This window comes from Marinomonas spartinae (genome assembly GCF_900089775.1).
GTDB lineage: Bacteria > Pseudomonadota > Gammaproteobacteria > Pseudomonadales > Marinomonadaceae > Marinomonas > Marinomonas spartinae.
The window spans coordinates 1-56,670 of sequence record NZ_FLOB01000006.1; the positions used below are offsets into that span (position 1 = coordinate 1).

Genomic DNA, 56,670 nt, shown 5'->3' on the forward strand with positions numbered 1-56,670 from the left:
TCTCCACACCCACCACTTATAAGACAGTGGTTAAACAGCTTATGACAACGGAGTGGTAGTTCAGTTGGTTAGAATACCTGCCTGTCACGCAGGGGGTCGCGGGTTCGAGTCCCGTCCATTCCGCCATCTTTCGACAAGATGTAAAACTACGAGTCGGGTGTGTAGCTCAGTTGGGATATTGATCTTAACAAGGCGCATATCAGTGGGAGTTCACGAACTCCACATCGAACAGATGTAAAATGTTATTGGGTGTGTAGCTCAGTTGGGAGAGCGTCGCCCTTACAAGGCGAATGTCGGGAGTTCGAACCTCTCCACACCCACCACTTATAAGACAGTGGTTAAACAGCTTATGACAACGGAGTGGTAGTTCAGTTGGTTAGAATACCTGCCTGTCACGCAGGGGGTCGCGGGTTCGAGTCCCGTCCATTCCGCCATTTTTTTCTTAATAAAGAAAGACTCAATATATGACAAATAGCTTCTTAGTAGGCTGTTTGATTACTTCCTGCCTCTAGTCATAGCAAGTCCTTCTATTTTTTAGCTTCCCTTCAGTATTGATTATCTATCCTCAATTATTTTTTATCAAATATTCTCTCTTGATAGTATTTTTGCATTTTAGTGCGGTTTTTTGTGGCATGTAGCCTTCCTCCTGAGGCAATTTTTTTATTTCAGGCCGTGAGTGGGGACTATGAAATGTTTTTTGTAAATATTCAAATAAAGTTGTGATGTCTACTGGTAATATCATAATGAGGAGTACTATACTCAAGGCTTATGGGATGATTTGTCAGATATCCCTAAAGATTCACCAATAAAAATAAAAAAATGGAGCTTAATATGACAACCTTTTCAACTCGTTCTTGCATTTTATTTAAAGCAAGTGTTGTCGCTTTGGCGGTAGCGTCGGCTTCTAGCGCTTACTCAGCGGGATTTGCTTTAAATGATCATAGTACGACAGCATCAGGCAGCGCTATAGCTGGTGCTGCAGCTTCTGGTGAAGATATTTCTTTTAGTTACTGGAACCCAGCCCTTTTTCTGAATGCCAAGAAAAATACTTTTTATGTCTCTGGCGCGTATGTTATGCCAAAAATGGACGTGACGAATATTTCAGCAAAGAATGCAATAGCTTTTGGGGGATCTCCCATAAGCGGATCAACAACCAATTCAGATTCCGTAGACAATGCCTTTATTCCCGCTTTCTATTACGCGATGCCTTTGTCTGATGACACAGTCGGTGGGATTTCTTTGAATGCGCCTTTTGGGTTGTCTGGGGACTATGGTAATTCTTGGCCAGGTCGTTTCCATGCGACTGAAACATCTTTAAAAGACGTTGCCTTAGCTTTTTCCGTCGCTCATAGAGTAAATGATTGGTTTTCTGCTGGTGCCAGTGTGCAAGTTCATCGCGCTCATGTTGTGTTGGCCTCTGCTGTGGGAGCCGCTACACCTAATCCTGGAACAGAAGGACTGGGTAAGATTAAGGCTGCGGCCACCGGGTATGGGTTTAGTTTGGGTGTATTGATGGAGCCCATTAAGGGAACGCGTATTGGTATTGGATATCGAAGCAAGGTGAAATTTGATTTCAAAGGCGATGTGAAATACGACAATGTTGCGGGGGTAAACCAAGCCCTTGCCCAGAAAGGTTATCAGTTGGTTAATACCAGTGCTGAAGATAACCTTAAATTTCCTGATGTGTTAACCATCAGTTTGGATCAAGCTTTAACGAATAAATTGCGTCTTGGCTTAAGTGCGATACATACAGGTTGGAGTTCAATAAGTGACGGTTTAAATATTAAATTTGGCAGCAAGCAGCCGAACTCAGTCCTTACTTTTGGGTTTGATGATGAATGGATGTATTCAGCAGGCTTAACCTACGATTATTCAGAAGCTTGGACATTGCGTACTGGTATTGCTATGGATAATAGCCCTGTGACAGATAAATACCGCTCAGCGAGAACACCTGATGGTGATCGTAAATGGTATTCTTTGGGAGCGACTTACCATATTGATGATTCAAGTTCCGCTTCTTTTGCGTATACCTATGTTTCAATAGAAGATGTCAGCGTGAATCGTGATGGTAGTTTGCCGGAAGATGCGTCCAGAGGTACATATAAAGCCGATTACGCTTCTTCAGCGAATGTGGTGTCATTGGCCTACACGAAATCCTTCTAGGTTTTAGGTAATCGTATTGCCGTTAGATACGAGTGCTGGCATGTTGAGAAGTGAAATAATGGTTAAAGCCTGGGCAATAATTGCTCAGGCTTTTTTTGTTTCTCTTGGAGAATCAAGATGATGTTATATCCACACATTTCCATATGGAGAATTTTGGTTTGTCTGGGCTAGCGTACCAGTCTCAAGTGTTTTGCTTTGGCGTGGTTATCTTTAGTCCACTCTGTCATAGGAGCGGGTTTACCAAAATAGTAGCCTTGCATGATATGACAGCCCAAGTCGATCAGTGTATCGGCTTGTTCTTTACTTTCTATACCTTCAGCGATGACTTTCATATTAAGTGATTGAGCAAGCTGAATGGTTGACTTAACAATATCTAGGTGGCGTTGGTCGTCAGGTAAAGGAGAGATAAAACGTCGGTCTATTTTCAAAATTTTTGCGGGAATATCGATTAATTGTCCTAATGAAGCCAAGCCCGTGCCAAAATCATCAATGGCAATAATAAAACCATACTGCGATAGTGCCTTGAGACGTTTATGGACAATCGGGTGGGTCATGACGGAACTGGTTTCTGTAATTTCCAATTCAAGCATTTTACCTAACCAAGGATGGTCTGCAGATAATGACATTAGATGAGCAAAAAATACATCGTTCATCAACTCTTGGCCTGCTAAATTGAAAGCAACAGGTGTATAAATTTTTTCTTTGTGCCACTCGGATAAAATTGGGATGAGAGAACGAAGTAAGTTTTCTGCAAGTGTGGGTAAAAGCCCCAGCTTTTCTGCTAAATAGATAAATGCCATAGGAGAAACAAAGGAACCATCTGCTTTCTGCCAGCGAGCAAGGGCTTCAAAGGAGCAGATATAGCCATCCCGCCCAACTTGAGGTTGTAACCATAAAACAATGTTGTTGCATTTTATGGCGTTGCTTAATTCAAGCCCAAGCTGATGTTCTTCTACCAATTTGTCTTCAAGCTGGTTGTTGTAATAAGAAATACGTTCCGCGCTCGATGAGTATTCCAAAGCCATTTCGCAGCGATCAAGCAATTCTTCTGCACTGTTTCCATCTGTTTGATAATAAGAAACACCGACTTGATAGTCCATATTTAATAGATTGCCATCCATTTTTATTTGATCGGGTAGAGTGGATTGAATCAGGGCAGATAGATTTCGTTTAATTAAGTAGGTTTGCCCAAGGGGGACAAAACAGGCAAACTTCACCCCTCGTAGGCGGCAGATAAAGGTTTGATCGGATAGCTTATTTTTAAGGATTTTGGCGAAACTTAAGATGAGTCGATTGGCGTTGTCTTTTCCGTATTGTTTATTGAGCAATTTAAACTGGCTAATGCGAATAATGATCATAGCGCCAGAATAATGAGCCCTTTCGAATGCTAGCTTGTTATTTACCTGCTGACAAAAGTGTTTCACGTTTGGTAACAAAGTGAGTACATCAAAATTTGTTAATCGGGAATTGGTTTGTTGGGAGTTTTCCAGTTGCTGTTTTAAAGCTTTGATCTGCGAAATATCCTGTAAATGCAAGATATAATGTCCATGATTCGTCAGGCTGACTCTATGCATTTCAATCAATGTATTAGGATTCGTTTTCAGTGAACATTCTCTAGTGTTCGAATGCCAAAAGTAACGCTCAGAACGTTCTTCGGTGGGGGTCAGCCAGTGTTGTACCTGACTGTTTTCTATTTTGTTTTGCAGGCTTTCTGAGTTGGAAAGTAGCTGTCTAGCCAGCCCATTCACCTTTAGAATTTTTCCTGCCTTATTGCAGAGCATGGTTGGTGTGCCTGTATGCTCGAAAATTTCTTCATATAAGGTGTTGTTTCGATTGAGTCTGCGATACAAAGATTCTAAATGCGTGGTATTGCTTTCGAGTGTATAAATCATCCGCGATACAGCAAACGGTAGACCAAAGTTTAAGGTTGCAAACGTGAGCAACTGAAAATAAAACGAAGTAAACTCAGGCAGCATGTCATCATTAATCTGTTCCAAAGAATGTGACATGTGTACAACAAGGTAAAAGGAGCCAATATTGGCAATGCTGATGGACAAGGTCGTGCGAAAATTAAAGAATAAACGGGCTATTAGGGGTAAAGAATACAGCGATAGTAGTCCATATTTTATGGCGTTAGTGTTAGTTGTTGTGGTAATAAGCAAAATGCCAGTGGTCATCATGACGATTAAAAAAAGCACTGAAACAGTAAAAGTATAGCGCCGACAATATACTAGCAACCCAATTAAGATGGCTACGTAGCCGCTATTGATGGTAAGGAAAAACGCTTTTCCCTCAAATGCGGGAATAAGCAGACTGTTTATTTCAACGAACATGAACACTAATAGTGTCACAACGATCAGAATTTTAAGGGCACTTTGCTGAAACGTGATCTTGCTGTGCTGATGTTGTCTTTCGGGTTCAATCAGAAAAAAAGCTTTCAAAAAGTCAATTAACATCGATTAACTTCATATACAGATGGAAGGAGTCTCTAAATACTACCAGAGGCTACCGAAAAAAGAGCCTAATGACTATCATGTTTTTTTATTTATAACAGTATTTTTCAGAAATGATGGCTATTATGAGTGATATTTTCCCTATGAGAATCGTTTCAGAAGAAGTGCCTTTAGGGTTGCTACTTAAAAGGAACAGCTATTGCTCTGTCAATAGCTGTTCTTACCTATTGGCTAGCGTCAGTATCATAAGAGTCTGTGGTTGGGGGCGGGGGAAATAAATATAACAAGAGAGGGCTTGGGAAAGCCCTCTCTTGTGTGGTGATCATCGCCGTGAGAAAAGAGACTTTATTGGTCGCATTGGGTGTGAAAGTTGTTCGTCATTAGGTTTTTCATATCATAAGAACAGGCATTTTCACGTATAAGGTCTTTTCCTTCCCAAGAGACGTTCATAGACGAAGGGACTTGATGTCGATAACTTGGAATAAAACGATATGCGGCAATGACATCAACACTTGAGTGAGGCCCAACTTGTACACTTTGGCCAATGAGTCGTTGGCGTGTATCTGCATTATATAAAGTGTAATCCGTTGTGTATTCTCGAGTGCCATTGCGGTGATTAAAATTGAGCCAGATTTTGCGGTAGGTTTGTGGTTGAGAGGTCGGATTATTTAAACGCAGTCGTGTATAAATAATCTGTGATGTAGCAAAACTAGGTCGGATCTCTTGGGCGACTTTTACATAGCTCATATCCTGGGTTTGCCAAGGCATGTTTGCACCAAAGGAAGCTTCGACAATCTCAATATTTTGGTGTTGAAACTGTTCATGAAGATAAGAGATTAGGTCCTTTGTCGGTGCATAGAGCGCAAGTAGAGCTAAAGTGCCAATGATAAGCTGATTAAAGTAGCGTCTTGGTTTTGTAATGCCAATCATATCCACAACCTCAAGAAGTCAATTTACTGTTTGTTTGTACAGTACTGTATATAAAAACAGTAAAGATGTATACTATTAAGTGATATTTCGTTCAAATTTTATGCGAACCATTGAAATCCCCTTGATAAATCAAGAGAAATAAAATTACTTAAAATAATGTTTGATTTTAAGTAACTTGTTGAATATAAAAAGTTTATTGATGATTCCCACAGCCTTCTTCACGGATTCTGTGGACAATATAAATGGACTGGTTCGTTTACCATTCTATGGTTAGGAAAAGAGCAATTTTCTCTCGAAATACAGATTTAATGGCAATATTAAGGCCAATCTTTATAATGCAGGCCAACAAAAATGAGAGAGGCTAAGTGTGGATAAACGTGATGTAGTGATCATTGGGGCGGGAGCATCTGGGTTGATGTGTGCCGCGACGGCGGCGTACCGAGGTAAGCGAGTATTAGTGCTGGATCATGCCAATAAAGCAGGGAAAAAAATCCTTATGTCAGGCGGTGGTCGTTGTAACTTTAGTAATATGGATGCCGCTCCCAAACACTTCTTGTCCGACAATCCACATTTTTGTATTTCGGCGTTACGTCGGTTTTCTTCTCAAGACTTTGTTGACTTGGTTGACCGTCATGGTCTGGACTATGTAGAAAAAGCCCCAGGGCAATTATTCTGTGAACATTCTGCTAAAGACTTGCTCGAAATCTTACTGACAGAGATTGAATGGTCTGGTGCAGAAATTCAGCTCAATACCAAAATCCATCATATTGATTTTCATGACGGACATACGATACTCAAAACCAGTCAAGGTGATATCACGTGTGACTCTTTGGTTATCGCGACGGGTGGCCTGTCCATTCCCACTATGGGGGCAACCGGATTTGGCTACGAGATTGCCAAACAAGTTGGTCATGATATTCTGCCCACTAGAGCCAGTTTAGTGCCAATAACCGTACAGCCAGAGCGCAAAGCACAATTTGCTGAATTGTCTGGTATTGCCTGTGATGTCTCGGCCACTGCCAATGGTGTCAGCTTTCAAGAACCTATGTTATTCACTCATCGCGGTGTGAGTGGCCCATCGATTCTACAAATTACCAACTTCTGGCAACCCGGCGAGGCGTTAAGCATTAATATTGCTCCAAGCTTGTCGTTTGATGACTTGCTCGCTGTCCGCCAAAATACACCAAAGAAAAGCTACGAAGGCGTTTTATCGAACTTATTACCAAAACGTTTAGTGGAGTTGATTAAAGCTGAATTTCCTTGGTTGAATGAACGCAGCGCGCAAACTTCCAATGATCAAATCGACAGTTTATTCGAGTATCTGGCAAACTTTGATATTGCACCCAATGGTACAGAAGGCTACCGCACTGCCGAAGTGACTCTGGGTGGTGTGAACACTAATGAGGTTTCATCCAAAACCTTTGAGTCACAAAAACAAAAAGGGCTTTATTTTATAGGGGAAGTGCTCGACGTTACAGGCTGGCTGGGTGGTTACAATTTCCAGTGGGCTTGGGCGAGTGGTTATTGCGCGGGACAGTATGTTTGACTCGTCTTATGACAATCCCCAGTGAGATATCGGCCATAGGCATTTTTGCCAAGTATAACTAGATAATAAGAAAAATTTTATCTAATTGATATATAAACATATTACTTTATTTTTGGTGTGTCCTGTCTGTCTTTAAATCTCTTTAGTTCGAAACGATCTTTATTTCATTTTTAATATTCTTTTGGTTTATATATAATCCACAGCCAATTCTTAATTATCTGGAGAGCGTCCATGCGTCGATTAGTGACTCTGATTGCTTTGGTGTTATGTGGCTGGAGTAGTTTGGTGTCCGCTGCTAACAAGCCCCTTGAAATTGGCTATATGCCCATTATTCCGGTTTCCCAAGCGTTTGTTGTTTTGGAGAGTGGTGCCCTAAAGAAGGCTGGTGTTAGTGACCCTAAGTTATATCAATTTCAAAACGGTCCTGCGATTGTACAGGCATTGTTGGCTGGACAGTTGGACGTCGCGTATCTTGGTATTGGGCCTGCGATGGTTGCACGCGCCAAAGGGGCGGATATCAAAGTAGTTGCTTCCGACATTGTTGAGCAGATCAGCATGGTGGCTTTAGGCAAGTTAGCCCCTTATTTTAAAAACGGTGATGCCAAAACGGCGTTTGCTCGTTTCAAGGCAGCGACTGGGCGTAAAGCGGTCATTTCCACTTTTCCTAGAGGGTCTGTACCAGAAACTGTGTTGCAGTACTGGTTGCAAAAACAGTTGGGTATGAGTCGTAATGAGATCAAAGCCAACATCGATATTATTTACCAAGGCGCTGCTCAGGTTCAACAGTCGCTGATGACAGATGCGGTAGATGGCGCGGCGATTTTAGAGCCCGTGGTTAGCATCGTACTTGATCGTAGGCATGATGCGAAAGTTGTGGCGTCTGGCTCTGCTATGTTCCCTCATCAGCCTGGAGCCGTATTGGTTGTGCGTGAATCTTTGATTAAGCAGCACCCTGAAGTGGTGAAGGCTTTGGTGAAAGCACATATTGCGGCAACTAACGAATTACGTAACCACCCAGAAAAGGCTGAAAAAGCCGTTGGCAAATATGTTGGTGGTGGGCGTTTACCGGCAAACATTGTGTTAACTGCTTTAAAGAACTCTGCGGATCATTTCCAAGCCGACCCAAATACCATCATTGATGGCACTCGTACCATGCGTGATTTTCAAGCCAGTCAAGGCACGCTTAAGGCGAATTTGAATCTTAAAACCTTGTTTGATGTTAGCTTCTATAATGAGTTAACTAAGGAGTAATGGTCCCCTCATGGTATTAAAGACTGACTCTTTAACACGCTCTCGATGGGGGCGTGCCTTGCTGGGATTTATCGGAGTCGCGGCATTTGTCATGTTATGGAAATACGCTCAATCAGCAGGCTGGGCGGCACCAGGGACGATACCAGATCCGTTTAGTTTACCACAGGCGTTGGCCGATGAGTGGACCTCTGGGCGCTTGCTGCCGGCGGTACTGTCTAGCTTGATACATTATAGTTGGGGCTTGGCGATTGGTACGTTTCTGGGCTTCTTAGTGGGGACATTGACAGCATCCTCATTGCTACTAGACGCGTTGCATGCTTGGCTGGCGCGGATTCTTCGACCGATTCCACCATTGGCTTGGGTCGTCTTTGCTATAGCTTGGTTCAAAGTTAGCCATGCTGGGGCGGCGTTTGTTATTGCTATTGGCGTTTTCTGGGTGAACTACTTTGCGACGTATTCAGCGGTACGAAATGTGGATTCTCGCTTTTATGAATTGGCCAGTGCATTTGGTCAAAATGGTCACTTACGTCAGGCACTTCAAGTAACCTTGCCCGGGGCGGCAACCGGTATTTTCTCTGGTATTCGAACCGGTATAGGACAAGCTTGGATGACGTTAATCGCTGCTGAGTTGTTGGGGGTTCCCGGCATGGGGCAGGAAATGAATTCGGCTGCGGGTGTTGGGGCTTATAATGTTGTTGTGGTTTATATGCTGGTTATTTCTCTGGTTTACACCCTGAGCGATACACTGTTTGGTTTGATTGAAAAGCGAGTGTTGAAATGGCGCCCATCCTAAATATCGATCATCTGAGTTATCACTATGGTAACAATTCAACCCCAGTGTTTGCTGATTTGGATCTTCGGGTCGAAAAAGATGAATTCATTGCGGTAGTGGGGGGGTCTGGCGTTGGTAAGTCGACTTTGCTTCGTTGTGTGGCGGGTCTTGCTAAGGCGAGCCATGGTACTATCTCTCTCAATGTCGAGGAGAATGATACCCGACGCTCTCGCGGTATTGTGTTTCAAGATGGTCGCTTGATGCCTTGGCGTCGATTACGTAGTAATGTTGCCTATGGTCTAAAAGGGCTTAATCTGACGGCAGAAGAGAAGCAAGCCCGAGTGAATGACGTGCTAAAACTCGCTCGACTGGAAGAGTTGGCGGATCGCTGGCCACACCAATTATCTGGTGGGCAAGTTCAGCGAGGCGGGATTGCCAGAGCATTAGCAGTCAAACCTCATTTGTTATTAATGGATGAGCCGTTCAGTGCGGTGGATGCTATCACCCGCCAACATTTGCAAGATCAGTTGTTGGCAATTTGGGAAAAAACACGTAAAGCGGTGATGTTTATCACCCATGATATTGAAGAAGCTGTATATTTAGCGGATCGAGTGGTCGTGTTATCTGGCTCGCCTGCAAATATTGTATTAGATCAACGTATTGAACTGGCTCGTCCTCGTCGCCGAGGTTCTGATGCACTACAAAAATTGGCTCAAGATATCGCGAATACACTTTAATTTTAGGAATACACTTTCATTTTAGAAGGATACCGTGATGGCAGTCACTCAGTTATTGATCCACGCACCAACTGTGGATGCTTTGAAGCGAGCTCAGAACAACGCTCGTAATTTGCTTAAATTAGAACCGGATGCTCAAGTTGAAATCGTCGTAAATGGCCCTGCTACGGCGTTAGCAGTCACCTTGAATGATGAGGAGATTCTGAGTCGGTTGGTGCTGTGTCGTAATAGTCTACATGCTCAAGGACTGACCGCTCAGCCTCTGGTTCAGGAAGTCGATGCTGCCGTGCAGTACCTAGCGCATCAACAGTTAAAAGGTTGGTCTTACATCCGCGCCTAAACGTTTTGCTACTCCTTATAAATGCTTAGTAATATTCTGCGAAGAAGGATCGATAGAACGATGTATTTTTTCAGACACATCTTCTAAACGTTAAAGAGGTATAAGTCTATGGAGCTACGTTTGTTATCTGAATCCGATCTGCATAGCTTGTTGTCGTTTGAGATAGGTAACAGACAATGGTTTGAAGCCTATATAGATCCAAGAGCCGAAACCTTTTATAGCGTCGATGGCGTGAGAGAGCATATTACTGAATGTCTCTCATTATATCGAAGTCAAGAGATGCTTCCTATGCTGATAGTGGATGGTGGCGGTGAGATAGTAGGGCGGATTAACCTTAGGGACATTGATATGCAGAATCGATCTGCTTATTTGGGCTATCGAATAGGAGAAGCTTTTACTAATCGAGGGCTTGCAAAACGAGCCGTAAAAGAGTTGATCGCACAAATTGCCCACTTGAATCTCAAAGCCTTAATTGCTTATGTATCTGCTGATAATATCGCCTCGCAAAAGGTTCTACAGCACAATGGTTTTTTACCAATAAAAAACCATGAAGATTATGTATTGATCAAAGGGATTTTTGTAGATTGTATTGAATATCACCATAGTCTGTGACAAAACAATGTAGTGACAGTAATAAGCTGGTGGCTCTTAAGGTGAAGTGGTTTTTTTATTGATTTTCAAAATGTCCGGCGGTGGATGGTTTGTTATTCGCCACTGTGGTTAAAATGTAGTTGTCGAATCAAGGGCATGAAGATGAATGCCCTTGATTCGACAAAAATATCATTTATGAATAAAGCTTTTAAGTAGAGCTAAAAATTGCGCAGGAGATTCTACCGATGGAACATGGCCGATCTTCTCTATTATTTCTAGCTTGTTAACCTGAAGTAACGAAGCAAGTGTTTCCATCAGTTCCGGTGTAGTGGCGACGTCTTTTTCTCCACATATCAATTGTACCGGAAGTGAACTTGGCTCTAGTTCATCAGTGAGATCCATATTAGCAAGCCAAGCACACAGCGCACCGTAGCTGAAGTCATCTACCTTAGCGAGTTGCTCTTGCCAGTAGCTTGCTAATGTTGGGTTGGTCTGTACGCTGTTTTCACTAAACCAGCGTACCACTAAGGTAGCCGCCATACTCTCCAGCCCCTGAGCCATGACATCTTTTTGGCGATTTAACCACGCCTCTTTAGTGCCAATTTTTGCCCCCGTGTTGGTTAAGGTAGCGCTTAATAAACGCTCAGGATATTGGGTCACCAGTTGTTGACCAATCATGCCGGCGATGGAGGTTCCCACGTAGTGAAATTGCTTAATACCAAGTTCATCACATTTTTCAATCAGTGGATTAATTAAGGCATTTTCAGTTAATGGGGAAGTGCTTGGATCAAGTGCGTCGCTTAGTCCATGACCTGGAAGATCCCAGCGAACGACTCGAAATTGTTTCAATAACTCTGGGACAATACCGTCCCAAACTCGGCTGTTCATACCCAAAGGGTGACCAAGCACAATAGTGGGCTTGTTACTATCGCCTTCAAGTGTAAAAAATAGCTTTTTCATTAAATGTTGCTCCGTTCGATCAGCATAGCAATGCCTTGTCCGACGCCAATACACATGGTACACATTGCATAGCGTCCACCAGTACGTTTTAACTGCATAGCGGCAGATTGTAATAGACGAGCCCCTGACATACCTAATGGGTGCCCGAGAGCAATCGCGCCGCCATTTGGATTAATGCGTTCGTCTTCTGGTGAAAGTCCCAACTCTTGCATGCAAGCTAGCCCTTGTACAGCAAAGGCCTCATTTAATTCGATTACATCCATATCGTCGAGAGAAAGGCCAGTACGTTTTAGTAATTTTTGTACGGCGGGAACTGGTCCCATGCCCATTACACTGGGTTCAACGCCAGCCGTTGCCATGCCGATGATTTTCGCTAATGGCTCTAGTTTATGGCTTTCAACCGCCGCTTTACTCGCGATCAACATAGCAGCGGCACCGTCGTTTATACCGGATGCATTGCCTGCCGTCACTGAGCCATTTTCCCGAAACGGTGCTCTCAGTTTTGCTAAATCTTCAAGTGTGGTATTAGGACGTAAATGTTCGTCTTGATCGACGATGATTGGATTACCACGTTTGGGCTGGATCGTAATAGGGGTGATCTCTTCGGCAAAGCGACCTTCTTCTTGTGCGGCTTTGGCTTTTTGTTGAGAACGCAAAGCGAATGCATCTTGCTGTTGACGCGTTATTTTGTGACGTTCAGCAATATTTTCCGCCGTTTCTGGCATGGATTCCGTGCCATACATGGACTTTAAGACGGGGTTGATAAAGCGCCAGCCCATGGTGGTGTCTTCTAATTTTTGCTGTCTATCGAAGGCGGCATTGGGCTTCCCCATAACAAATGGCGCGCGAGACATGGATTCAACACCACCGGCTAACATCAATTCTGCTTCACCCGCTTGTATGGCTCGGAATGCGGTACCAATAGCGTCCATTCCTGATCCACATAAGCGGTTCATAGTCGTCGCAGATACGCTATAGGGTATACCAGACAATAGGGTTGCCATGCGTGCCACGTTACGATTGTCTTCACCTGATTGATTGGCGCAGCCAAAAATTGTGTCATCAATAGCGGCTGGATCAAGGTCTGGGGCATCTTTGAGTACTGCTTGAATGACTTGAGCTAGCATGTCGTCTGGGCGAACTGCCGCAAGAGATCCGGCGTAACGGCCAATGGCTGAACGTTTAGGGTGACAGATGTAAACAGAACTCATTTTATCTCCTGTGCACTGTGTGCTTTTTCAGTTCGGGCTTTTAATTCGCGTAATACTTGCAGCTCTTTTTCATTTGGTGTTGGTGTGGTCTCAAGAGAGTCCGCAAATTTAATTTCCCACCCCGTTGCATCAATAACGTCTTGTTTTGTTGTACCAGGATGTAAGCTAGTGACAATCAGCTCTTTGGTTGCTGGGTCAGGTTTTAAAATACATAAATCTGTAATCACCACACTTGGTCCACGACCAATAGTCGGTAAGTTATCGCGGCCTTTGCCATCACGACCAAAACCTATTGTGGTGATGAAGTCTACGTCTTTTACAAAAGTACGTTTTGAGTGTTTAACGGTAATAAAGACTTCTTTGGCATTGGTGGAGATTTCAGGGGCACCACCACCACCTGGTAAACGGACTTTTGGGTTGGCATAACTGTGTGCGCCATTTTTCCCGCTTTCAGGATGATTGGCTGCAATGACCGTCGTGTTTAAGTTAGCAAAACGGTCGATTTGCGCTGTGCCTAAAAAGCCAACATCGATGTGTCCACCTTGTAGCCAATAACGGAACATTTCTGGTACAGAAACGGTGGTGAGGGCGGATTCGCACAGTTCACCATCGCCAATGGACAAAGGCAACACATCCGGTTTGGTTTGCAAGGTGCCTGATTCGTAGATCAAGGTAACATCAGGCGCGTGAGTCAAGCGTGCAACGTTAGCCGCTTCACTTGGTAAACCAATCCCCACAAAGCAAGTCATGTCATTACTTAGTGCGCGTGCCGCTGTGATGGTCATCATTTCAGAGGAAGTGTATTGGGCTGTATCGTTATGTGTTGTCATGTTAAACATCTCCTTGGCCAAACACATGGGATTCCAACCATTGGTTGAAACTGTCTCTATCGCGACTGATGTTGTCCCATTGTTTGTAATAATTGTTGTCTCTATCGTAATAGCCGAGCGTATAAGAGGGTTTCGCGCCTTCTGGTGCGACCGCAATCGCATCCACTGTCCATGCAGGTAAAACGCAGGCATTTGGTGTGACGTCTAAGTCATCGACAATCTCTTCCACTGTGACAATGCTTCGTTTGGCAGACAGGACTACTTCTTTCTGCACACCAATAATCCCTTCAATGAGCACATTGCCTGCTCGGTCTGCTTTTTGAGCATGAATAATACCCACATCGGGTTTGATGGAAGGAATGGCAGCTAGCTGCTCGCCAGAGAAAGGGCAAGTTATGGTAGCAATCTCTTTGTTGACGAGAGGTAGCTCACTGCCAACATAACCGCGGAAAACGGCCAGTGGTAGGCCAGCAGCTCCGGCTTCATAGGCATTCGCCATGGCTGCATGACTGTGCTCAACCGTTTCTAGCTTGCAAGGGTACTCATGTTCTATCGCATCACGAACGCGGTGAAGTGAGCCAACACCAGGGTTTCCACCCCAAGAGAAGGTCAATTTCCGAACGCAACCAGCGCCGACTAGTTGGTCATAAATTAGATCGGGTGTCATACGAATTAGGGACAAATTGCGTCTTTTCTGACGGATGATTTCATGCCCTGCCGCGAAAGGGATGAGATGAGTAAAACCTTCAAGCGATATGGTGTCACCATCTTTTACATAGGTCGCGACAGCGTCTTTCAGTGTCATAAACTTAGTCATAATGTATCCTGTTCGTTATACGAATTTAAGTTTGTAATACGAACAAGATAAATCAAGCCAAGATTACTGGTCAAGTTAAAATTTTATATTTGTCTTTTTTCACTTGATTTATATAAAAAGTGCGATGAAAAGTCTCTTTCCTCTAGCGAGCCTGTAACGAATAATAAATAATGGCGGGATTATTAATGGCTGTGAGTAAGCAGGGTATGAGTGAGGAAAAACTGTCACCGGATCATCGTGACTATGTTGGCGCATTGGCATCAGGGCTGGATGTCATTATGGCATTTGATCCGCAGCATAAAGATATGACACTGTCCGAAGTAGCTGAGCAAACAGGTATGGATAGAGCCAAAGCCCGACGTTTTTTACTGACTTTGCATGCCCTTGGGTACATTAAGAGAGAAGGGCGGAAGTTCACGTTAACCCCCAAAGTGTTAGCACTCAGTTACGCTTATAACGTCAGTAACGATCATCTCAATGTGGTTGAGCATTATCTACATGATATTACCGCGCGACTGGGGGAATCTTCATCTTTAGCTGTGTTAGATCAACAAGACATCATGTATGTGGTGCGTTCGCCAGCAGCCCATCGTTTGATGTCCATAACATTAAGTGCCGGGACGCGATTACCTGCGGCTTATACCTCTATGGGCCGGATGTTGGTTGCAAGGTTACCATTTGAAGAACAAAAAGACTGGCTTGAAAGTGTGCCTCTTCACGCCTATACCCAGAATAGTATTGTCGATAAGTCTGCTTTTGAGCAAATGCTTGTGCAGATTGGAGAACAAAACTATTGTGTAGTGGATCAGGAATTGGATCTTGGCTTACGCTCCTTGGCAGTGCCTGCATTCACTTTCGATGGCGCGTTGCTGGGGGCAATCAATCTGAGTACCAATGCGTCGCGGGTAAGTCATCAAACCTTGATAGAAGAATATTTACCTGTATTGCAGGAGGCGGCAGAACAGATTCGCCTACACACCAAATAACATTGCCATAATCACTGGTTATAAACCGCCCTGACGATTTTTAACCAAGTTTTTGAGAATTTTAACAGCCAGTGCGGTAATGGAATCCATCGGTTCTTTTCGACGGCTAAAAATAACCGGACAGGTGATGGACTTATCTTGTAAAGGAATGAAAACGACATCATCTCGTCCAAAATGCCTTACTTGTTCAGATACCAGAGCAAACCCCATTTCAGAAGCGACTAATCCTAATGCCGTTTGCAGGTCATTGACCTGTTGAGTCACTTTTGTGGTTAGCCCTCGGCTGGTAAACAATGAAGTACAAATATCTGCGAAGGTAGGGGTAGCCGCTTTGTTTGCTGGGTACAAAATCATTGGCATTTTCGCCAGATCTTCCAGTGTAGGCTCTCCTTTTTTAAGGAGCGGGTGGCCGACATGCAAGGCCACCAATAAGGGTTCTTGGAATAATATAGTCTGTTCCACGTGTTCGTCGGGAATGGTTAAACGGCCAAAACCGATATCAATTTTTCCCGTCTTTAATGCCTCGATTTGCTCGCCAGTTTTTAAGTCATGTAGCAAAATATTCGCGTTGGTTTGTTGGCGTAAGTCTCTAACTAAGGAGGGGAGTTGTCCATAAAACACGGATGGAACAAAGCCAATGCTGAAGACGGCCTTTTGTTCCTCTGCTATTCGGCAAGTATTTTCAATGACCATATCGGCCTTAGCCAGCATTTGCTTTGCTTGTTCCCAGAAGTATTCTCCTGCAGGGGTTAGTGTTAACCCTCGCGAGTGACGATCAAAAAGCTTTGCTCCCACATCGTCTTCCAATTGCTTTATCTGCCTTGTTAATGGTGGCTGAGCAATGAAGAGTTTTTCAGCAGCACGAGTAAGATTTTTCTCCTCAGCAACGGCACAGAAATAACGTAGATGTCTTAACTCCATTATACCTCCTAGGTATTACTAATAACTTAATGGATATGGGAAGTAAGCAACTTACTGTACATCATTTGATTCAGCAAATAATAACGATAAAAAATGGGTAATTTGTAATGAAAAATCTCTCCGCGTTTTACTACTTTCGCTCTATATGCTGCTTTGTTCAGTGGCTTTGTCCATAGATCAGTATGAGATCTTGGTAAGTCGTGTAATACTGGTATCAAACAAGAAGGGGGAGTAGTACCGCCTAACTATAAAGCGGTAGCCAGTTTTAGTTGACCACGACACCCGACCTTCTAAGCTTGTCCGGAGAGCCTCGTTTTAGCACGAAAAATATAGGCTAAAGATGTTATGACGATTCAGGAGGAAACGCCCCACAGAAAAGAAAAGGCCAGATAAATAAAGTGGTTGATCAGTAACCTGAAGCGCCTATTTTAAAAGGCGCTTTGTTATCGCTAACAATTTTTACATAATCAGCATAAAGGTTGTGGCAATCGCAACACCTGATATCCCCAGCCAAATGACTAAATATCCCATGATGTCACGTGCAGAAAGCCCTGCTACGCCTAACAAGGGCAATGCCCAAAATGGTTGAATTTGATTAGTCCAACCATCTCCCCAAGTGAATGCCATTATTGTCTGCGCTGGATCTGCTCCTAACTCATAGGCCGCTTGCATCATAATTGGGCCTTGAATCGCCCATTGACCACCGCCAGATGGAATAAAGAAGTTGACAATGCCTGCACATAGGAAAGTAAGTAATGGGAAGGTTTTAACTGTCGCGACAGATATCATGGCATTAGAAAAAATAGTAACCAATCCAGCTTTGGTCATCATGCCTGCTATACCTGCATAAAGTGGGAATTGTACAATGATGCCTCGTCCCGCTTTTACCGCTGACTCAGTAGCATTCAGGTAAGAGACTGAGTTTTTATGAAGCATTAATCCTAGTGACAGAAAAATTAAAATCATGCTGTTTAGGTTGATGCTAAAGCTACCGTTTAGGATCTTGGCGATTAAGTAACTTGCCGCTAGTAACCCTAAAAACAAAGTAGGTAGTCGGCTGTGTTCGATCCAGTCAGAAAAGCACATTTTTCCCTTAAATTCCTTCGTTTCAATACGATCATCCTCTTTATCTTCCAATAGAACGATGTCTTTAGGTTGTTTTTGTAGCATGAAAAAGGCAATTAATAGCACTAAAAGTCCGATAGTCAGCGCGATATTCCAGCCAGAATAAAGGGTTTGCGAAACAGGTATAATTCCGATGGATTTCTCCATGAAGTTTCCAGGCGTTGCAATCACTAAAGGAATGGAAGAGGAGGGGCCACGTACTAGCTCACCACCATAAGCAGCGGCGACAATGAGTGGAAAGTGTATCTTTACGCTGCGTCCCATGGCTCTTGCTAAAATCGCACCCGCTACCATACCAAAGCCCCAGTTTAGATAATAACAAACGAAACTAACCAGAATGGTAAGGGCTAAAGCTTGTTTAGGCGTACTAGCCTGTTTTGCAAGAGTATTTAAGGCATTTTTTACGATGGGGGTCATTGCTAGGACATAGCCAGTCAACAGGACTAAAACCATCTGCATACCGAAAGTAAATAATTTGGAGAAGCCATCTCCCCAATAACTGACCATTGCCATAGGGCTTTGGCCTGCAATAGCAATACCTAATAGAAAGGTGATGGCTGTTAGTATCACTGCGAGTACAAAAGCACTTGGTAAGTATCGTTGTACAATACGTACGGAAAAATTGGTTATTGCTTCCATAATAGGTCTCTTATTTTTATTAGATTGTTGTTCAATATCGATTTAGCTCTTCTGACTATTGCTGTAAATCATCATTGAACTGTGAGTGTTCATGTTATTTTTATGGTTCAGTCTGGAGTGTTGCATAAATAGACATGGTTCGTAATGCGAACGAAAGTTTGCACTACGAATATGGTTGACCAATAGATTCTGCTGGTCAAGTGAGTTATTGAGTAATACCTAAAAAGTATTGCTAGCAACTAAATTGATATTTGTTCTCTGTTTCGAGTGAGTCTAGTGTAGGAAAAAACAATAAACGGATGCACCTTAGAATGACATCGAAAATTACTCATATTGAAACAATGCTTGTGGATATTCCCACGATTCGCCCTCATAAATTATCTATGACGTCTATGGCCGTGCAAACCATGGTGATTGTTCGTATCAAAGATGATCAAGGTCGTGAAGGCTTAGGCGAGGGCACGACTATTGGCGGTTTGGCCTATGGTCCTGAAAGCCCAGAAAGCATTAAAATGAACATCGATACCTACCTTGCGCCTTTACTTATCGATCAGCCACTACATAGCATAAAGCTACTTATTCAACGCCTAAGCATGTCCGTACGGGGCAATATGATTGCCAAATCAGCTCTGCAAACTGCGTTATTGGATTTACAAGGTAAGCATTTAGGTGTTCCTGTCTCTACCCTATTAGGCGGCGCTATACACCAACATATTCCCTGTCTTTGGGTATTGGCATCGGGTGATACGGATAAAGACATTACTGAAGCGAAAGCGCTTATTGCTAGCGGTCGACATTGTGACTTTAAACTTAAAATTGGCTCTCGACATGTGAATGATGATGTAGCCCATGTGGCGGCTATCAAAGCAGCATTGGGCGATAGCGCGAGTGTGCGAGTCGACGTAAACCAAGCGTGGGATGAATCAACTGCAACAAAAGGTATGGCTGCGCTTCAAGAAGCCGGTGTGGATTTAGTTGAGCAACCAACCCCTGCCAAAGAATGGGATGCTTTATCCCGATTATCTCAAAAATTTACTATTCCTATTCTGGCGGATGAAGGTGTTGCCGATGCCTCAGATGTTTTCCAGCTTGCCCAACGTGGTTTTAATGGCGGTATCGCTTTGAAAATTGCCAAAGCTGGTGGACCTATTGAAGCGCTTTATGCGGCGACCGTTTCGTTGGCATCGGGTATGGAATTATATGGTGGTACTTTATTAGAAGGTTCTATTGGTACTGCGGTTTCAATACATGCTTGGTCTACCTTACCGAAATTGCATTGGGGTAGTGAAATGTTTGGCCCTCTTCTCTTGCAAGATGACATTATCAAACAGCCGCTTTGCTACCATAACAATGGTGTGGATGTTCCAGATGCACCTGGTTTAGGTATTGAAATTGACGAAGAAAAGCTAGCGCTTTATCGACGTAAATAACACAGCACCAACGCAAACAATCATGAGGAAATGAACATGCTTTTTAAAGTTGAAATGACGGTGAATATTCCTAAGGACCTTCCGGTTGCAGAGGCAGATGCGATCAAATTGAAGGAGAAAAATTATTCACAAGAATTACAAAAAGCGGGTATTTGGGTGCATTTGTGGCGGATTGTCGGACAGTATTCAAATGTGAGTATTTTTGACGTGAAAGACAATGCTCATTTGCATGAAGTCCTTACTGGCTTGCCTTTGTATCCTTTTATGACGATGGAAGTGACAGCTTTATGTCAGCATCCATCTTCTATTAAATAGCGCCAGCTATTTAAAACAAAATTTAATAAAAGTGCTGTCATGGCACACAAAAGCGGAGAGATTGAAATGACTGTTAAAACAATTCAAACAGAAGCAGTACAAAACCTACTTAAAAAAGTCGCTGGCTTGGACAAAGATCAAGGTAGTCCTCGCATGAAAGAAATCGTCTTTCGTCTAGTATCAGACATTTATAAGATGATTGATGACCTAGACATTACGCCAGATGAGTTTTGGCAGGGTGTGAATTATCTAAATGAACTTGGAACCAATAAAGAGGCTGTTTTGCTTGCACCAGGCCTAGGTTTCGATCACTTCTTAGATATTCGTGAAGATGCTAAAGACGAAGCGATTGGTCTAGCGGGTGGTACGCCACGTACCATTGAAGGTCCTCTATATGTGCAGGATGCACCAATCTCTGAAGGTGAAGCTCGTATGGATGATGGCCAAACACCAGGTCAAGGCATGTGGCTTCACGGCAAAGTATTGGATGAAGAGGGTAATCCTGTAGCTGGCGCTGTTGTCGATCTGTGGCATGCAGACTCTAAAGGTGGTTACTCTTACTTTGACCCAACTCAAAGTGAGTTCAATTTACGCCGCAGAGTGATAACAGATGACCAAGGTTGCTATCGAGCGCGTAGTATTGTGCCAAACGGTTACGGCTGTCCTCCAAATGGTTCTACACTAAAGGTTCTTCATGCACTTGGTCGTCATGGTAATCGTCCTGCTCATATTCATTACTTTGTTTCTAAACCAGGCTTCAAGCATCTAACCACTCAGATTAACTTAGCAGGCGATGCATATACATATGATGACTTCGCTTTTGCGACTCGTGAGGAGCTAGTTGTTGCCGCAACACCAATGAATGACAATAACCACGGTTTTAATGAAGAATATTTGGACGTTGAGTTCAATATTGAAATTCTTAAAACTGACAACGAAGAATTAACAGACAAACATGCCCGTGCACGAGCGTCAGTAGCTTAACTTTAATTAGTAATGCTTCTGGTCGACTAATTGGCTTTTAACGAAAATCCCTTGTTGAGATTTCAACAGGGGATTTTTAATTTAAGCGATTAGGCTCGAGGTTAACAATTTAGTGCATCTGATATCCACTTCTTAGGAGGTTTTTCTGTCGTAGTTGAAGCCTTCGTTCTGTCTGAAGCTGAGTTTAATTAGTATTATCGCCCTATACGGTCGTCAGAGGAAGGTAAAACCCTAAAAGATGAACGAGAATGGGGAAGTCCTGAGCGATGGTCAATAAAAGTAAAAAATGGTTGGTCAATAGCTGATGTGGTGTTAAACCCAGATCAACACAAAGGCGCGTCTTAATTATTTTAGGCGGCAACTACCCGTTGTGAGCAGCCAATTACCCTGTTTTACGGCGTCACTCAGGTAGCCGATCTGTGTGAGATTGAGCGTATTCAGAAAGTTGCTGAAAAGCTGCCGAACTTCCAATCATACAGCATAGTGATGAAAGAAGCGGCTGATTGGGAAGGGCCAGTAGGCGTAGTAACCGATCTGTTTGAGGATCGTTATTTCAACGATGGTGAGGTTGATCTCTACCTTTGTGGACCGCCACCTATGGTGGACGCCGTCAAAGGGTGGCTGGATGATAGAGATATGTCCAGATCTACGGTGCACTATGAGAAGTTCTCTGCTAGCTAACCAAAAAACTTTGTCGTGGTCTAATGGCAAGACAACAGGGGGCATGGGTCGATACCTTTAGTGAGCCTAAAATGCTTTACTTCTGTCCCCGAAAGTCGTCGATATGGTGATCTGCAATAGAACAAATTCAGTCACCTTTATAAGGAGGCGCTAATGTGATCATGAAAGTTTAGCGTTTTTCGCAGCTAAAATAGTGATATGGGGATTTATCACCGTAGTCAATATGGCAGGATGCCATGAAGTAACGCTACCATCAACGCAGCACAACCGACACCAAGCAAGGCGCCCATTAGTGTGTCGGTAGGGAAGTGAACCCCAAGTAGTAGCCGAGACAATCCCACATGAGTAGCCCATATATAAAAGAGCAGATAATAGGATGGAAAAGCTTGTGCCAAGCAGTAGGCTACAAAGAACGCTCCGGAAGTGTGTCCAGAAGGAAATGAAAACTTATCCGATGGCGTGATGTAGCTGTGGAAATTCTTCAGTGTGTCGGCAGGTCGATTTCGTTTAAAACCTAGTTTTATCGCAAAATATAAGCACCGCTCAAGCGCAAATCCAAATGCAATGATTCTTGCTAATAACCGGTAATGGAAATGCCACAATACGATATCCGTCACAACGTAGAGTGGACCATCTGCGCTAAATGAAATAAAACGCCCAATTCTAGCCAGTCTCTTACCATTTTTTCTGGCCATAAACCAAGAAAACACGAAAACATCAAGCTGGTGAATTCTCTGAATAACATTCATTAGATACCCCTAACACTTTTCAAAATAGGCTTGTTTATCATTATCATAGTGAAATAGCGAAAAATTAATAAAAATTCATCTAAAAATTTTCTTTGGATGATATAGGCCAAACTATTTTGACACTTAGCGTAATAGTGGGTTTAGTTAGGGGGCTTTGTGGTGTTCATTATCCCTTCGATATTGTTGGTTCCATCGTGGTGTCATGCATTGCTTTTATATTAACTTGGCTATTAAAAGATTATTTAAAACAACTTAGTATGGTTGTTTTTAGAGCGTTGGAAAATAAAATAGGTTTTTTACGTCTATTTACCCATGAAAAATAATGGTGACCTTGGAATGTTTCATAGAAATAGTGGAATAAATTCTTTGGGCATTACAGCACTTATAATAAGTGCTGTAATTTTGCAATTTGAACAAGATAGTTACAAGAAATGTAACGATTAATAAAATTTAACCTTATCTAAATACATACTTTCTTCTATTCGGTTAACATAATGGTTTGGTGTCGTATTCGTCAGTGATTTAAATTCACGTGTAAAATGCGCTTGGTCCGAAAACCCTAATCGGTGGGCTAGATCGGAAGGTTTTGTATGAGTGTTTAAGTTGATCTCATATAAAGCGGATTGAACTCGAACAATACGACAGAATGTTTTGGGTGTCATGCCTATGTCTAATAAAAACTGTCTTTGTATTGTACGGCAGGTATACCCTGTTATCTCTTCTAACTCTTTTATTTGAACATTGCCTTTGTTAACGAAAATATATTGGATGACTTGTTTTGAAAGGCTTGAATGATTTCTAATGCCATGTTTTATTAAAAATTTAGAAAATAATAGAACCTGATTGCTAAAAGACTCTTGACTAGCAACTTGTTCAAATAAGTCATTTATTTTAAGGGAAATATCTTTAAAATCTGGCCTTTGATTGACTAATTCAGCGGCGGGTAGGTTCAGGAAGTTAGGTGTAGAGGTAGCAGAAAATCGAACACCAAAATAACGATGTTTATAGGTGAAATCTACTGATTCCGCTCCGAGCGTTGTCCCACAAACCATTGCTTTTGGCTTGGAGCTGTCACAATCAAATAAGATGTCAATACAACCATCTGGAATGGCATTGGTGACTTCTGATGATGCGGATTCAAAACTATAAAAATGGGATACATATGGGATGTCAGATACTTTTACCGAATATTCTTCCGCTGCACAAAGTACAAACCAAGGCTGTTTTGATTTGATTTTAGAAATACTATAGTTTTCAATCATATTGGATAACCAAATTTTTATTATTCTTTTGTTGTGGTTTTCCGGTTTAAAAAAGCGGACACCGATTTTTAATAATACTCAAGCTGAATGAGATTTTTTATCTTTCATGTTCAACTCTCAATTATTGTTTTTATTTTAAAAAGACCTTTTATAGAAGGTTAGCACTCTGGTATGTATGCAAAAGTTTTAGTACATAACTTTAAAAAGTATGACCATAGGGCTTGATGGTTCAGTCATGCCCTATGGATGGTAAGGTAACAGAAATCAGCTAAAGATAACTTGGATATCAGTATATTCCATTAAGCCTTCTTCTGAGAACTCGACGCCGAAACCAGAGGATTTCACGCCACCAAAAGGGGCATTGGGTTGAATGGCACCGTGTTTATTAATCCAAACAGAGCCACACTCCATTCGAGCAGCGACTTTCTTGGCCATATCAATATCAGATGACCAGACGGAACCGCCAAGGCCATTAGGGCTATCATTGGCAGAGCGAATGGCATCATCAATATTCGAGTATTTTATAATGGGTAATGCAGGACCAAACTGCTCTTCATCAACTAGAGAGTCGCCATTTTGTAAGTCGGCAATGATAGTGGGTGGAAAGAAAAGACCTTCACCAGGCTCGCCCCCTAATAACACTTTTCCACGTTCTTTGGCCTCAGAAACCAATTGCGATACTTTATCAAATTGCGCTTTGTTTTGGATGGGTCCTAATATGCTGGCTTCATCCATGCCGTCACCGACGGGGATATTTTTAGCAAATTCAACAAGTGACTCGCATACTGAATTATAAACAGACTCATGAACATACAATCGTTTCATTGCCGCACAAGTTTGACCATTATTAATAAAAGCACCCCAAAATAACCCTTCAGCAATGGCACTAGGGTCAACATCTGGTAAGACGATTCCGGCGTCATTGCCCCCTAATTCTAGGGTCAGTCTCTTCATGGTGGTTGCCGCAGACTGCATAACTTTCTGACCTGTTGCACAGGAGCCAGTAAAGACGATTTTTCTAATATCTGGATGGGCAGACATGGCAGCACCTAGGTTAAATGTTTTGTCGTCACCTGTGACAACATTAACAACACCTACTGGTAAGGCTTCTTGCATGATTTCTATGAGACGAATGGTAGATAGCGGTGTACTTGGGGAGGGCTTAATAACCACCGTGTTACCCGTTCTTAAGGCAGGCATTATGTGCCAAATAGCGATCATCACCGGAAAATTCCAAGGGGTAATCGAGCCAACAACACCAAGAGGTTTTCTGTATAGTTCAACTTTACCGTCTTGGTTGTCTTGTAAGGTTTTAGCAGGAAGAGAAAGTTTCGATGTATAGTCTGCCCAAGCGATAGCACCCCCTATTTCCCAACGAGAGCCCAGACCATTCAAGGGTTTTCCTTGCTCCAGTGTGACCAGTTTCGCCAGCTCTTCGGAGTGATCTTGTATCGCTTGAGTGGCAGCAAGACAGTTTTTTTGAAGTTCCTCATCTGATAATGACGACCATGAAACAAAAGCGGACTTAGCTGATTCTACGGCGGCGTTTAGTTCTTCGTTAGCCATGTTCGGAGCATGACCGATAAGCTCACCTGTAGAAGGATTAAATACTTCAAAAGGGGTATGTCTTGTTACATTATAAGCAGAACTATTCATTGTTTTTATTCTCTCTAGTGACTCGGTACATTAAAAAATTGCGAGTACCTAACATCTTAAGAACTCTTCTTGATAGGGGGCTTGGACTTATCCGCCAACCGTATTGGACGATTACGTCATTGTTCCATCAAACTGGGAGGCATATTGTATTTTTTGCGAAACTCACGATAAAAGTAGGATAGATCATTGAACCCAGAGCGTAATGCAATATCCGTAATGCTTTCATCCAGCAAACCGTCTTTTCGTAAACAAAGCTGCTTGTAGGCATATTCTAGCCGTGAGCTGATAATTCTATGTTTTGGCGTTTCACCTAATACTTGAAAATGTCTCTGTAATGTTCGTTCGGAAATATTCAGGTGAGACGCGATTTCCCGTGGAGAAAAGTTTGAATGTAAGTAATGGCGGTTAATGAGCGCTAAGGCTTTTGACAGTAACTGTTCACTTGGCTCTGCATGATCAACCCGATGATTAGTATGAAGGTAGGCGCTGATTAAACTAATAAATGCCTCGCCCAAATGCTGTTGATCCATGCATTCATAGTCAATCATTTTCTTTAGAACAGAATACATGGCAAGCCAAAGAGGATCATCCCGTGAGATGTTTACACCACAATCGACATTACCAAAGCGATGTACGGCCTCATCACGGGGTATATGAAATGATATTTGGCGGGATTGACCATAATCGTATCGAAACAGAGATGGTTTGACGGAATCGACAAGAAACATATCGCCAGGACGTAACTCGACTGTATTATTCCCTTGCTGAACTTGGCTGTATCCTGAATCTTGTATTAAAAGGAAAAAGTATTCCCCTGGGTCTTGGCGTATGGATGCTTTATCCCGCTCTATATGCACAGAGTCAACATCAACAATCGCGGCTTCAAACGCGCCAAAGCGCCTTGTTGCTATGCTTCCATTAATAACACTCGAGCTGGATTGAGGCTCTATGTTAAATAATCCGCAGACTTGACGGAGTTCAGAAGCAAACACCTCAACGGGCAAATGATTATGATGAGATTGAAGAAGCGGTTTCATCTAGACCTCATTGGAATTTCTTTATGAGACCTTTGCGCGGCGGCTTCGTCCGCGATTTCACACAAAGGTCTTCTTCATTATTGTTATTTGATAGACCTTACCGGGTCATTATTGAACCTGCTCATGGCTCGATGAAAGCTCAATGATGAGAAATCCAAAAATATGGGGCTCCATTGCTGTCAACAGTACAACATCCAAGGTGCTATCGCCAAGTGCTTTTAGCAATCAAAATGGCACTGGTGGGTCGTCAAGTCGGTTCACTGATGGGAAATAAGCTCAAAGGAAATTCTCTGGTGATTTTGGGCTGTTTCATTGAAAACATGGTGTTGACAGAGCGCACCCCTTTGGCTTGGAGCAGCTTTTTACTTAACAGCTCGTCATAACTGTCTAAGTTTTTGGTGATGATTTTTAACAGGAAATCGCAATCGCCACTGACGGAATGACATTCTTGTATTTCTGGGCATTCCCGTACAATTGTTAAAAACGGGGCCAAGGTTTCTGGGTGATGGTTGTCCATTGACACCTGAGCAAAAGCGATCACATGCAAGTTCACTTTTTTGGCGTTTAACTCAGCCGTGTAGTTGGTTATATAGCCTTCATCCTCCAAACGTTTTAAGCGTCGCCAGCATGGCGCGGTCGAAAGACCAATCTTCTCGGCTAACTCCTTGTTACTTAAGCGTCCGTCTTTTTGTAAAGCGGCTAAGATACTGATATCAAACTTATCAAGCATAAGAATGTTTCCATTTATTGTTATTTGGAGAAACGATATTGCTTAGTTTGGCAAAAGCTCAGCAATTAAGAAAGATAATTTCGCTAAAACGTCGATAACATTAACTACATCATATTAATAACAACAAAGCTGAAAAGCTGCCAACAAAATGGTGTACAACTATGAATGATGTATTGAGAGAAACTATCAACACAAAGTATCCCTCCAAAAGTGAGCCCGCTGTCGATTGGACGCATATCAGCCGATTGATGTTGCAATCACGGGCCCTTGATGAAATTGAAGAGAAAGAATTGGTGCCTGAAAAGCTGGTGTTTAATCAGTTTTCTGCCCGTGGTCACGATTTTGCCCAGATTTTGTTAGGCTCTCTGCTAACCCATCCGCACGATGGGGCAACTGGCTATTATCGGTCTAGACCTTTTGTAATGAGCCTTGGTATTCATTTAGATGATGTTGTTGCTTCCCCAATGGCCAAAGCCGGAGGTTACAGTGATGGAAGAGACATTGGCGTGGTATGTAATTTTCCCAATGCCAATAGAAAGGGTGCCATGCTGTTTCCTATGTGTGGCGGCGTCGGGGCGCAATACACACCGATCTCTGGTTGGGCACAATCCATTCTTTATCATAAAAACCAGCTAAATGATTCAAGCTATTCTGGCGCAATTGCTGTCTCAATGGGAGGGGATTCCTCCATGTCAACCAGTGGTTTTTGGGCGGCATTAAACATATCGACCACCAATAATCTACCGCATTTATTTTACATTGAAGACAATGGCTATGGCATTTCTGTGCCTCAGGAAGTGCAAACGCCTGGCGGTGATCAGGTGGCAAATCTTAAAGCTTATAAAAACCTAAAGATTATTGATGGCGACGGAACTGACCCAGAATTGACGCCAGTATTGATAAAAGAGGCCGTCGAGTATGTTCGATCTGGGCAGGGTACCTGCTTGCTTCGACTAAAAGTACCGCGTTTATGTGGTCACACTTTTCAAGACACGCAAACCTATAAAGATGCAGACTTTATTGCGAGTGAGCAATCAAGAGATCCATTGCCTAAACTCAAGGGCTATCTACTAAACAATGGCTTTATGACTGCCGACGAATGGCAGGACTTAGAAGATGAGAGTTATCGTGATATCCGTCATTCTGTGGATAAAGCGAAACAGCGTGAGCAGCCTGATCCAGACAATCTTACGCGCTTTGTTTATGCTGAAAAAGACCAGGTCCAGCTTAGAGGTGGGTTGGCGGCCAGTGGTCATACTTTTCCAGCTCAAAGTGATCAGCCTAAGCCTGAGGGCTCCCGTTTGAATATGTTAACGGCGATTCGTAAAACATTGGACAACGAGTTAGAGACGAACCCTAAAGTCATTGTATTCGGTGAAGACGTCGGCCCAAAAGGGGGCGTTCACGCGGCAACGCTTGGTTTGAATGAAAAGTTTGGCAATCAGCGAGTGTTTGATACCAGTTTATCTGAAGAAGGGATTATTGGTCGTTCTGTGGGGTTGGCCTTGAGTGGCTTAATGCCTGTACCAGAAATACAGTTCCGCAAATACGCGGAACCGGCTGCAGAGCAACTGTCCGATACGGGGATTATGCGTTGGCGAACCAATAACCAATTTGCCGCGCCTATGGTCGTCAGAATTCCGGGCGGGTTTGCTCGCCGAGGCGATCCATGGCATTCCATGAGTGATGAAGTGGAGTGGGCGCATAAAGTGGGTTGGCAATTGGCCATGCCTTCCAATGCCGAAGACGCCGTAGGTTTACTTCGTTACGCACTACGAGATAACAATCCGACTATTTTCTTTGAACATCGTTCTTTACTGGACAATAGCTGGTCCCGTCGGCCATATCCTGGTGATGACTATGTCATTCCATTTGGCCAAGCTAAGACCATTCTTTCAGGCTCGGCATTAACCGTGGTGTGTTGGGGGGCAATGGTGGAGCGTTGTGAGAAAGCGGCGCTAAGTCTTGATATGAGTGTAGAGGTGATCGATCTTCGCACCATTCAGCCTTGGGATAAAGAAGCCATACTGACTTCCGTTGAGAAAACTGGACGTTGTTTGATTGTTCATGAAGATAACAAAACCGCTGGGTTTGGGGCGGAAATCGCTGCAACGTTAGCCGATGAATTATTCTTTAGTCTTGATGCTCCGATTCAACGCTTAACCATGCCTGATATCCCAAATCCTCATAATTTCTTGTTGTTAGAAAAAGCGGTGCCGAGTGAGCAAAAGATCGCTCTCACGATGCAAAAACTGATTGAAGTGTGAGGGGAAAACGATGAATGAATCCATGATGATTACGCTTCCAGTCGGTGCATTGGAAGGAACTGCGGCAGTATTATCTACTTGGCTGGTTGGAGAGGGGGATCACGTTAAAAAAGGCGATCCAATATTGGAACTGGAAACCGACAAAGTGTCGATGGAAGTGTGTGCTGAAAATGATGGTGCCATTGGAAAAATCGTGGCGAAATCGGGTGATAATGTTGATGAAAAGACCATCCTTGGCTACTTAAATTGTGGTGAACAATCAGCAGTCGATAAAGCAGAGGTAGACAAAGCATCACTTCAGGTTACTAATGACACTTCATTAAGTGAACCAGAAGCCGTATCCGATCAATGGGATGCCCCTAAAGAGGGTTCTAAGCGTCACTTAATCGGGCCAGCCGTTCGAAAGCTACTAAGAAAATATGATTTGAACTTGTCCTCTATTGAGGGAACGGGGAAGGGTGGACGTGTTACGCGAGATGATATTCTCGCCTTTATTGATGCTCAGGCTGACAGCGAACAAAGTCAGTCAGATGCTCCTATTTCATCGGCAAAAACCGAAGGCTTAAAAAGTAAGCTCGTTCCTCATACCGCCATGCGCAAGAAAATTGCCAATCATATGGTAGATAGCTTACTGCACACGTCTCCTCATGTGACTAGCGTCTTTGAAATGGATATGGGGGCCGTTATCGAGCACAGAAAGTTGTGTAAAATGGGCTTTGATGAAGCCGGTGTGAAGTTGACCTTTACCGCCTATTTTGTGGTGGCTGCGGCCCAGGCCATCCAAAAAGTCCCTTCCATCAACTCACGATTTCATGAGGAAAGCTTAGAAGTATTGGAAGACATTAACATCGGAGTGGGGACCGCGTTGGGAGACGATGGGCTTGTCGTGCCTGTTATTAAGCAGGTACAGATGAAGAAACTGTTTGAAGTGGCTACCTTGCTGCAACAGCAAACGGAGCGCGCCAGACAGGGTAAGTTGACCCCAGCAGACATGAAAGAAGGGACCTTTACCATATCCAATCATGGAGTCAGTGGTAGCCTGTTGGCGGCCCCCATTATTATTAACCAGCCCCAGGTGGCGATTTTGGGCATTGGTAAGCTGGAAAAAAGAGTAGTTGTCGAAGAGGTGGATGGACAGGATGCCATGGTCATTCGTCCCAAATGTTACGTTTCCCTTAGCATTGATCATAGGGCATTAGATGCCTATCAGGCGAACGCATTCCTGAGTCATTTTGTTGAAACAATTGAACAGTGGGGAAAGTAGCAAGGCAATGAATATCATACAGGGCGTTATTTTCTGATGCCCTGTATGATCAGGACGTGTTAGCTATTAAGCCCACCAAAACGCTCATAAAATAAAGCGTTGGCTTCTGGCAATGGCCCGTGAACGGATTCTAGATTGTGCTCAATCCATTTTTCCGTTGCTGGCGTGAGTTTGCGATAAATGTTTCGGCACAGTTGGCGTGCGGCTCTGCCTTCCCAGTCTATTGGGAGAAGTTCTCTTGGTAAATGTGGGTCTCTTAACAAGAGTTTACGGTAGTCATGAATCAGTAGGGTTCGCGTTAAAAAACAAGACTGCGGGTCAAGTGTATCCAGCTCGGAAAGCTCTTGCCAAACCGGTAAAAATAATTCGATAAACTCTTGGTAATGTTGGCTGAGAGCGTCCAGATTCCAGCAGTCTCTAACCAATTCTTGTATCGGTTTGTTGCTAAACTGGGTGTTTGATGAGGCCTCAAAGACAATGACTTTCTCTTCTAGATTAAGGGAGAGCAAAATCGCTTTGAGGGTTTGTTTCTCGCAACATGGGCTGGCAATCAGTTGCGTGGAAAACGTGGCAAAGCCTTGCCATTGAAGCTCATCCATTAGCTGCTTTTTTTCATCAGGATTGAGATGACTGCCAATAATGAGTAGCCATGAACCGTTCCAAGTTTGTATGTTCGGGCTATAAATGCGCTGAAAAGCTTGCTCGAATTTTCTGTGTCCTTGCGTCGTTAAGCGGTAATAGCTTTTACGGCCGACTTTTTCACTCTCGAGCCAACCGTCCTGTGTCAGGCGAAAAATCGAGGTTCTCATTAAACGTTCGCTAATGCCTATCGGCTCTAGGGCATTGATTAGGCTACCTAGCCAAACGGTACTGCCGTGGGGCTCGATGGTATCACCATAGAGAGAAATAATTAAAGAGGACGCCCTAATAGGTTTTTGGTTTTGAAAACGCTTCAGTAGAGTGTTAAGTGTTTTTAATTCATTCATTTAGATAGGCTATGAGTATCGTTTGATTGAAGGCACCATTCTCTGAAATGGTGCCTTAAGAGTAAAGCTAATTATTTTTTGGCTTATGATAGCCCGTTTTCAAGCTGGGTCTATCGGCTTCAGGTTCGGTTAAGGGATGACACTCAACCATAGACTCCAAACAGCGAGTGGTCAGGTCGATGTACTCTTGCGTTCCGGTTTGTTTCCATTTTAACTCTTCATCGCTGACTTGTCGGACGAGTCTTGCTGGACTGCCCATTAGGAGTGAGCGAGCGTCACAAGAAAAACGACTTTTAACAAAGGCCGCTGCGGCGACAATAGATTCTGCCCCAATGTTCGCTTCGTCCATCACCACAGCGTTCATGCCGATCAAGCTGTCTTCACCGATAACACAACCGTGTAATATGGCACCGTGACCGATATGCCCATGTTTGCCGATGATGGTATGACTGCCAGCAAACCCATGAACAACGCAGTTATCTTGCACATTCGATTCTTCTTCCATGGTAATACGACCAAAGTCACCTCTTAAGCAGGCGCCTGGGCCAACATAACAGCCTTGTTTAATAATAACATCACCAATTAAGACAGCAGTAGGATGAACATAAGCGGTTGGGTGAACCACAGGCGTAACGCCATCAATTTTGTAACAGGCCATCGTTTTTCTCTCTTTTTGTATTTGTCTGTTTTTGTATTTGGTATTACCTATCTGTTTAATACTTCAACTATTTGGAATTTTATACAAATATTGTGTCTTAATCTAATCTAAATTTTGGTTTTTTTGCTAATGAATCGGTTATTAAAAATCAATTTTATCTTTTTTGAAAATTTAACTAATTGTTTTTTAATACTTTATTTTAATTTTATTCAATATCTTTTAAGTGATACAAAAATAATTAAAAAAAACATTGAACCGTGTCTCTTTTTGAGTCATCTTATAATGGCTGATCATGACTTAGATCAATGTATCGCGTCTTTAAGGCTGACAAATAAAAAAATAAACCGTGCGTTAAATGAATAGAGAGTTAGGTCAAATGTCCAATAGTCTATATAGCATGCTAGATGTTCATTCACCGGCCAATGGTGTACAGCAAATTCAGTTACATCGTCCTGAAGCGCTAAATGCATTGACAACCGCCATGCTGGGTGAGTTGGCGCTGGCATTAGAAGAAGCTGAAGCGAATGAGTCAGTGAAAGTCGTTGTACTAACTGGTTCTGCCCGTGTGTTTGCGGCAGGGGCAGATGTAAAAGAAATGGCCGAACGAGATATGGTGGGGATTCTAAAGGATCCTCGTCAACAAAGCTGGCAAAGTATTAGCCGTTTTCCTAAGCCTCTTGTTGCCGCTATTAATGGCTACTGTTTAGGGGGTGGCTGCGAACTCGCAATGCACGCTGATATTCTTATCGCCGGAACCGATGCCAAATTTGGTCAGCCAGAGATTAATCTAGGCATCATGCCCGGAGCTGGTGGTACCCAGCGCCTTGTACGTGCTGTCGGTAAATCCCTTGCCATGCAAATGGTGCTGACAGGCCAGCCGATTAACGCGCTTCAAGCGAAAGAGGCAGGTCTTATTAGTGAAATTACCCAACCAGAATTAACCCTTACCCGAGCGATGGAAGTCGCCTCCCAGATTGCTAAGAAAAGTCCATTGGCATTACGTCTTGCGAAAGAATCCATACTAAAAGGCATGGATACAGATCTAAATACGGGTCTACGTTTCGAAAGGCATGCTTTTACGGTATTGGCTGGCACCAAAGACCGTGAAGAGGGCATTGCTGCTTTCTTAGAAAAACGTCCTGCCAAATTTACGGGTCAATAATTTAGAAGAGGCCTTTGCACAACGTCGTGTTCAAAGTGTCCAACAATAATAATAGGAGCGTTATCTTAATGAGCTTCCAACATATCTTATACTCAGTGGACTCGGGTGTGGCATTGCTTAGCCTGAATCGTCCTAAATCACTTAATAGTTTTAATGAGGCCATGCACTTAGAGGTGCGTGAGGCGTTTAAGCAAATTAAGAGTGATAAACAAGTTCGTGTTTTGGTTTTAACAGGGGAGGGGCGAGGGTTTTGTGCCGGACAGGATTTGTCTGATCGCAATGTGGATCCCACTGCTGATGCACCCGACCTAGGTATCTCAATTGAGAAATTTTACAATCCTCTGATTAAAGCCATTCAAGCCTTACCTATGCCTGTTATTTGCGCGGTGAACGGTGTTGCGGCGGGGGCCGGTGCCAATCTTCCTCTAGCCTGTGATCTGATTATTGCGGCGCGTTCAGCTAAGTTTATCCAAGCGTTTTGCAAAATTGGGCTGATTCCAGACTCGGGCGGCACTTGGTTTTTACCGCGCTTAGTTGGGATGGCAAAGGCAAAAGAAATGGCGTTATTGGGTGAACCTGTCAGCGCCGACGCCGCGTTGGAAATGGGATTAGTCAACCGCGTTGTGGATGATGAATTACTTCGACAAGAAGCCTTAACCCTAGCTCAGCATTTGGCGACGCAACCTACAAAAGGGTTGGCTTATATTAAGCGGGCGTTAAATCAGACATTTGACCATGGCTTAGAAGAGCAATTGCTGTTAGAGCGTGATTTGCAGCGCTTAGCGGGACAAACCCAAGATTATCGTGAAGGGGTGGCTGCTTTTATGGCGAAACGTACTCCTGAGTTTAAAGGAGAGTAATGATGGCAGCTTTAGACAAATCAATGATGATTGGTGTGATTGGGGCTGGCGCCATGGGCGCTGGGATTGCCCAAGTAGCGGCTCAATCAGGCCATCTTGTGAAGCTTTATGATAATCGTGCTGATGCTGCAAAAGAAACCATCGCTTCCATTGAAAAGCAACTGAAGCGCTTAGTCGAGCGTAAAAAATTCACCCTAGAGCAAGTTCAGCAAACAGTCGCCAACCTACAAGTGGCAAATGAATTAGCGGATTTTGAACATGCAGGCCTAGTGATTGAGGCGATTGTTGAAAATAGGGACGTGAAGCAAGCGGTCTTTGCAGAACTAGAGTCTATTTGTTCTGCGCAATGTATTTTAGCGACAAACACCTCGTCTATTTCCATTACCCGTTTAGCAGCGGGAATGAAACATCCAGAGCGTATGGTGGGAATGCACTTCTTTAACCCCGCCCCGATTATGAAGCTGGTGGAAGTGGTCTCAGGTTTGGTCACCTCGAAAGAGATCGCGACAACGGTATTTGATACAGCGGCCGCTTGGGGGAAAGTCCCTGTGTATGCGGCATCGACACCGGGGTTCATTGTGAATCGAGTGGCACGTCCATTTTACGCAGAAAGTCTGCGACTAAAGCAAGAACAGGTAGCCGATTGTGCGACGTTAGATGCCTTAATGCGCGAGGCAGGAGGCTTTCGAATGGGGGCCTTTGAACTGACGGATTTAATTGGTCAGGATGTTAACTATGCCGTGACCTGTTCGGTTTTTGATGCTTATTATGGTGACTTTCGTTTTCAACCTTCCTTGATTCAAAAAGATCTGGTCGATGCCGGTTACCTTGGTCGTAAAAGTGGTGAAGGTTTTTACTCTTATAAAGAAGGTGCGGTAAAACCTGAGCCGCATAGTGTTCCTCCTTCCCATCATCCAGCGCCTTCATGTGTGGCAATGGGGAACCTTGATGCTCTGTCTGCATTAGTTATGCGTCTCAGTGGTTCAGGCATTACCGTCGACCAGGATCCTTCATCCCTGCTTAACGTTTTAAAAATCGGCGATGCGACAGTGGTATTGACCGATGGACGCATGGCAAGTGAACGAGCCAATAGCGAGTCGCTAGAGAATTTGGTGCTGGTGGATCTGGCTTTGGATTATCAAAAGACAACACATCTTGCTTTATCTCGTGCTCACAATACGCCAGATGACGTTTTTCAGCAGGTGGTGGATGCGTTCTTTGCTGTAGGGATTAAGGTTTCTGAGGTAGCGGACTCTCCTGCTTTGGTGGTGATGCGCACCGTTGCCATGTTGGCGAATGAAGCGGCGGATGCCGTATTAAATGGTGTGTCCAGTGTGGAAGGGGTCGATAACGCGATGCGCTACGGCGTGAATTATCCACTAGGGCCACTGGCATGGGCTGATCGGATTGGTATTGACCGTGTCCAGCAGGTGCTTAATGCCTTGCAAACCTCCTATGGGGAAGATCGTTATCGAACCTCTCTGCTGCTGAAAAGATTGTCAGATCAGGGGAGAGGGTTTTATGAAAACAAATAACGATACTCAAACCGATGCACTTGTGTTGGCAAAAGAGTGCGCTCAGGAACTTTATCGCCGTGATGTGGCAACACAACATCTGAACATTGAGTTGCTGGATTCGGCACCAGGCGAGTCTTTGGTCAAAATGACCGTGCAAGACTTTATGTTGCAAGGGCATAAAACCTGTCATGGTGGCTATATGTTTACCTTGGCGGATTCGGCCTTTGCGTTTGCTTGTAATACCTACAACCAACCGACCGTTGCCCTTGGTTGCTCCATTGATTACGTCGCCCCCGCTTTTCAAGGGGATGTGCTGATAGCAAGATGCCATGAGAAAAGTCGTGGTGGCCGTACCGGAAATTACGATGTCGAGATTCACAATCAACAAGATCAATTGATCGCTCTATTTCACGGTAAATCTTACCGCCTTAAAGGTGAAATACTTTCACAGGAGAACGTAAATGACTGATGCGCTTATTATTGATGCTATTCGTACGCCAATTGGACGTTACGGTGGTGCGCTTTCTAAAGTCAGGGCAGACGATTTGGGGGCCATTCCTATTAAAACACTCATGGAACGGAACCCGACAGTGGATTGGTCAAAAGTTGATGATGTCTTGTATGGCTGTGCGAACCAAGCTGGTGAAGACAATCGCAATGTGGCGCGCATGTCTTCCTTGTTGGCAGGGCTGCCACACAATGTGCCAGGCTCGACGATAAACCGTTTGTGTGGTTCTGGTATGGATGCGGTTGGCGCGGCGGCCAGAGCTATTCGTGCTGGCGAAGCGGGATTGATGATTGCCGGTGGCGTGGAGTCCATGTCGCGAGCCCCGTTTGTTGTAGGAAAAGCGGATCAAGCTTTTTCTCGTCAAGCAGAAATGTATGACACGACCATTGGCTGGCGCTTTGTGAACAAGCTGATGAAGGACCAATATGGCGTCCACTCTATGCCTGAAACCGCTGAAAACGTGGCGGAAGATTTTCGCATTTCCCGCGCTGATCAAGATTTGTTTGCGGTGCGTAGTCAGCAAAAAACCGCGATTGCTCAAGAGAATGGGCGTTTATCGCAAGAGATTGTGCCCGTGGTTATTCCACAACGTAAAGGTGACCCAGTCGTAGTGAGTCAGGATGAGCATCCTCGCGCAGACACCAGCTTAGAAGTATTGTCGAAGCTTGGAACGCCTTTTCGAAAAGATGGTAACGGATCCGTTACCGCAGGAAATGCGTCAGGTGTGAATGATGGGGCTTGTGCTTTGTTGTTGGCAAGTGAAGCGGCCGCTAAGTCCTACGGCTTAAAAGCCCGTGGACGAGTGTTGGGTATGGCGGCGGCGGGGGTTGAACCGCGCATTATGGGAATCGGTCCCGCTCCGGCGTCTAAAAAGGTGCTCGAACAAGTCGGTCTTACCCTAGCAGATATGGATGTTATTGAATTAAACGAAGCCTTTGCATCGCAAAGCTTGGCGGTATTGCGTGAACTTGGTTTAGCCGATGACGATGCTCGAGTTAATCCAAACGGCGGTGCCATTGCATTAGGTCATCCACTAGGCATGAGCGGTGCGCGCCTGATTACAACAGCGTTGAATGAGTTGGAAGTTAAACAGAAGCGTTATGCCTTGTGTACTATGTGTATTGGTGTAGGGCAGGGGATAGCAATGGTGATTGAGCGCTTAAATTAAGGCTCTGTTCGTGACGTCGTGGCGTTGTGGGCCACGCCGTAGTCGTAAAAATTAACGAATCTAGACGTCAAAATCATGAGGTTGTATTACCAAGAGTGAATGCAACCGTGAAGACTGAATTCTAAAAATAATAAATAGAGAGAGTGTAACAATGGATATTCGTAGCCGGTTTAATCCAGATCAACTTGATCCAATGGAAGTTGCTAGTATTGATGAATTGCGAGCCCATCAATTAGAGCGTTTGCAATGGTCGGTGAATCATGCCTATAACAATGTTCCTATGTATAAACAACGTTTTGATCAGTTAGGGTTGCACCCAGATGATATTAAAACCTTGGACGATCTTGCCAAACTTCCTTTCACTACCAAATCAGATTTACGTGATAACTATCCATTCGGAATGTTTGCCACACCAGTGAATCAACTGGTTCGCCTTCACGCTTCAAGTGGTACAACGGGTAAACCAACGGTCGTTGGATACACCCAAAATGACATCGATAATTGGGCCAATATTGTGGCTCGCTCAATTCGTGCTGCGGGTGGACGCAAAGGGGATATTTTGCACAATGCCTATGGTTACGGTCTGTTTACTGGAGGCTTAGGAGCACATTATGGTGCTGAACGTCTTGGTTGCACGGTAATCCCTATGTCTGGTGGGCAAACCGAAAAGCAAGTGCGTCTGATTCAAGATTTTCAGCCTGACATTATTATGGTGACGCCATCTTATATGTTGAATTTGCTGGATGAAATGGAAAAACAAGGTATTGATCCCCTCGACCTTAAGCTGCGCCTAGGTATTTTTGGTGCCGAGCCGTGGACGCAAGAGTTACGTCGTTCAGTCGAAGAGCGTGCAGGTATCCGAGCCATGGATATTTATGGCTTGTCCGAAATTATGGGGCCAGGGGTGGCGATGGAATGCGCAGAAAGTCAGGATGGACCAACGGTCTGGGAAGATCACTTCTATCCTGAAATTGTTGATCCAAATACAGGTGAAGTATTGCCAGATGGCGAGATGGGCGAATTGGTGTTTACCAGCCTCAGTAAAGAAGCTTTGCCAATGATTCGTTACCGTACACGGGATTTAACTCGCTTGTTACCCGGTACTGCCCGTCGCATGCGCCGCATTGACAAAATTACTGGCAGAAGCGATGACATGATGATTATTCGCGGGGTGAACGTTTTTCCAACGCAAATCGAAGAAGAAGTGATTAAAGTAAATCACTTTTCAGAGAGCTATGAAATACATTTGTATCGCAAAGGGAATATGGATGGTATGGAGGTGCATGTTGAACTGCGTCCTGAATGTGCGGATTTTGATGAGCAAAAAATCAACGACGCAATCAATCAGTTGCGCCACCATGTGAAGTCGTCTGTGGGCATCAGTATTAACGTTAAGCTCAGAGAAATAGGCAGTATTGCTCGTTCAGAGGGTAAAGCCAAACATGTTTATGATGAGCGAGCATCCGCTTAACGATCTTTTTTCTTGTGTGATAATAGAGTGTTGCCTCTTTTGAGGAAGAAAGAGGCTTTATTATCGATTGTTATGATACATTAATTTAAAAAAATATTGTTTTATTGTGTCGTTAATGTATTCTTATAAGAAAGCAATAGAGTTCATTGCTACGACTTTGCGGAGGTTTGTATGTATGCACAACAAGTTGAAACAGGGGTAAAGGCGGTAAAATCCTTGGCTGAAATGGGGCCAGAAGAAAGGGCCTTTCAGGAGAAAATTGATGCCGAGATTAAAATCGAGGCAAAAAACTGGATGCCAGATAACTATCGTAAGACCCTGATTCGTCAAATTTCGCAACATGCTCACTCAGAAATTGTGGGAATGTTGCCAGAAGGTAACTGGGTCACACGTGCCCCAACCTTGAAACGTAAATTGCAACTGATGGCGAAAATTCAGGATGAAGCCGGGCACGGTTTGTATCTGTATAGCGCAATGGAAACCTTGGGCGCAGATCGTGATGAAGAGATCGAAAAACTTCATTCCGGTCGTGCTAAATACTCCAGTATTTTTAACTATCCCACCTTAAATTGGGCGGATATGGGAGCCGTGGGTTGGTTAGTCGATGGTGCTGCTATCGTCAATCAGGTGGTGTTGCAGCGTACGTCCTATGGTCCTTATTCACGTGCCATGATTCGTATTTGTAAGGAAGAAAGTTTCCACCAGCGCCAAGGTTATGAAATTCTTTTGCATATGATGCGCCACGGCACGCAAGCGCAAAAAGACATGGTGCAAGACGCAATCAATCGCTTGTGGTGGCCATCGCTAATGATGTTTGGTCCAAGTGATGCGGAGTCGCCAAACTCAGCTCAATCCATGGCATGGAAAATCAAACGTCACACCAATGATGAACTGCGTCAACGCTTTATCGATCAGACGGTTCCTCAGTTAGAAATATTGGGTTGTACAGCGCCAGATCCAGACTTGAAGTGGAATGAAGAGCGTGGTCATTACGACTTTGGAGAAATCCAATGGGAAGAGTTCTACGAGGTGCTGAAAGGTAATGGGCCTTGTAATCGCGAACGTTTGGAAACACGTCGAAATGCCATCCAAGACGGAGCGTGGGTACGTGAAGCGGCGGTCGCTCATGCCAACAAAAAACAAAAACAACAGGCTGCAGCCTAACGAATTTGAGGTATTTACCATGTCTGAATGGACACTTTTTGAAGTCTTTATCCGCAGTAAGCACGGTCTTAATCACAAGCATGTGGGCAGTGTGCATGCCACTGATGCTGAAATGGCCATTGAAAATGCACGAGATTTGTACACTCGTCGCAATGAAGGTGTGAGTATTTGGGTTGTGCCATCCGCCGCTATTACGGCAACGGCGAGTGATGAGAAAGAGCCTTTGTTTGATCCAGCAGAAGACAAAGTCTACCGTCATGCCAGTTTTTATGAATTGCCCGATGAAGTCGGACATATGTGAGGTGGTTATGACACAGTACGATGAATTAACCGAGTTTTTACTGCGCCTCGGCGACAGCGCCTTGATCCAAGCCCAGCGCTTGTGTGAATGGACAGGCCGCGCCCCAGCTATTGAAGAAGAAATGGGGATGATGAACGTTGGGCTTGATTTGGTAGGCCAAGCGCGCAATTGGTATGAGTATGCGGCTGAGCGCATTAACGATGGCACCGATGCCGATGTATTAGCGTTTCGTCGTGATGAGCGTGCGTTCCGCAACTTGTTATTAGTTGAACAGCCAAATGGTGATTTTGCTGTCACCATGACAAAGCAGTTTTTTTATGACGCTTGGCAATTTCACCTACTGACAATACTGAAAGACGCAAAAGACGAGCGCATTTCAGCGATTGCCACAAAGTCATTAAAAGAAGTGATCTACCATTTGCGTCGTTCTTCTCAATGGGTTGAGCGTTTAGGAGACGGTACTGACGAAAGCCATCAACGCATGGAAAAAGCGATCGATACGGTTTGGCGCTTTACTGTTGAGTTGGTTGAGAAAAACGCTGCCGAGGTGGCTTTAGCTGAGTCGGGTGATATCCCATCCCTTGCCGAGCTGCCTGAGCAATGGTTAGCGACAGTCAATGAGGTATTCGCTAAAGCGACCTTGACGGTTCCTGATGCACCAAGCACTTTCTATTTGAGTGCGCGAACAGGTATGCATACTGAGCATTTGGGCATCTTATTAGCAGAAATGCAATTCTTACAACGAGCTTATCCCGATGCGAGCTGGTGAGTTAATTACCACCGACCAACAGGGTCGTTCTGGGGGCGAGGCCGATATCCAGCAAGCCTACAAGGTGCTGGAAGAGGTAATGGATCCAGAAGTGCCGGTGGTGAGTGTCATGGACCTTGGTATCGTGCGGGACGTCAGTTGGGTTGATGGGCACCTTAAGGTGGTTGTGACACCAACTTATTCAGGCTGTCCAGCGACGGAATATATCGAAACATCGATACGGGATGCGCTGCAAGAAGCAGGTTTTGCTCATCCGAAAGTATCCCAGCGCTTAGACCCTGCTTGGACAACGGATTGGATTAACGAACAAGGTCGAAATCGCCTTAAAGCATACGGCATCGCTCCCCCAGTTGGGAGCTCAAATAAGCGCTCTTTGTTGTCGGGAATAACACAAGTTGAATGCCCACATTGTGGCAGCAAAGACACGGAGCAAATCAGTGAATTCGGCTCGACAGCCTGTAAAGCGTTATATCGCTGTAAGTCCTGTTTAGAACCTTTTGACTATTTTAAATGCATTTGAGCCATAGATAACAATAATTTGGCCGTGGAGACACAGATGAATCAATTTCACCCACTTACTGTTTCAGATTTACGCCGTGAAACGCGGGACTCTATTTCCCTAGCTTTTGACATCCCTGCGGATTTAGCAAAGGCCTATCAATTTAAACAAGGTCAGTATTTAACATTACGCACTCATCTTGATGGTCAAGAAGTGCGTCGCTCTTACTCCATTTGCAGTGGTGTTCACGATAATGAAATGCGGGTGGCCATTAAACGCGTACCTGATGGACTGTTTTCTACGTTTGCGAATGACTCGATTAAAGTAGGTGATGTTATTGAGGTCATGCCTCCGTTAGGGCATTTTTATTCAGAGCTTGATCCCGCTCGTCATGGCGACTATTTATTGGTTGCTGCAGGCAGCGGTATTACTCCGATTCTATCTATTGCGAAAACCACCTTGGCCACTGAGCCGCACAGTAAAGTCACCCTGTTATATGGTAACCGCTCCACGTCTTCTACCATGTTCCGAGACCAACTTGCCGATCTCAAAAACGCTTATATGGATCGCTTGAATTTGATCTTCGTATTGAGCCGCGAACAGCAGGATATCGATTTGTATAACGGCCATATTGATGCGGATAAATGTCGTGTTCTATTTGATCGTTGGCTGGATGTGAAAGCGCTAACAGGGGCGTTTATTTGTGGCCCTCAATCTATGACAGAAACCGTTCAGGATGTCTTGAAAACGTTAGGCATGCCAGACGAAAACATTCACTTTGAACTGTTTGCTGCCGCTGGCAATGAGCGCAAACGAGAAAAACGTGCCCAGGCTGCTGCCCATGCAGATATGTCAGAAATCACCGTTATTCGTGATGGTCATGGGATGACTTTTGAGTTGAAACAAAATACCGAGAACTTGCTGAATGCGGGCAACGAGCACGGTGCAGACCTGCCGTTTTCATGTCGAGCAGGCGTGTGTTCTACCTGTAAATGTAAGGTGGTTGAAGGCGAAGTGGACATGGACATCAGCATTGGTCTTGAAGACTACGAAGTGGAAGCCGGTTACGTGCTTTCTTGTCAGTCTTACCCTGTGTCCAAAAAGGTTGTGTTGGATTTTGACCAAATCTAATTCAGCTTGATCGTTCGTCTTATTGCATAGAAAGCATAAAGACAGTTAACAACCGAACAATACGATCAGTACATCATAATAACAAAGATGACGGTGGTACTACGCCACCGATGGAGAGAGAACACTATGAGCCAAAGTCCTATCTTACAAAGTTTTATTGCAGGCGAGTGGTTAGGTAACCAAGCTGGACAAGCGTTAGTTAGCCCTGTTAACGGTGAAACGATTTATCATACACACGCTGAAACCATTGATTTTGGCCGTTCACTGGAATTTGCTCGCAGCAAAGGTCGCGCTGCTTTGATGGCGATGGACTTTCAGAGTCGGGCGTCTTGTTTACGAGACTTAGGTAAATATTTACTCGAACACAAAGAGTCATTATACGCGATTTCCTTATTAACCGGTGCCACTCGCAATGATAGCTGGGTAGACATTGAAGGCGGTGCGGGGACGTTATTTGCCTACGCGAGTTTAGGGCGACGAGAATTGCCATCAGGCAACTTGATTCATGAAGACGATGCCTTTCCGTTAGGTCGCGAAGGACAGTTCTATGGCTCCCATATTTTGGTGCCACGTCACGGTGTGGCCGTACATATTAACGCCTTTAACTTCCCTGTTTGGGGCATGTTAGAGAAGTTTGCTGCCAATTTCCTCGCGGGGATGCCCTGTATTGTTAAGCCTGCCACATCCACTTCCTATTTGACCGAAGCGTGTGTGCGCCTGATGCAAGAGTCTGCTGTATTGCCGGAGGGCAGTCTACAGCTGGTAATAGGTCGTACCGGCGATTTGCTGGATCGGTTGGAGGGGCAAGATGTGGTGACCTTCACCGGATCTGCAAGCACTGCCGCCAAGTTGAAAGCCACACCGAACTTAATTAATAACGGCATTCCTTTTAACGCTGAAGCGGATTCACTGAACTGCGCCATCTTAGCGCCGGACGTATCAGTCGACAGTCCTGAGTTTGATCTTTTTGTTAAAGAAGTGGCGCGGGAAATGACCGTGAAAGCGGGGCAAAAATGTACGGCAATTCGTCGTGTCTTGATCCCTGAGAATCAAGTTCAGGCGGTATCTGAACGTCTAACCGCCCGTCTTGCCAAAGTGTCCATTGGTGATCCTCATCTAGACTCGGTACGCATGGGCGCATTGGCGTCTTTTGAGCAAAAAGAGGATGTGTTATCTCAACTCAATTTGTTGTTAGAAAGCAGTCAGGTTGTTTATGGTCATAATGCCTCTTTTGAATGTCTTGGCAACGGCTCTGAAAAGGGGGCGTTTGTACAACCTACCTTGCTACTGAGTAATGACCCAGATGCCGAAGGCGGAGCGCACGACATAGAGGCCTTCGGCCCGATTAGTACGTTAATGCCGTATAAAGATCTTGATCACGCTATCGCGCTTTCTGCCCGTGGTAAAGGCTCTTTGGTCACAACCTTAGTCACACAAGACCCAGATGTTGCCAGAAAAGTGGTGCCTGCTTTGGCTGCGTATCATGGTCGAGTGCATATCTTGAATGAGGCCTCCTCAAAAGAATCCACCGGACACGGTTCGCCATTGCCCATGTTAAAACATGGTGGCCCTGGACGTGCTGGTGGCGGCGAAGAACTGGGGGGAATTCGTGGTGTAAAACATTATATGCAACGTGCTGCTATTCAGGGTTCACCTACCATGCTATCCGCCGTAACGGGTGAGTACGTTCGTGGTGGCGAGACCTATGAGACCGATGTGCATCCTTTCCGTCGTTATTTTGAAGACCTTCGCATTGGCGAGTCTCTACTGACTCATCGACGTACGGTCACAGAAGCCGACATCGTGAACTTCGGTTGCTTGTCTGGCGATCATTTCTATATGCACTTCGACGATATTGCCGCACGAGATTCTCAGTTTGAACAGCGTATTGCTCATGGCTATTTTGTGCTATCCGCTGCTGCGGGTTTATTTGTCTCTCCGGGCGAAGGCCCTGTATTGGCGAATTATGGCTTGGATACGTTGCGCTTTATCACACCGGTTCCAATGGGCGACACCATTCGTGCGCGTTTAACCTGTAAACGCAAAATCGATCAAGGCAAACTAAGTCCTAAAGGTGAGCCACAAGGTGTCGTGGTTTGGGACGTGCAAGTCACCAACCAGCGCGATGAGTTGGTTGCCAGCTATGACATTTTAACCTTGGTTAAGAAGAAATCTGCTTGATCCCGAAAGGGCGGTTAATCCGCCCTGATTTTTTGTAAATGATGTAGATTGACCTAATAAAATAATAAAATAATAAAATAACAAAAATATAGGAGCTGTCATGTCGATTAAAGGTTGGATTGATAGGCATTACCCAGAGCCAAATATCTACCGCTGGGTTGGTTTGGTACTAGAAGGCATTTCTGCAATCGTTTTGCTTTTTTTGATGGCGCTAACTTGTGTGGATGTCGTAGGCCGTTATCTATTTAATAATTCTATTAATGGCGCTTTTGAGCTGACTCAAATCGGTTTGACTGTGATGGTCTTTGCCCAAATGCCATTGATTACATGGCGAGGAAGTCATGTGGTCGTGGATCTATTGGATAATGTACTAGGCAATCGAATTGTTAAGGTGCTTGGTTTATTTTCAGTATTGATTGTCTCTTCTTCGTTTTACTTCTTAGCAGTTCGTATTTATCAACTGGCTGAACGCTCTCTGCGCCGTGGTGAAGTGAGTGAGTATTTAAAAATCCCCACCGGATATTTAACCGAATATATCGCCGTTATGAGCTGGATAACCGCTGCTTGTATGTTGACCTATGGTGCATACCGTGTTCTGAAAGGCAATAACGAACCACAGCAGTTTGGAGAGTAGTATGTCAGTTGTATTAATCGGCTTTGCCGTTCTATTGCTTTTAATCCTAGTTATTCGCATGCCAATCGCGTTCGCAATGGGTGTGGTAGGCTTTTTCGGTTTTGCGATCTTGCAGGGCTTGAGTTTTGACAATGTACTGTCTTTTCGTTGGACGGCGGCCCTTACACTGGCGTCCAGCCGGGTGATAGGAACCGTGCAAGACTACAATTTATCAGTCATTCCTCTATTTATTTTGATGGGGAATTTAGTGACCCGATCTGGGTTATCACAAGAATTATACAATGCGTCTTATGCCTTTCTAGGTCATAGAAAAGGCGGGTTAGCCATGTCAACGGTATTGGCCTGTGGCGGTTTTTCCGCTATTTGTGGATCTAGCTTAGCCACCTCAGCCACCATGGCCAAAGTCGCTATGCCACCCATGCGCAAATTTGGCTATGCGGATAGTTTGGCAACCGCTTCGATTGCGGCTGGTGGAACATTGGGCATATTGATTCCTCCTAGCGTTATCTTGGTTATCTATGGCCTGCTTACCCAGACCAGTATTCGAGAGTTATTTGCGGCTGGTTTTATTCCTGGCATGCTGGGTATTTTCTTGTATATGTGTGCTGTGCGTTTTGTTGTTTGGCGTAACCCTGCTGCAGGCCCTGCTGGTGAACGAATGGGCTTTAAAGAAAGAATGACCGCCCTAAAAAGTATTTGGGGTGTTTTGTTGCTTTTTATTATTGTGATGGGCGGTATTTATTTGGGCGTATTTACTCCGACAGAAGCCGCTGGTATTGGTGCGGGTGGGGCGCTCATCATTGGTTTGAGTCGCCGTAGCCTGAGTTTTGGTGGGATTTTTGAAACGCTGGTAGATACCACTAGAACCTCTGCCATGTTGTTTTGTGTGGTGATCGGTGCGTTCATTTTCTCAGATTTTATAACCCGCGCTGGTCTGCCTGATGCCTTGTTGAATTTTGTCACAGCATTGGAATTAAGTCCGATGCTAGTGATCATGGCTATACTTGTTATTTACATTATTCTTGGAATGGTTTTCGAAAGTCTTTCCATGCTGCTACTGACTGTGCCGGTATTTTATCCTCTGGTATCTAGCCTAGGATTTGACCTTGTCTGGTTTGGCATTGTCGTTGTGGTGGTGACCGAGATTAGTTTAATTACTCCACCTGTGGGGATGAATGTCTTTGTATTAAGTGCCGTATTAAAAAATGTAAAAGCAGGCACAATTTTCAAAGGGGTCACCCCATTCTGGTGTGCCGATATTATTCGGCTTTTTATCATCGTTTTCATCGTTCCGGTATCGATGTTTTTACCCAATTTTTTATATGGGTAAATGGTTTTTATCAATCAGTAGGAGAGAGGAGGGGGGAGATCTATAAGTGTTTAAAGCTTTGGATTCAAAAAGTTGTTATAGAGAACTAAGTTTTTAGTAATGTAAGTCATTAATAATAGGAATAATAAATATGATAAAGATTAAAAAAAATCTACTTTGGGTCGTATGCGGAACGTCTATTTTAGCGTCCGGATTGGCTTCTGCAGCAGAAACGACCTTACATGTGGCAACTTGGCTGCCGCCTACTAGCGCGCAAAATTCAATCGTTTGGCCAACTTGGAAACGGTGGGTTGAAAAGGCGACTGACGGTCGTGTTAAAGTGGATATTGAAAATTTTACTGGTGATCCTAAAACGCTTTTCGATGCAGTAGAAGACGGTGTTTATGATGTAAGCTTTTCTGTCAACACTTATGTACCCGGTCGATTCAAATTAACCAGTGTGGCTGAAATCCCAGGTGAGATAACCAATGCAGAGGTGGGATCTGTAGCACTATGGAAGACCTATGAAAAATTCTTTAAACCTAGTCAAGAATTCCAAGGTCTCAAATTGCTTGCCTTGTTTGTGCATGGTCCAGGTCAGTTGAATACAAACTTCCCTGTCAATTCATTGGACGATCTGATAGGTAAAAAAATGCGTATTGGCGGTGGTTTAGTGAATATTCTTGCTGAACGCTTAAAAGTGACACCCATTTCTGCTCCGGCACCTAAGTCTTATGAATTACTGCAACAAGGCGTCGTTGATGGCACATTCTTACCAGCAGAGCAGCAAAAAACGCTTCGATTAAGCGAAGTAACAACCAACCTTACCTTGTTTCCTAAAGGGCTTTATACAACGGCATTTAGTATTTTTATGAATTCAGATACGTTTGACAGTCTTAGCAAAAAAGACCGAGATGCCATAATGAGTGTTTCGGGTGAAAAGCTTTCAAGATTAGCTGGCGCGGCATGGGGTAAAGCAGACAAGGAAGGCATTTTAGCGGCAAAAGAAAATGGTGTTAACGTGGTATTTCTTACCCCAAATGATGCCATCGTAAAAAAGATGAATAAAGTAGAAAAGGGCATTGATCAGGTATGGATTAATTCTGTCTCTGATCGCAAAGTGGATGCAAAAGCGGCACTTGCTTACTTTAGAAAAAATGTAAATTAATTAAGCCAATAAACATTCGTTGTAAATAACATTAGGACTAAGTCATGTTTATAATAAATAAAAAAATATCAAAATTTATATCGTTTGCTACATTTTGCATTTTTGCTCTTAATATACAACAGGCACAGGCTCGTTCTTGGCAAGAAATTCAACAAAGTGGTGTTCTTAAAGTTGGTTTGTCAGGCGACTATAAGCCAATGTCATATTATGATAAATCAGGAAAACTAAAAGGGTTTGCTGTGGATATGACAACAGATCTAGCAAAATACCTAGGTTTAAAAGTGAAGTTTGTGAAGTTTACTTGGCCCACTTTGTCTCAAGATCTTGCTAATGACAAATTTGATATGGCTGCTGGAGGAGTGACATTAACCAAAAAGCGTTCCAAGCAGTTTTTGTTCTCTGAACCGGTAGTTAAAAACGGAAAAATAATTTTAATTAATTGTAAGAATAAGAAGCTACTAAGTACTCTGAATGATATTAACAAACCCGATGTGAAAGTAATTGTCAATCCTGGTGGTACTAACCAGATTTATGTGGACAAGCATATAACGAAGGCAGATGTAATTCTTACTAAAAATAATTTTGCTAATTTGCAGGGAATTCGTGATGGCTTAGCTGATGCGATGATTACTGATTCAATTGAGGGAAATTACTACCAAGCAACTGAAAAGAATGTCTTTTGTGTCGCTTCGAAAATTTTACCAGGTACATCTAGTGTGAAAGCTTACATGGTGAAAAAGAATAATAAAATTTTGGTAAATAAAATTAACACTTGGTTAAATGGTTCTGAGAAGAACAGCATTATCGCGCATTGGGGATTGCAGCCATAGCTCTTTGCTTCATCATAGGTTAATAAAACGACAAACAAAATGCGAATAAATCCTCTTGCCTCGAATAGCATGATTTGATTCATATGTTGAGGCAAGAGGGCTTGCCGCTCCTTCCCTAGCCGCTATCACTCAATTTTTTCACTCTGCAATAGCGCCCTAAAGTCACAGAGTTAGGGCGCCTAATAAGCTCAATGTAGGCTTCTAAACAACCAATTCCAATGGGCGATACCATTCGTGCGCGTTTAACCTGTAAACGCAAAATCGATCAAGGCAAACTAAGTCCTAAAGGTGAGCCACAAGGTGTCGTGGTTTGGGACGTGCAAGTCACCAATCAGCACGATGAGTTGGTTGCCAGCTATGACATTTTAACCTTGGTTAGAAAAGCGGGCTGATTGGTGGAGAATTTTAGCATCGTTGGCTAGGAAAGGATGACCTCATGTAATCCCGTGTAATTGAGTGATGGTGATGTTTTTTTTATCTTTCCTCTTGGGACAGATAATTGGCTTGCGTTTCACTCAAATACACAACAAAGGGAATACCATATGTCATCCTTCCGACAGCTATATGCACGTTTGGCCTTAGATACGAGTACTCAACGCTCACTATTTACCGCATCATTTTTTGATGCTACAACGTTGACATTAACGCTAGATCCTTCAGCAGAAGGGACGGCTAACTTTGCTATTTTTCAAAACAAAAAATCGGTCGTTGATAAAAGAGTCACCGCAGGGGAGTCCGTTACCTACACGGGTGGGGGGTTAACCTTTTACGTTAATTATTATGATGGGGCGGATTTGCCAAGGGTGAACGTGACGGCAAATGCCTAGATAAAGAGAGTAAGAGGAGAGCGTTCGAAGCTTTCCTCTTACGTTTAAGTTGTTCTCAAGCCGTGACTATTTTACTACCTTATAAACCGCTGCGATGTCTTCATCCGCAAAACCTGCTTTCATGGCTTGTTTGAAAGCTTCGTTAGCAATAGCGGCCGTTGGCAGAGGCTGATCAAGCTGATCCCCTAACGCAACCGCAAGTCGCATGTCTTTTTGCATATGTTTAAGCGGAAAGCTGGTCGTGTAATCTTCATTCAACAGCATGGCCCCTTTGCCTTTAAACATGGGATTCGCCATGGCGCCAGCATCAAGGATTTCTAAAATCTGCTGGCCGTCTAAGCCTGCTTTTTGGCCTAAAGACAGACCTTCGCTGAAGATGCTCAACATGCCGCCCATCATCATGTTCACCACAAGTTTCATATTGGCCCCTTGGCCGACTTCGCCAAGATAGGGGGACATTTTACCCATCACGTCAAAAGCGGGTTTGGCATCGTCATACAGGGATTGATCACCCGCCGCTAAGATGATTAACGTACCGTCTTCGGCAGGTTTTTTGGTACCAGACACGGGGGCTTCTAAAAAGCGGCCGCCTGCTTGAGTAATTAAATGAGCGATTGTTTTTGATGTGCCGTCGTCTACGGTCGACATATCAACATAGCCACGACCTGAGCCAATGCCAGCAGCAACGCCATCTGGCCCTTGGCAAAGTGCCAGAGCGGCGTCTGGATCTGAGACCATGGCAAAGGTAATGTCACAGTTCGCTGCAACGTCTTTCGGTGAGATACCTTGATGGGCACCTTTAACGACTAATTCAGTACATTTTTCTGGGTTGCGATTCCAAACCGTCACATCAAATCCGGCGTTGAGTAAATTTAACGCCATCGCTTTACCCATAATGCCCAAACCTAAAAATCCCACACTAGCCATAAAACCCTCTTTCTTAGTGATATTTCCACCATTGTAACAAATAGAAAAAGGCAGAGTTTGTAAATAATGTTCTAACTGAGACCTTTGCACGATGTCACGAGCGACGCTAAGATGCGGCAAAAACAGACGGCTTTATTCAGCGCGGTCATTCCTCTTATAAGCCAAGTGGAAGCCAGTACGTTGGCGAGGGGCGTTACTTGCCTCCTGACTTTGTGTGTCTTAACGTTTATGGTTTCTCGCATAATGACGACATTCGACGATGCAATTGAGAATACGTGGGTCTCGTTCTCGACTGGCAAGGCACACCATCACCACGTGTTGCTTCATGTCTGGCATATTTTCTATCGACAAAAGTTTGATTTTATTATCAAAAACATGTTCTACGCGGCGCGGTAAAATGGCGTAACCAACGTTGCCACTGACCATGCTCATTAGCGAGAATATATCGCCTACTTCCATCACGACATTGGGTTGTATACTGGCACGCTGGAACACTTTTTTGGTGTCCTCTGCCGTAGCAAAACCACTTGAAAGGGTGACAAAATTTTCGTTCTGAAACGTTTCTAACTTGATGCTGCGCTGCTTGGCAAGAGACGAATCACGACTAACCGCTAACATCAGCTCATCTTCAAACAAAGGCAGAGAGGTAAATTCGTCATCCTCCAGTGTTTTTTCCGATGAAACAATGATGACATCGAGCTCGAAGTTCCTCAGTTTACTCAGCAAAGAGGAATTTGAGCCGAGTGACAGTTCTATATTTAAATCACTTTTGCGTCGTTTTAGCCCTGCAATCAGTTGCGGCAAGGTATTAATGGTCAGCGAGTATAAGGCACCTAACTTAAATTGATTGGAATAGATACCCGCCACTTCCCGAGTGCTGGTAATGCCATCTTGTAAATCATTGAGCACTTGAGTGACTCGTTCTTCCAGCACTCTGGCGCTGGGCAGCGGTGTGAGCAGTCGTCCTTCTTGGCGAAACAAAGGGCATTTTAAGCCTTCCTCTAAGGAGTGAATGGCTCTGTGTACACTGACAGAGCTCAGTTGCAATTGGTTAGCGGCTTCAGACAAGGTGCCTACTTTCATAAAAGTCAGAAAAATTTCCAGCTTTTTCAATGTAATCATTTCATCAAACATAAGGCATCCTAAATCCTGTAAGAGTGTTCTAGAGGAGAGAGTTGACTATCTGTGGGCTGTTTAAACGATTATTAGCATGAGAGTAATGAAGCTTCAAGCAGCTTGATTGATGGCATCGTGTTTCCTTCATACTGTTAAAGAAAAAACAGGATGAAATGCGATGCAAATGAACACTGATTCTGAACGCAATTGGTTCAGTCGCCGTCAGAACAAAGAAAGTCGTATGTTAGAACTGAGTGATCTAGTCGACGGTTCTATCATTCCTACATCAAACATAGTCGCCGCCATGGAGCGACTAATAAAACCGAGCGATAAGGTGGTGCTGGAGGGGAATAACCAAAAACAAGCTGATTTTCTTTCTCGCTCTTTAGCGAGCGTCTCTCCCGAAAAAATCCATAACCTGCATATGATTATGCCCAGTGTCAGCCGTCCCGAACATTTGGATCTTTTTGAGGCGGGCATCGCGCGTAAATTAGACTTTTCTTTTTCTGGCACACAAAGCCTACGCATTGGCCAATTGATGGAAGATGACCTTTTAGAGGTGGGGGCAATACACACCTATATTGAGCTGTATGCACGTTTGTACGTTGATCTGAACCCCAATGTGGCGCTGTTGGCGGGTTTTAAGGCGGACAAACTAGGTAATATCTACACAGGGGCCAGTACAGAAGACACGCCTGCCTTGGTGGAAGCAACGGCCTTTCGTGATGGCATCGTTATTTTTCAAGTCAACGAGATCGTTGACGATGTTGCCGATTTACCCCGAGTGGACATTCCGGCCTCTTGGGTAGACTACATTGTACAGGCTGATCAACCTTTCTTTATTGAGCCTCTTTTTACACGGGATCCACGCTTAATTACGCCATTGCAAGTGTTGATGGGCATGATGGCGATCCGTGGCATTTACGAAAAACATCAAGTGCAATCCCTTAATCATGGCATTGGTTTTAATACTGCGGCAATTGAATTGTTACTACCAACCTATGGCGAGTCCTTAGGGCTAAAAGGCAAAATCTGTCGTCACTGGACGTTGAACCCTCATCCGACTTTGATTCCCGCCATCGAAACTGGCTGGGTCGAGAGTGTGCATTGCTTTGGTACGGAACTTGGCATGGAAGATTACATTGCCCAGCGGCCAGATGTTTTCTTTACCGGAAAAGACGGTTCTATGCGCTCCAACCGTGCTTTTTGCCAGCTAGCAGGGCAGTACGCGGTGGATATGTTTATAGGATCCACCTTGCAAATCGATGGGGATGGCAATTCGTCTACCGTAACGCGTGGACGTTTAGCTGGCTTTGGTGGGGCACCGAATATGGGCCACGACCCTGGCGGTCGTCGTCATTCCTCCCCCGCATGGCTGGATATGAAAGCAGACGATTCCTTGTTAACAAAAGGCCGCAAGCTGGTGGTGCAGATGGTGGAAACTTACCAAGACAGTAGTAAATCGACCTTTGTTGAAGAGCTGGATGCCTTGGCAATGGCCCGAGATTACCGCATGCCCTTGGCTCCCGTGATGATCTATGCCAGTGATGTGACCCATGTACTGACCGAGGAAGGGATTGCTTATGTATACAAAGCCCAATCCTTGGAACAACGAAGAGCCATGATTGCCGCTGTGGCGGGGGTAACACCACTTGGGCTCAGCCAAGACCCGGAAGTAACCGCGCAATTACGCCGCGATGGTTTGGTTGCTTACCCGCAAGATTTAGGGATCAGGCGCAGTGATGCCAGTCGAGATTTACTGGCCGCTTCCAGTATCGCGGATTTGGAAACTTGGTCAAACGGGCTTTATAAGCCACCTGCAAAATTTCGGAGCTGGTAATGGGAAGCTATTTAAAAAAAGACACACAGCAAGTCATTGACGCCGTAACTGGGATCTCCTTAAGGCGTCTTGATGCGGCGAATCTTGCTTACCTTGCTTACAACGCATTAGTGCAAGAAGCCACGCTAACGCCTAAACCTGCGTTGGTGGATCGTCGCGGTTCTGGTGCCCATTTGGATATGGACATGGCTCTGTTATTAACATCGGCCCGTTGTCTTCAACCTTACTTTTGTGAGATGGCGGATAAGGCGTTCGCATACCCCTTAGGTCCTGAATTACGCCAGCATATTGGTGCCATTGGGCGGGATGCTGAAAAGGCCATGTTACAAGAAACAAATGGCGTTAATACCCATAAAGGCGCTATTTGGGCGCTGGGGTTATTGGTCTCAGCGGCAACACAAGCCAACACCCTTGATGAGCTGTTTGATCATGCTGCGCACTTAGCGATGCTACCAGACTCAGGCCTTAATACGGTCTATTTAAGTAATGGTTTACAGGTACGTCACCAATATGGTCTATCCGGCGCCAAAGAAGAGGCCCAATTAGGGTTTCCCCATGTGAAAGAACTTGGTTTACCCATGTTGTTACAGAGTCGAGCCCGAGGCGATAGCGAATCCCATGCACAACTCAATGGGCTATTAGCCATCATGACGAGACTGTCAGACACCTGTGTAGCATCTCGTTCAGGGCTGGAAGGATTAGAGGCGATGCAGCAAGGCGCCAGTGCTGTGTTGAATGCAGGCGGCGTAGGCACCTCGTTGGGTTGTCAGTTACTAAGCGATTTAGAACACACACTCTTGTCATGTAATGCCTCGCCTGGTGGTGCCGCGGATTTACTGGCTGCCACACTTTTTATCGATGGTCTGTTTGATCGACAGTCTGCTCAAACATCAAGCGAACCGCTAATTTAGGAGCTTCTATGAATACTTTTCATTTTACTCGTCCGGCCCGTAACGTGCCAATTGATCGAGCCCTAGTTGGCTATGTGGGATCAGGAGACCTAGAAGTCATGATCGACAATAGCGATCAGCCCCAAGCGGAGATTTATATCCATTCATCCGCTGAGCAGGGAGAGCAGCGTTGGTTAAGCATCATTGAGCGTCTTGAAGTGGCGCATCCATTACCTGCGATGCGCATGGATATCCATGATTTTTCTGCCACACCGGGGGTGATTCGTTTGCGTCTAGAGCAGGCTTTAGAGCAAGCCTTAGCCAAGGAGTTGTCTTATGAGTAATGGAAATGATCCAAGATTGGCCATCAGTTTTGTTGAGCAAAGTGCGAGAAAGCGCGTTGAACACATACTGGATGCGGGTTCCATGCGAGAAATGGTGACGCCGTTCGATCGTGTCACCTCTCCTTGGTTAGAAATGCAAGGTATAGTGCCGCAGTTTGATGATGGTGTGGTGACGGCTCGCGGTTCGATCAATGGAAAATCGGTGGTGGCCATCGCCGTCGACGGCAGTTTTCAGGGCGGTAGCTTGGGGGAAGTGGCCGGGGCAAAAATAGCCGGCACACTTGAGTTAGCGGTCGAGGCGAATCAAGCAGGGGAATCCATTGCAGCGGTACTGATATTAGAAACCGGTGGCGTGCGGCTTCAAGAGGCCAACTTAGGCTTGGCGGCGATTGCCGAAATTCAATCGGCGATTGTTGCCTTGCGTCAGTTTCAGCCAGTTGTCGCTTTGATTACAGGTCCTGTGGGTTGCTTTGGTGGCATGTCTATTACGGCAGGCTTATGTAGTTATCTATTAATGACCCGCGAAGGTCGCCTTGGTTTGAATGGGCCTCAGGTGATTGAGCAAGAAGCAGGCGTCAGCGAGTACGATTCTCAGGATCGCTCCTTTATTTGGGGATTAACAGGAGGCGAACAACGTGATGCTACGGGCTTGATTGACGATTTTATTGACTTGGATGTCATCAAAGTTCGCCAAAAAGTCCAAGAATATCTGAGTAAAGGTGTGCCGGAGGCATTTCGTAGCGAAGCAATTCAATCCTCTTTAGATCGACTGAAAAAGGTGGACACCCGCTCACAAATAACAGCGGAAATGGCCCGTGCGATCTTGTCTAAGGAGGCGTCCCTATGAATATGTTGGCATCCCATCGTGGCCGTATTTGGTTTGATTTGCTCGCAGCACAAATGACCGTCAAAGAAGGTGCGGTGCCTTCTCTTTTGATTGGTGAAGGTGAGCTGTCTGGACGAACCTGTTCTCTATTATTGGTTCAGCCCGATGCTAATAATCGCTATCCGCGAGCACGCCATGGGGAAGTGGGTCTGTTAGAAGGCTGGGCTTTGGCAGAGGCGGTTAGCCATATTGTGTCGCAGGAAGCGACGGTTGAGCCAGTACATAAATCGTCCATTATCGCTATCGTTGATGTGCCTAGCCAAGCTTATGGGCGTAGAGAAGAAGCGTTGGGCATTCATCAAGCCTTGGCGGGTGCGGTATCCGCTTACGTCCAAGCGAGGCAAGCAGGCCATCCGGTTATTTCTCTATTAGTGGGGAAAGCCATGTCGGGGGCATTTTTAGCACACGGTTATCAAGCCAATAGTATTTTGGCGTTGAATGACTCAGGCGTCATGGTGCATGCCATGGGCAAAGCGGCCGCCGCACGCATCACTATGCGCTCGGAAGACGCGCTGGACGAGCTGGCCAAAACCGTACCACCTATGGCTTACGATCTTAAAAGCTTTGCCACCTTGGGGATTATCGACCACTTTATCGATGTTAGCAGTGCCATTGCTCCCTCACTTGAAGACATTGAGTTAGTACAAAGACAATTGGTTCAAGCGGTGAAAAACCTTGGTGGTGACACCCAAATCACCAAGCGATTGCAAGGGGAAAATCGAGAGGCATCCCGCTTGGTACGTGAACGGCTTCGTGCCCAATGGAAAGGCGCTGCATCAAAATGATGAATTGGAAGGCGCACGATTTACTTTGGCTTGATCGTTCTTCGTTGATTGCCAAAGACGAAACACAGGGCTTGCCTTATTGGGTAACTGAG

The 56,670-nt window shown here is 44.5% G+C and carries 55 protein-coding genes and 3 tRNA genes (1 of these 58 only partly in view); 41 read left to right on the top strand and 17 right to left on the bottom strand.

What is annotated here, in order from left to right:
* The first annotated feature begins 49 nt into the window (after positions 1 to 49).
* From MSP8886_RS13105 to MSP8886_RS13120, 4 genes are all read left to right on the top strand, one after another.
* Positions 50 to 126, top strand: a tRNA-Asp gene (locus MSP8886_RS13105).
* 121 nt (positions 127 to 247) lie between these two features.
* Positions 248 to 323: transfer RNA gene (locus MSP8886_RS13110), tRNA-Val, on the top strand.
* A 34-nt stretch (positions 324 to 357) separates the two neighbouring features.
* Positions 358 to 434: transfer RNA gene (locus MSP8886_RS13115), tRNA-Asp, on the top strand.
* A gap of 397 nt (positions 435 to 831) precedes the next feature.
* Complete coding sequence (locus MSP8886_RS13120) at positions 832 to 2,163, top strand: OmpP1/FadL family transporter (protein WP_067017143.1); 1,332 nt, start codon at positions 832 to 834, stop codon at positions 2,161 to 2,163.
* 167 nt (positions 2,164 to 2,330) lie between these two features.
* On the opposite strand, the gene MSP8886_RS13125 is transcribed toward MSP8886_RS13120, so the two are convergent.
* Positions 2,331 to 4,619, bottom strand: coding sequence for a GGDEF domain-containing phosphodiesterase (locus MSP8886_RS13125; RefSeq protein WP_067017145.1), 2,289 nt, complete (start codon positions 4,617 to 4,619; stop codon positions 2,331 to 2,333).
* Positions 4,620 to 4,961: 342 nt separating this feature from the next.
* Positions 4,962 to 5,546, bottom strand: coding sequence for a hypothetical protein (locus MSP8886_RS13130; RefSeq protein ID WP_067017148.1), 585 nt, complete (start codon positions 5,544 to 5,546; stop codon positions 4,962 to 4,964).
* A 367-nt stretch (positions 5,547 to 5,913) separates the two neighbouring features.
* On the opposite strand from MSP8886_RS13130, the gene MSP8886_RS13135 reads away from it, so the two are divergent.
* From MSP8886_RS13135 to MSP8886_RS13160, 6 genes are all read left to right on the top strand, one after another.
* Positions 5,914 to 7,092: a BaiN/RdsA family NAD(P)/FAD-dependent oxidoreductase gene (locus MSP8886_RS13135; RefSeq protein ID WP_083200949.1), complete on the top strand. Its 1,179-nt coding sequence runs from the start codon at positions 5,914 to 5,916 to the stop codon at positions 7,090 to 7,092.
* Positions 7,093 to 7,323: 231 nt separating this feature from the next.
* The gene (locus MSP8886_RS13140) at positions 7,324 to 8,343 is read left to right on the top strand and encodes an ABC transporter substrate-binding protein (protein ID WP_067017150.1); all 1,020 of its coding nucleotides are present in this window, start codon (positions 7,324 to 7,326) and stop codon (positions 8,341 to 8,343) included.
* 10 nt (positions 8,344 to 8,353) lie between these two features.
* On the top strand, positions 8,354 to 9,136 hold the full coding sequence (locus MSP8886_RS13145) for an ABC transporter permease (protein WP_083200950.1): 783 nt from the start codon (positions 8,354 to 8,356) through the stop codon (positions 9,134 to 9,136).
* A complete protein-coding gene (locus tag MSP8886_RS13150) occupies positions 9,121 to 9,852 on the top strand; it encodes an ABC transporter ATP-binding protein (protein WP_067017152.1) in 732 nt (243 codons plus the stop codon). The genes MSP8886_RS13145 and MSP8886_RS13150 overlap by 16 nt, the downstream gene beginning before the upstream one ends.
* Before the next feature lie 37 nt (positions 9,853 to 9,889).
* Positions 9,890 to 10,192, top strand: a complete 303-nt coding sequence (locus tag MSP8886_RS13155) for a DsrE family protein (RefSeq protein WP_067017154.1) — start codon at positions 9,890 to 9,892, stop codon at positions 10,190 to 10,192.
* Between the two features lie 108 nt (positions 10,193 to 10,300).
* Entirely contained in the window at positions 10,301 to 10,804 is a 504-nt protein-coding gene (locus MSP8886_RS13160; protein WP_067017156.1) for a GNAT family N-acetyltransferase, read from the top strand.
* Between the two features lie 168 nt (positions 10,805 to 10,972).
* Here the strand turns inward: MSP8886_RS13160 and MSP8886_RS13165 are convergent, their stop codons facing one another.
* Genes MSP8886_RS13165 through MSP8886_RS13180 form a run of 4 tightly spaced genes read right to left on the bottom strand, consistent with a single transcriptional unit; the run spans position 10,973 to position 14,601 of the window.
* Entirely contained in the window at positions 10,973 to 11,743 is a 771-nt protein-coding gene (locus MSP8886_RS13165; RefSeq protein WP_067017159.1) for an alpha/beta fold hydrolase, read from the bottom strand.
* Positions 11,743 to 12,954 carry a 3-oxoadipyl-CoA thiolase gene (gene pcaF, locus MSP8886_RS13170; RefSeq protein WP_067017161.1) on the bottom strand — a complete coding sequence of 404 codons (1,212 nt, stop codon included), beginning with the start codon at positions 12,952 to 12,954 and terminating at the stop codon, positions 11,743 to 11,745. Before pcaF (MSP8886_RS13170) ends, MSP8886_RS13165 begins: the two co-directional genes overlap by 1 nt.
* On the bottom strand, positions 12,951 to 13,784 hold the full coding sequence (locus MSP8886_RS13175; RefSeq protein WP_067017163.1) for a CoA-transferase subunit beta: 834 nt from the start codon (positions 13,782 to 13,784) through the stop codon (positions 12,951 to 12,953). The genes pcaF (MSP8886_RS13170) and MSP8886_RS13175 overlap by 4 nt, the downstream gene beginning before the upstream one ends.
* A 1-nt stretch (position 13,785) precedes the next feature.
* The gene (locus MSP8886_RS13180) at positions 13,786 to 14,601 is read right to left on the bottom strand and encodes a CoA transferase subunit A (protein WP_067017164.1); all 816 of its coding nucleotides are present in this window, start codon (positions 14,599 to 14,601) and stop codon (positions 13,786 to 13,788) included.
* A 206-nt stretch (positions 14,602 to 14,807) separates the two neighbouring features.
* On the opposite strand from MSP8886_RS13180, the gene MSP8886_RS13185 reads away from it, so the two are divergent.
* Positions 14,808 to 15,587 carry an IclR family transcriptional regulator domain-containing protein gene (locus MSP8886_RS13185; protein ID WP_067017526.1) on the top strand — a complete coding sequence of 260 codons (780 nt, stop codon included), beginning with the start codon at positions 14,808 to 14,810 and terminating at the stop codon, positions 15,585 to 15,587.
* 18 nt (positions 15,588 to 15,605) lie between these two features.
* Here the strand turns inward: MSP8886_RS13185 and MSP8886_RS13190 are convergent, their stop codons facing one another.
* Both MSP8886_RS13190 and MSP8886_RS13195 read right to left on the bottom strand, forming a co-directional pair.
* Positions 15,606 to 16,508, bottom strand: a complete 903-nt coding sequence (locus tag MSP8886_RS13190; protein ID WP_067017166.1) for a LysR family transcriptional regulator — start codon at positions 16,506 to 16,508, stop codon at positions 15,606 to 15,608.
* Positions 16,509 to 16,967: 459 nt separating this feature from the next.
* The gene (locus tag MSP8886_RS13195; protein WP_083200952.1) at positions 16,968 to 18,272 is read right to left on the bottom strand and encodes a short-chain fatty acid transporter; all 1,305 of its coding nucleotides are present in this window, start codon (positions 18,270 to 18,272) and stop codon (positions 16,968 to 16,970) included.
* 311 nt (positions 18,273 to 18,583) lie between these two features.
* Here MSP8886_RS13195 and MSP8886_RS13200 point away from each other — a divergent pair, with 311 nt between their 5' ends.
* The 4 genes from MSP8886_RS13200 to MSP8886_RS22800 all read left to right on the top strand — a co-directional run bounded on the left by MSP8886_RS13200 (position 18,584) and on the right by MSP8886_RS22800 (position 21,682).
* Positions 18,584 to 19,702: a muconate/chloromuconate family cycloisomerase gene (locus MSP8886_RS13200; RefSeq protein WP_067017170.1), complete on the top strand. Its 1,119-nt coding sequence runs from the start codon at positions 18,584 to 18,586 to the stop codon at positions 19,700 to 19,702.
* A 36-nt stretch (positions 19,703 to 19,738) separates the two neighbouring features.
* On the top strand, positions 19,739 to 20,017 hold the full coding sequence (catC, locus tag MSP8886_RS13205; protein ID WP_067017172.1) for a muconolactone Delta-isomerase: 279 nt from the start codon (positions 19,739 to 19,741) through the stop codon (positions 20,015 to 20,017).
* A gap of 66 nt (positions 20,018 to 20,083) precedes the next feature.
* A complete protein-coding gene (gene catA / locus MSP8886_RS13210; RefSeq protein WP_067017528.1) occupies positions 20,084 to 21,001 on the top strand; it encodes a catechol 1,2-dioxygenase in 918 nt (305 codons plus the stop codon).
* Positions 21,002 to 21,382: 381 nt separating this feature from the next.
* Positions 21,383 to 21,682, top strand: a complete 300-nt coding sequence (locus MSP8886_RS22800) for a ferredoxin reductase domain-containing protein (RefSeq protein ID WP_083200953.1) — start codon at positions 21,383 to 21,385, stop codon at positions 21,680 to 21,682.
* Between the two features lie 218 nt (positions 21,683 to 21,900).
* On the opposite strand, the gene MSP8886_RS13220 is transcribed toward MSP8886_RS22800, so the two are convergent.
* The 5 genes from MSP8886_RS13220 to MSP8886_RS13245 form a co-directional block, all read right to left on the bottom strand.
* Positions 21,901 to 22,431 carry a phosphatase PAP2 family protein gene (locus MSP8886_RS13220; RefSeq protein WP_067017176.1) on the bottom strand — a complete coding sequence of 177 codons (531 nt, stop codon included), beginning with the start codon at positions 22,429 to 22,431 and terminating at the stop codon, positions 21,901 to 21,903.
* A gap of 440 nt (positions 22,432 to 22,871) precedes the next feature.
* Positions 22,872 to 23,693 (bottom strand): helix-turn-helix domain-containing protein, encoded by an 822-nt coding sequence (locus MSP8886_RS13230; RefSeq protein ID WP_067017180.1) that lies wholly within the window; start codon positions 23,691 to 23,693, stop codon positions 22,872 to 22,874.
* A 264-nt stretch (positions 23,694 to 23,957) separates the two neighbouring features.
* The gene (locus MSP8886_RS13235; RefSeq protein WP_067017182.1) at positions 23,958 to 25,349 is read right to left on the bottom strand and encodes an aldehyde dehydrogenase family protein; all 1,392 of its coding nucleotides are present in this window, start codon (positions 25,347 to 25,349) and stop codon (positions 23,958 to 23,960) included.
* Between the two features lie 116 nt (positions 25,350 to 25,465).
* Complete coding sequence (locus tag MSP8886_RS13240; protein ID WP_067017184.1) at positions 25,466 to 26,386, bottom strand: helix-turn-helix domain-containing protein; 921 nt, start codon at positions 26,384 to 26,386, stop codon at positions 25,466 to 25,468.
* 247 nt (positions 26,387 to 26,633) lie between these two features.
* The gene (locus MSP8886_RS13245) at positions 26,634 to 27,116 is read right to left on the bottom strand and encodes an Lrp/AsnC family transcriptional regulator (RefSeq protein ID WP_067017185.1); all 483 of its coding nucleotides are present in this window, start codon (positions 27,114 to 27,116) and stop codon (positions 26,634 to 26,636) included.
* Positions 27,117 to 27,277: 161 nt separating this feature from the next.
* Here MSP8886_RS13245 and MSP8886_RS13250 point away from each other — a divergent pair, with 161 nt between their 5' ends.
* Positions 27,278 to 29,383: an alpha-ketoacid dehydrogenase subunit alpha/beta gene (locus tag MSP8886_RS13250; RefSeq protein WP_067017187.1), complete on the top strand. Its 2,106-nt coding sequence runs from the start codon at positions 27,278 to 27,280 to the stop codon at positions 29,381 to 29,383.
* Positions 29,384 to 29,393: 10 nt separating this feature from the next.
* A complete protein-coding gene (locus MSP8886_RS13255) occupies positions 29,394 to 30,647 on the top strand; it encodes a dihydrolipoamide acetyltransferase family protein (RefSeq protein ID WP_067017189.1) in 1,254 nt (417 codons plus the stop codon).
* Between the two features lie 59 nt (positions 30,648 to 30,706).
* On the opposite strand, the gene paaX is transcribed toward MSP8886_RS13255, so the two are convergent.
* Positions 30,707 to 31,633, bottom strand: coding sequence for a phenylacetic acid degradation operon negative regulatory protein PaaX (paaX, locus tag MSP8886_RS13260; protein WP_067017191.1), 927 nt, complete (start codon positions 31,631 to 31,633; stop codon positions 30,707 to 30,709).
* 67 nt (positions 31,634 to 31,700) lie between these two features.
* Positions 31,701 to 32,291 carry a phenylacetic acid degradation protein PaaY gene (locus MSP8886_RS13265; protein ID WP_067017193.1) on the bottom strand — a complete coding sequence of 197 codons (591 nt, stop codon included), beginning with the start codon at positions 32,289 to 32,291 and terminating at the stop codon, positions 31,701 to 31,703.
* 376 nt (positions 32,292 to 32,667) lie between these two features.
* Here MSP8886_RS13265 and paaF point away from each other — a divergent pair, with 376 nt between their 5' ends.
* The 18 genes from paaF to MSP8886_RS13350 all read left to right on the top strand — a co-directional run bounded on the left by paaF (position 32,668) and on the right by MSP8886_RS13350 (position 49,790).
* A complete protein-coding gene (gene paaF, locus MSP8886_RS13270) occupies positions 32,668 to 33,453 on the top strand; it encodes a 2,3-dehydroadipyl-CoA hydratase PaaF (RefSeq protein ID WP_067017195.1) in 786 nt (261 codons plus the stop codon).
* Between the two features lie 68 nt (positions 33,454 to 33,521).
* Positions 33,522 to 34,313 carry a 2-(1,2-epoxy-1,2-dihydrophenyl)acetyl-CoA isomerase PaaG gene (paaG, locus tag MSP8886_RS13275; RefSeq protein WP_067017197.1) on the top strand — a complete coding sequence of 264 codons (792 nt, stop codon included), beginning with the start codon at positions 33,522 to 33,524 and terminating at the stop codon, positions 34,311 to 34,313.
* The gene (gene paaH, locus MSP8886_RS13280) at positions 34,313 to 35,848 is read left to right on the top strand and encodes a 3-hydroxyacyl-CoA dehydrogenase PaaH (protein WP_306455649.1); all 1,536 of its coding nucleotides are present in this window, start codon (positions 34,313 to 34,315) and stop codon (positions 35,846 to 35,848) included. Before paaG ends, paaH begins: the two co-directional genes overlap by 1 nt.
* Positions 35,835 to 36,299: a hydroxyphenylacetyl-CoA thioesterase PaaI gene (gene paaI, locus MSP8886_RS13285; protein ID WP_067017201.1), complete on the top strand. Its 465-nt coding sequence runs from the start codon at positions 35,835 to 35,837 to the stop codon at positions 36,297 to 36,299. The genes paaH and paaI overlap by 14 nt, the downstream gene beginning before the upstream one ends.
* Positions 36,292 to 37,506, top strand: a complete 1,215-nt coding sequence (pcaF, locus tag MSP8886_RS13290; RefSeq protein WP_067017203.1) for a 3-oxoadipyl-CoA thiolase — start codon at positions 36,292 to 36,294, stop codon at positions 37,504 to 37,506. The genes paaI and pcaF (MSP8886_RS13290) overlap by 8 nt, the downstream gene beginning before the upstream one ends.
* 151 nt (positions 37,507 to 37,657) lie before the next feature.
* On the top strand, positions 37,658 to 38,977 hold the full coding sequence (gene paaK, locus MSP8886_RS13295) for a phenylacetate--CoA ligase PaaK (protein ID WP_067017205.1): 1,320 nt from the start codon (positions 37,658 to 37,660) through the stop codon (positions 38,975 to 38,977).
* 171 nt (positions 38,978 to 39,148) lie between these two features.
* Positions 39,149 to 40,141 (top strand): 1,2-phenylacetyl-CoA epoxidase subunit PaaA, encoded by a 993-nt coding sequence (gene paaA / locus MSP8886_RS13300; RefSeq protein WP_067017220.1) that lies wholly within the window; start codon positions 39,149 to 39,151, stop codon positions 40,139 to 40,141.
* Positions 40,142 to 40,160: 19 nt separating this feature from the next.
* Complete coding sequence (paaB, locus tag MSP8886_RS13305; RefSeq protein WP_067017223.1) at positions 40,161 to 40,442, top strand: 1,2-phenylacetyl-CoA epoxidase subunit PaaB; 282 nt, start codon at positions 40,161 to 40,163, stop codon at positions 40,440 to 40,442.
* Positions 40,443 to 40,449: 7 nt separating this feature from the next.
* On the top strand, positions 40,450 to 41,211 hold the full coding sequence (paaC, locus tag MSP8886_RS13310; RefSeq protein ID WP_067017530.1) for a 1,2-phenylacetyl-CoA epoxidase subunit PaaC: 762 nt from the start codon (positions 40,450 to 40,452) through the stop codon (positions 41,209 to 41,211).
* Positions 41,198 to 41,731 carry a 1,2-phenylacetyl-CoA epoxidase subunit PaaD gene (paaD, locus tag MSP8886_RS13315; protein ID WP_067017224.1) on the top strand — a complete coding sequence of 178 codons (534 nt, stop codon included), beginning with the start codon at positions 41,198 to 41,200 and terminating at the stop codon, positions 41,729 to 41,731. Before paaC ends, paaD begins: the two co-directional genes overlap by 14 nt.
* A 36-nt stretch (positions 41,732 to 41,767) precedes the next feature.
* The gene (gene paaE, locus MSP8886_RS13320; RefSeq protein WP_067017226.1) at positions 41,768 to 42,841 is read left to right on the top strand and encodes a 1,2-phenylacetyl-CoA epoxidase subunit PaaE; all 1,074 of its coding nucleotides are present in this window, start codon (positions 41,768 to 41,770) and stop codon (positions 42,839 to 42,841) included.
* A gap of 126 nt (positions 42,842 to 42,967) precedes the next feature.
* Positions 42,968 to 45,022: a phenylacetic acid degradation bifunctional protein PaaZ gene (paaZ, locus tag MSP8886_RS13325; RefSeq protein ID WP_067017228.1), complete on the top strand. Its 2,055-nt coding sequence runs from the start codon at positions 42,968 to 42,970 to the stop codon at positions 45,020 to 45,022.
* A 100-nt stretch (positions 45,023 to 45,122) separates the two neighbouring features.
* Positions 45,123 to 45,656, top strand: coding sequence for a TRAP transporter small permease (locus MSP8886_RS13330; protein ID WP_067017230.1), 534 nt, complete (start codon positions 45,123 to 45,125; stop codon positions 45,654 to 45,656).
* Position 45,657: 1 nt separating this feature from the next.
* Positions 45,658 to 46,986: a TRAP transporter large permease gene (locus MSP8886_RS13335; RefSeq protein WP_067017232.1), complete on the top strand. Its 1,329-nt coding sequence runs from the start codon at positions 45,658 to 45,660 to the stop codon at positions 46,984 to 46,986.
* Positions 46,987 to 47,116: 130 nt separating this feature from the next.
* Entirely contained in the window at positions 47,117 to 48,133 is a 1,017-nt protein-coding gene (locus MSP8886_RS13340; protein ID WP_067017233.1) for a TRAP transporter substrate-binding protein, read from the top strand.
* Between the two features lie 44 nt (positions 48,134 to 48,177).
* Positions 48,178 to 48,963, top strand: coding sequence for a transporter substrate-binding domain-containing protein (locus tag MSP8886_RS13345; protein WP_083200954.1), 786 nt, complete (start codon positions 48,178 to 48,180; stop codon positions 48,961 to 48,963).
* Positions 48,964 to 49,181: 218 nt separating this feature from the next.
* Positions 49,182 to 49,355 (top strand): hotdog family protein, encoded by a 174-nt coding sequence (locus MSP8886_RS21935; protein ID WP_217491348.1) that lies wholly within the window; start codon positions 49,182 to 49,184, stop codon positions 49,353 to 49,355.
* A 150-nt stretch (positions 49,356 to 49,505) separates the two neighbouring features.
* A complete protein-coding gene (locus tag MSP8886_RS13350; RefSeq protein ID WP_067017235.1) occupies positions 49,506 to 49,790 on the top strand; it encodes a hypothetical protein in 285 nt (94 codons plus the stop codon).
* 66 nt (positions 49,791 to 49,856) lie between these two features.
* Here MSP8886_RS13350 and MSP8886_RS13355 read toward each other — a convergent pair whose 3' ends face one another.
* Both MSP8886_RS13355 and MSP8886_RS13360 read right to left on the bottom strand, forming a co-directional pair.
* Positions 49,857 to 50,717: an NAD(P)-dependent oxidoreductase gene (locus MSP8886_RS13355; RefSeq protein WP_067017237.1), complete on the bottom strand. Its 861-nt coding sequence runs from the start codon at positions 50,715 to 50,717 to the stop codon at positions 49,857 to 49,859.
* 219 nt (positions 50,718 to 50,936) lie between these two features.
* Positions 50,937 to 51,851, bottom strand: a complete 915-nt coding sequence (locus tag MSP8886_RS13360; protein ID WP_067017239.1) for a LysR family transcriptional regulator — start codon at positions 51,849 to 51,851, stop codon at positions 50,937 to 50,939.
* A gap of 160 nt (positions 51,852 to 52,011) precedes the next feature.
* Between MSP8886_RS13360 and mdcA the strand changes: the two genes are divergently transcribed.
* The 6 genes in view from mdcA to MSP8886_RS13390 are tightly spaced (at most 8 nt apart) and all read left to right on the top strand, a layout consistent with a single transcriptional unit that may run on beyond the window.
* Positions 52,012 to 53,673 carry a malonate decarboxylase subunit alpha gene (gene mdcA, locus MSP8886_RS13365; protein WP_067017242.1) on the top strand — a complete coding sequence of 554 codons (1,662 nt, stop codon included), beginning with the start codon at positions 52,012 to 52,014 and terminating at the stop codon, positions 53,671 to 53,673.
* Complete coding sequence (locus tag MSP8886_RS13370) at positions 53,673 to 54,584, top strand: triphosphoribosyl-dephospho-CoA synthase (RefSeq protein WP_083200955.1); 912 nt, start codon at positions 53,673 to 53,675, stop codon at positions 54,582 to 54,584. Before mdcA ends, MSP8886_RS13370 begins: the two co-directional genes overlap by 1 nt.
* An 8-nt stretch (positions 54,585 to 54,592) precedes the next feature.
* Positions 54,593 to 54,907, top strand: coding sequence for a malonate decarboxylase acyl carrier protein (gene mdcC, locus MSP8886_RS13375; RefSeq protein ID WP_067017244.1), 315 nt, complete (start codon positions 54,593 to 54,595; stop codon positions 54,905 to 54,907).
* Positions 54,900 to 55,754, top strand: a complete 855-nt coding sequence (locus MSP8886_RS13380) for a biotin-independent malonate decarboxylase subunit beta (RefSeq protein ID WP_067017248.1) — start codon at positions 54,900 to 54,902, stop codon at positions 55,752 to 55,754. Before mdcC ends, MSP8886_RS13380 begins: the two co-directional genes overlap by 8 nt.
* The gene (gene mdcE / locus MSP8886_RS13385) at positions 55,751 to 56,578 is read left to right on the top strand and encodes a biotin-independent malonate decarboxylase subunit gamma (protein WP_067017250.1); all 828 of its coding nucleotides are present in this window, start codon (positions 55,751 to 55,753) and stop codon (positions 56,576 to 56,578) included. Before MSP8886_RS13380 ends, mdcE begins: the two co-directional genes overlap by 4 nt.
* A protein-coding gene (locus MSP8886_RS13390) for a malonate decarboxylase holo-ACP synthase (protein WP_067017251.1) crosses the window boundary here: on the top strand, positions 56,575 to 56,670 show its start. 543 nt of this gene lie beyond the right edge of the window; only the first 96 of its 639 coding nucleotides appear in the window; the start codon lies at positions 56,575 to 56,577; its stop codon lies off the right edge, out of view. The genes mdcE and MSP8886_RS13390 overlap by 4 nt, the downstream gene beginning before the upstream one ends.

What these genes read in the sequence shown, in the direction of transcription:
- MSP8886_RS13195 (WP_083200952.1), bottom strand. Translation starts at nt 18,272, where the DNA reads ATGGAAGCAATAACCAATTTTTCCGTACGTATTGTACAACGATACTTA.
- MSP8886_RS13230 (WP_067017180.1), bottom strand. Translation starts at nt 23,693, where the DNA reads ATGATTGAAAACTATAGTATTTCTAAAATCAAATCAAAACAGCCTTGG.
- pcaF (WP_067017203.1), top strand. Translation starts at nt 36,292, where the DNA reads ATGACTGATGCGCTTATTATTGATGCTATTCGTACGCCAATTGGACGT.
- mdcE (WP_067017250.1), top strand. Translation starts at nt 55,751, where the DNA reads ATGAATATGTTGGCATCCCATCGTGGCCGTATTTGGTTTGATTTGCTC.
- MSP8886_RS13160 (WP_067017156.1), top strand. Translation starts at nt 10,301, where the DNA reads ATGGAGCTACGTTTGTTATCTGAATCCGATCTGCATAGCTTGTTGTCG.
- MSP8886_RS13165 (WP_067017159.1), bottom strand. Translation starts at nt 11,743, where the DNA reads ATGAAAAAGCTATTTTTTACACTTGAAGGCGATAGTAACAAGCCCACT.
- paaX (WP_067017191.1), bottom strand. Translation starts at nt 31,633, where the DNA reads ATGAATGAATTAAAAACACTTAACACTCTACTGAAGCGTTTTCAAAAC.
- MSP8886_RS13345 (WP_083200954.1), top strand. Translation starts at nt 48,178, where the DNA reads ATGTTTATAATAAATAAAAAAATATCAAAATTTATATCGTTTGCTACA.
- MSP8886_RS13150 (WP_067017152.1), top strand. Translation starts at nt 9,121, where the DNA reads ATGGCGCCCATCCTAAATATCGATCATCTGAGTTATCACTATGGTAAC.
- MSP8886_RS13380 (WP_067017248.1), top strand. Translation starts at nt 54,900, where the DNA reads ATGAGTAATGGAAATGATCCAAGATTGGCCATCAGTTTTGTTGAGCAA.
- MSP8886_RS13235 (WP_067017182.1), bottom strand. Translation starts at nt 25,349, where the DNA reads ATGAATAGTTCTGCTTATAATGTAACAAGACATACCCCTTTTGAAGTA.
- MSP8886_RS13355 (WP_067017237.1), bottom strand. Translation starts at nt 50,717, where the DNA reads ATGGCTAGTGTGGGATTTTTAGGTTTGGGCATTATGGGTAAAGCGATG.
- MSP8886_RS13265 (WP_067017193.1), bottom strand. Translation starts at nt 32,291, where the DNA reads ATGGCCTGTTACAAAATTGATGGCGTTACGCCTGTGGTTCACCCAACC.
- MSP8886_RS13340 (WP_067017233.1), top strand. Translation starts at nt 47,117, where the DNA reads ATGATAAAGATTAAAAAAAATCTACTTTGGGTCGTATGCGGAACGTCT.
- MSP8886_RS13200 (WP_067017170.1), top strand. Translation starts at nt 18,584, where the DNA reads ATGACATCGAAAATTACTCATATTGAAACAATGCTTGTGGATATTCCC.
- MSP8886_RS13245 (WP_067017185.1), bottom strand. Translation starts at nt 27,116, where the DNA reads ATGCTTGATAAGTTTGATATCAGTATCTTAGCCGCTTTACAAAAAGAC.
- MSP8886_RS13120 (WP_067017143.1), top strand. Translation starts at nt 832, where the DNA reads ATGACAACCTTTTCAACTCGTTCTTGCATTTTATTTAAAGCAAGTGTT.
- paaG (WP_067017197.1), top strand. Translation starts at nt 33,522, where the DNA reads ATGAGCTTCCAACATATCTTATACTCAGTGGACTCGGGTGTGGCATTG.
- paaI (WP_067017201.1), top strand. Translation starts at nt 35,835, where the DNA reads ATGAAAACAAATAACGATACTCAAACCGATGCACTTGTGTTGGCAAAA.
- MSP8886_RS13125 (WP_067017145.1), bottom strand. Translation starts at nt 4,619, where the DNA reads ATGTTAATTGACTTTTTGAAAGCTTTTTTTCTGATTGAACCCGAAAGA.
- MSP8886_RS13255 (WP_067017189.1), top strand. Translation starts at nt 29,394, where the DNA reads ATGAATGAATCCATGATGATTACGCTTCCAGTCGGTGCATTGGAAGGA.
- MSP8886_RS13240 (WP_067017184.1), bottom strand. Translation starts at nt 26,386, where the DNA reads ATGAAACCGCTTCTTCAATCTCATCATAATCATTTGCCCGTTGAGGTG.
- paaB (WP_067017223.1), top strand. Translation starts at nt 40,161, where the DNA reads ATGTCTGAATGGACACTTTTTGAAGTCTTTATCCGCAGTAAGCACGGT.
- MSP8886_RS13180 (WP_067017164.1), bottom strand. Translation starts at nt 14,601, where the DNA reads ATGACTAAGTTTATGACACTGAAAGACGCTGTCGCGACCTATGTAAAA.
- paaF (WP_067017195.1), top strand. Translation starts at nt 32,668, where the DNA reads ATGTCCAATAGTCTATATAGCATGCTAGATGTTCATTCACCGGCCAAT.
- catA (WP_067017528.1), top strand. Translation starts at nt 20,084, where the DNA reads ATGACTGTTAAAACAATTCAAACAGAAGCAGTACAAAACCTACTTAAA.
- MSP8886_RS13250 (WP_067017187.1), top strand. Translation starts at nt 27,278, where the DNA reads ATGAATGATGTATTGAGAGAAACTATCAACACAAAGTATCCCTCCAAA.
- MSP8886_RS13190 (WP_067017166.1), bottom strand. Translation starts at nt 16,508, where the DNA reads ATGGAGTTAAGACATCTACGTTATTTCTGTGCCGTTGCTGAGGAGAAA.
- paaZ (WP_067017228.1), top strand. Translation starts at nt 42,968, where the DNA reads ATGAGCCAAAGTCCTATCTTACAAAGTTTTATTGCAGGCGAGTGGTTA.
- MSP8886_RS13350 (WP_067017235.1), top strand. Translation starts at nt 49,506, where the DNA reads ATGTCATCCTTCCGACAGCTATATGCACGTTTGGCCTTAGATACGAGT.
- MSP8886_RS13175 (WP_067017163.1), bottom strand. Translation starts at nt 13,784, where the DNA reads ATGACAACACATAACGATACAGCCCAATACACTTCCTCTGAAATGATG.
- MSP8886_RS13145 (WP_083200950.1), top strand. Translation starts at nt 8,354, where the DNA reads ATGGTATTAAAGACTGACTCTTTAACACGCTCTCGATGGGGGCGTGCC.
- catC (WP_067017172.1), top strand. Translation starts at nt 19,739, where the DNA reads ATGCTTTTTAAAGTTGAAATGACGGTGAATATTCCTAAGGACCTTCCG.
- paaE (WP_067017226.1), top strand. Translation starts at nt 41,768, where the DNA reads ATGAATCAATTTCACCCACTTACTGTTTCAGATTTACGCCGTGAAACG.
- MSP8886_RS13130 (WP_067017148.1), bottom strand. Translation starts at nt 5,546, where the DNA reads ATGATTGGCATTACAAAACCAAGACGCTACTTTAATCAGCTTATCATT.
- MSP8886_RS13330 (WP_067017230.1), top strand. Translation starts at nt 45,123, where the DNA reads ATGTCGATTAAAGGTTGGATTGATAGGCATTACCCAGAGCCAAATATC.
- pcaF (WP_067017161.1), bottom strand. Translation starts at nt 12,954, where the DNA reads ATGAGTTCTGTTTACATCTGTCACCCTAAACGTTCAGCCATTGGCCGT.
- paaA (WP_067017220.1), top strand. Translation starts at nt 39,149, where the DNA reads ATGTATGCACAACAAGTTGAAACAGGGGTAAAGGCGGTAAAATCCTTG.
- paaC (WP_067017530.1), top strand. Translation starts at nt 40,450, where the DNA reads ATGACACAGTACGATGAATTAACCGAGTTTTTACTGCGCCTCGGCGAC.
- paaD (WP_067017224.1), top strand. Translation starts at nt 41,198, where the DNA reads ATGCGAGCTGGTGAGTTAATTACCACCGACCAACAGGGTCGTTCTGGG.
- MSP8886_RS13185 (WP_067017526.1), top strand. Translation starts at nt 14,808, where the DNA reads ATGAGTGAGGAAAAACTGTCACCGGATCATCGTGACTATGTTGGCGCA.
- MSP8886_RS13360 (WP_067017239.1), bottom strand. Translation starts at nt 51,851, where the DNA reads ATGTTTGATGAAATGATTACATTGAAAAAGCTGGAAATTTTTCTGACT.
- MSP8886_RS13370 (WP_083200955.1), top strand. Translation starts at nt 53,673, where the DNA reads ATGGGAAGCTATTTAAAAAAAGACACACAGCAAGTCATTGACGCCGTA.
- paaH (WP_306455649.1), top strand. Translation starts at nt 34,313, where the DNA reads ATGATGGCAGCTTTAGACAAATCAATGATGATTGGTGTGATTGGGGCT.
- MSP8886_RS13140 (WP_067017150.1), top strand. Translation starts at nt 7,324, where the DNA reads ATGCGTCGATTAGTGACTCTGATTGCTTTGGTGTTATGTGGCTGGAGT.
- mdcA (WP_067017242.1), top strand. Translation starts at nt 52,012, where the DNA reads ATGCAAATGAACACTGATTCTGAACGCAATTGGTTCAGTCGCCGTCAG.
- MSP8886_RS13335 (WP_067017232.1), top strand. Translation starts at nt 45,658, where the DNA reads ATGTCAGTTGTATTAATCGGCTTTGCCGTTCTATTGCTTTTAATCCTA.
- mdcC (WP_067017244.1), top strand. Translation starts at nt 54,593, where the DNA reads ATGAATACTTTTCATTTTACTCGTCCGGCCCGTAACGTGCCAATTGAT.
- MSP8886_RS21935 (WP_217491348.1), top strand. Translation starts at nt 49,182, where the DNA reads ATGGGCGATACCATTCGTGCGCGTTTAACCTGTAAACGCAAAATCGAT.
- paaK (WP_067017205.1), top strand. Translation starts at nt 37,658, where the DNA reads ATGGATATTCGTAGCCGGTTTAATCCAGATCAACTTGATCCAATGGAA.
- MSP8886_RS13220 (WP_067017176.1), bottom strand. Translation starts at nt 22,431, where the DNA reads ATGAATGTTATTCAGAGAATTCACCAGCTTGATGTTTTCGTGTTTTCT.
- MSP8886_RS13155 (WP_067017154.1), top strand. Translation starts at nt 9,890, where the DNA reads ATGGCAGTCACTCAGTTATTGATCCACGCACCAACTGTGGATGCTTTG.